The organism is Alphaproteobacteria bacterium, from assembly GCA_040218575.1.
Taxonomy (GTDB): Bacteria; Pseudomonadota; Alphaproteobacteria; order JAVJRE01; family JAVJRE01; genus JAVJRE01.
This window is the reverse complement of the sequence record JAVJRE010000002.1, coordinates 338,845-396,515: the sequence shown is the minus strand read 5'-3', so window position 1 is coordinate 396,515 and position 57,671 is coordinate 338,845. Positions and strand designations below refer to the sequence as shown.

Below are 57,671 nucleotides of genomic sequence, written 5' to 3'. Positions count from 1 at the left end.
TGCCCTTGTAGATGATCGAACGGGCGGACAGCGAGCAGATGTAGAAATCTTTGATGAACGCGGCGCGCACCGCACTCTCTATACGCCGCCGAATGATGTAGAGGTCGCGTTCAAGAGCGTCAGACGCTTGGTTGGCATGCCCGGCGACCATGATCTGCTCGATCTCAGGCCGCGTCGCGTTGGCTTTTTCACCAGTCACCGCCAGATTGACCGGTACCTGGCGCCAGCCGTAGATGGTATAGCCGCGCGCCAGGATCTCCGTTTCGACGATGGACCGGCAGCGCTCCTGGCCGGCGAAATCCGTGCGCGGCAGAAAGATCATGCCGACCGCCAGCGGGCCGTCGCTCAAGGTATGGCCCGTGCGCGTGACGTGTTCTTCAAAGAACCCTTTGGGGATTTCCACGTGCAGGCCGGCGCCGTCGCCGGTCTTGCCGTCGGCATCGACCGCACCACGGTGCCAGACAGACTTAAGCGCCTCGATGGCGGATTCCACCACGAGTCGCCGCGGCTTGCCGTCGGTGGCAACGACGATCCCGACGCCGCACGACGCGTGTTCGGTCTTCGGGTCATACAGGCCGCTGGCTTGCAAGCGGTGTGCTTCGTCCTGCCACTTGCGGGCAAAGGCCTCGCCGGAGTCATCAGAGTCGAGGGTTTCCCCGTGTCTGCCGTGTGGCCCGGTCATTACGATCTCGTCGCTCATCTATTCGGCCGCCATGGCAGGAGTCATGGCCCGGGAGGCGAGCCACTGGTGAATACCGTCAGCTGCGTCACGGCCTTCGCGGATCGCCCAGACCACAAGCGAGGCACCGCGAACAACGTCGCCGGCGGCAAAAACCCCGTCAAGATTCGTGGACATGGTCGGGTAGCGCGTGCGAACGGTACCCCATCGCGTCACGGCCAGATCCGGGGCGCCCAAAGTCGTGTTCATGTCTTCGGGATCGAAGCCAAGCGCCATGATTGCCAGATCGGCGTCGACGGAGAACGCGTCGTCCTCATCGACCATGACTATCCGGCGTCCGGATGCGTCGGCTGCGCCAAGACGCATATGACGGGTACGGATGGCGTTGATCTCACTGTCGCCAAGAAAGGCCTCAGGCTGCGCCAGCCAGGCAAACTCGACCCCTTCCTCTTCCGCATGACGTACTTCGCGAGCCGATCCCGGCATATTCTCGCGGTCGCGCCGGTACAGGCATGTGACGGAGCGGGCACCTTGCCGAACGGCAGTACGGACACAGTCCATGGCCGTGTCACCGCCGCCGACGACAACCACGCGCTTGCCTGCGGCATTTAGCTGGCCGCTGGCGAAGTCTGCCACGGTTTCGCCGAGCCCCATGCGGTTCGATGCGGTCAGATAAGGCAAGGCCTGCACGATATTGGCCAGCCCGACGCCGGGTGCCGCCAGTTCGCGTGCCTTGTAAACACCGGTGGCGAGCAGAACGGCATCGTGCCGCGCCTGCAGCTCAGGCAGAGAGGCGTCGCGCCCCACTTCAAAGTTCAGGTGAAACCGGATTCCGCCTTCGACCAGCAGGTCGGCCCGCCGCTGGACCACATGTTTTTCCAGCTTGAAGTTGGGAATGCCATAGACCATCAGGCCGCCAACGCGGTCATAGCGGTCATAGACGTGGACTTGATACCCCAACTGGCGGAGCTGCTCCGCTGCCGCCATTCCGGCCGGCCCGGCGCCGACGATGCCGATGGACTCGCTGCGTTCATGGGTTGGCCGCGGCGGCTTGACCCAACCTTCGGCGAAGGCCGTTTCGGTGATGTGCTTTTCTACGGCGCCGATGGTGACGGTGCCGTGACCGGACTGCTCGATGACGCAGTTGCCCTCGCACAGCCGGTCCTGCGGGCAGATGCGGCCGCATATCTCGGGGAAATTGTTGGTGCCGGCGGAAACCTCATAGGCCTCTTCCATGCGGCCCTGGGTCGCCAGCAACAGCCAGTCGGGAATATTGTTCTGAACCGGACAGTGAATCTGACAGAAGGGCACACCGCACTGCGAGCAGCGCGCCGCCTGCTCAGCCGCGGTGTTCGGTTCATAGGGCGCATAGACCTCGCGCCAGTCATGGCGGCGGTCAGCGGCCGGGCGCTTGTCCGGCATCTGCCCCTTACGGTCAACGAATTTGAGCATATCCTGACTCATGCCTGCTCCTGCCGCGGCGGCGCTCCCACGACGGTATGCGCGCCAACCCGGTTCGTAACGGTCCTGGCTCGAACATATAGGCCAAAACCGGTCGTCAGGCGAGCCGGACTGATTGCGCCCAATTGTCCGTTCGGCGGGAAAAGCCCGGCTTTCCGCCGCTCTCTGCTCACATCGCCGCCACGGATGGCCGTTTACGAGCCGGTAATCGGCCAGGGCGCACTCTTTGCCCATGAATGAGCCGGATCACCCGTCCAGCACGCTGTCGCTTGCAGCGCGGCTACCCCGTGGCATTGCGCCTCTGTCTGCCATGCCGCGATGGGGTGCAAGGCCGACTCATCAGCGCCCGCTGGAGCGCCCGCTGGGGCGTCCGCTGGCCGCGGCCGTGGCCCTGCTCCTGCTTGCGGCCTGCGCCGACACGACCGCGTGGCAGGCCGAACTTGGCAGTTTCTACGATAGTCTGGGGGCCAGCCAGGAGAGCATCATGGCGCGCGGCAGCGTACACCTGAGCGGCCCGCCGCCGGCCATGGATGTCTGGTGCTACCGCACCCTGGCCCGGCCGGACTGTCTGCCCGAGCCCCTGGTCGGCGAGGCCCATCGCCTGGAGGGCGCCGGTAATCCCTGACCGCCACAGGGCTGATCATCCTAAGACGATATCTGTTGTTTCAATGTCGCGGCCTGGTGCTGCCGGGAGGAATCGAACCTCCGACCCCCTCCTTACCAAGGAGGTGCTCTGCCCCTGAGCTACGGCAGCCCATTGAAACGGCGCGCACATTGCCATATCGACCCCGCGTGGTCGAGGGAGCAATTGCCCGGCCCCCACATATGCACGACCTCTCAAAGTCATCTCCGGCTGGACCCTGGCGACGGACGGGCTTATGCCTGCATGTCTCTATACGGCAATGAGGGTTCCTCCACCATGCAAGCGTCATGACTGCATCGGCCAAGCCCGGGGACAGGCCGGGCGGCAAGACCAGCGGGTCCGGCCGGTCGGCCGCGCCGGCCGGCGACGATGGTCGCGATGCCCGTCTGGCGGCGGCGCTACGGCGCAACCTCCGATTGCGCCGGCGGCAGCGGGATGCCCGCGATGATTCGACCACGCCGGACACAGACACCGATCATGCCGCTGACCGGAACGCCGACGCTGACCGCGACAGGGGCGACGATGGCTAGGTTTCCGGCCACGGCCGGCGGCCCGCGCTTGAGGCGTTTGCGGCCCTCCGCTACAAACCGGCAGGTCATGACCAATTCCCGACCGATTCAGGTGCGCTTATGTCTGTAATGCCCGACCATTGGATTCGCCGCATGGCTGTGGAGCAGGGCATGATTGAACCCTTCGTTGATCGCCAGTCGCGCGATGGCGTCATTTCTTTCGGCCTGTCGTCTTTCGGCTATGACGCCCGGGTATCGCGGGCTTTCAAGATATTCACCAACGTGGATTCTGCGACGGTGGACCCCAAAGCCTTTTCCGACACCAGCTTTGTGGATCGCGAACAGGATGTCTGCGTTATTCCACCCAACAGCTTCGCCCTGGCCAGCACCGTCGAGTATTTCCGCATACCACGGGATGTGATCGTCATCTGCCTTGGCAAATCCACCTATGCCCGGTGCGGCATCATCGTCAATGTGACGCCGCTGGAGCCGGAATGGGAGGGCCATGTGACGCTGGAGTTCTCCAACACCACGCCGCTGCCGGCCAGGGTCTACGCCAATGAGGGCGCCGCCCAGTTCCTGTTTCTCAAGGGGGATAGCCCGCCGGAGGTGTCATATCGCGACCGCGGCGGCAAATATCAGGGGCAGCGCGGCGTCACCCTGCCGCGGCTCTAGTGGGCCATTCTTTCGCCATCCCTGCCGGATAGGCCTGCTTCATGGATCGTATTCGCATTGTCGGTGGCCGCCCGCTACAGGGGACAATCCCTATTGGTGGGGCCAAGAACGCCGCCCTGCCGCTCATGGCCGCGGCTCTGCTGACCGACCAGGACCTGGTGCTGGGCAACCTGCCGGATCTGGCGGATATCCGCACTATGGGCGATCTCCTGAAGCAACTGGGGGTTGAGCAGTCTCTCGCCGGCCGGGCGTTGACCCTCAATGGCGGCGGCGTCCGCCAGACCGAGGCCGACTATGATCTGGTGCGCAAGATGCGCGCGTCCATTGTGGTTCTGGGACCGCTGGTGGCGCGCCATGGCCGGGCGCGGGTGTCGTTGCCCGGCGGCTGCGCCATCGGCGCCCGGCCGGTGGACTATCACCTGAAGGGTCTGGCTGCTCTCGGCGCCGAAATCAGTTTGGACCAGGGCTATGTGGAGGCGCGGGCGCCGGCTGGGCTGAAGGGCGCCCATTTCGTCTTTCCCAATGTTTCGGTTGGGGCAACTGAAAATGTGCTGATGGCGGCCACCCTGGCGCGCGGCGATAGCGTTCTGGAAAACGTCGCCCGTGAGCCCGAAGTGACCGACCTGGCCCATTGCCTGGTGGCCATGGGCGCCCGCATCTCCGGCATTGGCACGGATACGTTGCGCATTACCGGCGTTGAGCGGCTGACCGGCGCTGACCACCATATCCTGCCGGACCGCATTGAAACCGGCACCTACGCCATCGCTGTGGCCATGACCGGTGGTCGGGTCACACTGTCCGGCGCCAGACGTGATCTGGTGGCCTCGCTGCTGGACAGCTTGGTGGAAGCGGGGGCGGATGTGGGGGAGGTGGATGGCGCGCTGACCGTGGCCCGCGGCTCCGTCCCACTGCTGGGTGTTGACGTCATGACCGAGCCGTTTCCAGGCTTTCCCACTGACCTTCAGGCGCAGTTCATGGCCGCCATGACCATCGCCGGTGGCGCCTCCATGATCACCGAAACGATCTTCGAGAACCGGTTCATGCATGTGCCGGAACTCATGCGCATGGGCGCCAATATCAACCTGCACGGCGCCTCCGCCATGGTTCGTGGCGTCCCCCGCCTGACCGGCGCCCAGGTCATGGCGACCGATCTGCGCGCCAGCGTTTCGCTTATTCTGGCCGGTCTGGTCGCCACAGGTGAGACGATGGTCAATCGGGTCTATCATCTGGATCGTGGTTATGAGCGGCTGGAGGAAAAGCTTTCTGGCTGTGGCGCGTCCGTAGAGCGCGTGCCGGGCTGACCGGCGGGAGCTGATCGCTGTGATGGGGCGGACATATGGTCGATGGACTGAAGCTGGCGGCGCGTGACGGCGAGGATATCGCGGTTATTTCCGCCATGCTGCAGGACGCGGTGATTGCGCCGGAGGACATGACCTGGCTGGAGCGGGACGGCAGCTTTGTGCTGGTTGCCAGTCGCTTTCGCTGGGAAGCGGCGGCCGTGGGCGGGCGGCCATCTTTCCAGCGGGTTCACGCCAGCCTGACTTTTCGTGGCGTCAGCGGGGTTCAGCAGCGCGGTCCGGATCTGCGCCGCGGGCCTGCGGAGTCCCGTTCCTTCCTCTGCCTCCTGGCCATGACGACGGACGGCTCATCCGTATTGCTGCGCTTCGCCGGCGGATCGGAGCTGCGTTTGACATGTGACGCCATAGACTGCCGGCTGACCGATCTGGATGAGCCTTGGCCAACCGCCTGGCTGCCGGTGCACGAGACCGACATGATGCCTGACGACAGTCCGCACCATAGTCGCCATGATTAGTCCGGTGCCGGCCATGCCATGGTTTGCGGGCCTGGCCGCTGAACACATGCCGGTTTTCCTGTGAGCGACGATAGCGCCCGTTCCGATCAACGTATCGCCAAAGTCTCGCTGGACGAACGAACGATCGTACGGCGCGGGCCGGACGTCGAGCACGAGCGGGCCGTGGCGATTTTTGATCTGCTGGAACAGAATACATTCGCGCCGGTCGAAGGGTTTGACGGACCGTTCAGCCTGCACCTTTCCATCGAAGACAATAGTCGTCTGCGGCTCGACATCCGTGACGAGGCGGAGCAACCGCTGACCACCATTGGCATGTCGCTGTCGCCATTCCGCCGGATCATCAAGGACTATTTCACGGTCTGTGAGAGCTACTACAACGCGATCCGCTCAGCATCACCGTCGCAAATTGAAGCCATCGACATGGGGCGCCGCGGTCTGCACAACGAAGGCAGCGATCTCTTGCGTGAGCGGCTGGTCCAGCGCGTGCAGATGGACGTCAACACCGCCCGCCGCCTGTTCACGCTGGTCTGCGTGCTGCATATCCGGGCCTGAACGATTGGCCGGGCTTCCATCCGCTGTGCTTTTTGCCTGCACGAACAACACCGTTCGCTCGCCCATGGCCGAAGGTCTGATGAAGCGCTATTTCGGTGATCGCGTTTATGTTGACTCGTGTGGCCTGCGGGTCGGCGAGCCCAGCGGGTTCATGAGTGCTGTGATGGCCGAAGCCGGCATCGACATGTCACGGCACGTGGCCAAGGCCTTCGACGATCTGGAGGACGCCTCGTTTGATTTTGTTATCACCCTGTCGCCGGAGGCACAGCACAGGGCCGTCGAGATGACCCGCACCATGAGCTGTGAGGTCGTCTTCTGGAACACCTTTGACCCGACCGTGGTCGAGGGTAGCCGCACCGTGCGGCTGCAGGCCTTTCGTGAGGTCCGTGACGCACTGGCCCAGCGTATCCTGGACCGGTTTTCCACGCCTGAATCCCCGCCATCCGGGCTGGCCGGGCTAGGCAGCGGCCGCGAAGAGCCTTGACCCGCCGGACCAGGGTGCCCAATTTGTGCACCGGTCCACCATGGCAAGAGGTCTCATGGCCAAGGAAGAGCTTATCGAGTTCAGCGGTACCATCATGGAAGTTCTGCCTAATGCGATGTTTCGCGTGAAGCTGGAGAATGACCATGAAGTGCTGGCCCATACGTCGGGCAAAATGCGGAAGAACCGCATTCGGGTGTCAGCCGGCGATAAAGTCACGGTGGAAATGACCCCATACGACCTGACCAAGGGTCGAATTACGTTCCGGTTCCGTTAGAGTCCGGCCGGATCAGGCGGTGCGGCATGACGCCGGAGCCTGAACGCTCGTCTCCTTCGTCGGCAGCTCTGGTCCTGGCGTCTGCGTCGCCGCGCCGTCGCGACCTGTTGCGGCAGATTGGTCTGTCGGACGTGGAGGTCGTGGAGCCAGTCGTTGATGAGGCGCCGTTGGCCGGCGAGCTCCCCCGACAGACGGCCGTTCGTCTGGCCCTGGCCAAGGCTACCACCGTGGCCGGGCGCTGTCCCGGCCGCTTCGTGCTGGCGGCCGATACGGTCGTGGCCAAAGGCCGCCGTGCCTTAGGCAAATCCGAGGACGAGGGCGCGGCGCGGCTGTCTCTGGGTCTTCTGTCCGGTGGTCGCCACCGGGTTCATACGGCGGTCTGCGTGATATCGCCGTCTGGTGCCGTGCGTCAGCGGGTGGTCACGACAATTGTCACCTTCAAGCGCCTGTCCGACGGAGAGCTCCTGAGCTATCTGGCAAGCCAGGAGTGGCGCGGCAAGGCCGGTGCCTATGCCATTCAGGGCCGTGCCGCGGCGTTTGTCCGGTTTCTCAGCGGGTCCTACTCCGGCGTCGTCGGGCTGCCCCTGCATGAGACCGCCGGGCTGCTGCATGGCATGGGTCTGCGTTGGTAAGTGCTGCGGCAGGACGTCCGGGGGCGAGGATTCAGGCTCGCTTGCTGATTTCATGCCTGCCACAGGACGGCCGGGCGGCACTCCTGGTTGACGACCGGATTGAAGCGTTTGAGATGATCCGCGAACCGGAGGCTATGGCGCCGGGCGCCATCCATATTGGCCGTGTCGAACGGGTCAGCCGCCATCCGGCCGCGGCGTGGCTGCGACTGGATGGCGGCGGCGTTGCATTTTTGCGTCTCGGCAAGTCGCCGCCCAGGGCCCTTGCTGAAGGCAGCCTCTTGCCGGTGCAGATCGAATCCGCGGCCTGGGCGGACAAGGAGGCGCGGGTCAGTCAGACTCTGACGGTCACCAGCCGCGCTCTTTCGCTTTGCCGTGGTCGGCCTGGCCAAAACCATCAGGTGCGTCTGTCATCGGATGTCGGGCACGGCCAGGAACGCGACCGCTTGCTCTCCCTGCTACGGGCTGCGGTGTCTGACGGCCGCGCTCTGCTGGTCCGGGCGCCTGGTAGTGGCCTGCCGGCTGACCGCTTGCTGGCCGACCTGACCAGGCTGGACCATGCCCTCACGGAAATCGAGCGTCTGTGTGGTGAGGCTACGGCGCCGACGTTGATCAGGCCGGCGCCTGAACCGCTGCACCTGTTTCTGCGGGACATGACGCCATCGCCGGTGACGGACATCGTCGTGGACAGCGCAGCCCAACTGGCGGCAGCACGGCGTTTCACAGAGGCCGAGGCGCCGGAGATCGGCCAGCAGCTGCGCCTGCACGATGGTGCCGGGCCGCTCTTTGAGACAGAGGGGGTCAGTGAGCAACTGGCCGAACTGGTCGGCAACCACGTGGCTTTGCCTGGCGGCGGGTCGTTGATCATCGAATCAGGGGCGGCCATGACCACGATTGACGTCAATTCCGGGGCTGGCGATCCGATGGCTGCCAATCGTGCCGCCGCTGCTGAGATCGCCCGCCAGCTTCAGCTCCGCAGCCTGGCCGGGGCGATCATCATTGATTTCATCGCCCCGCCGCGGTCGGCACGCCATGATCTTCTCGAGATGCTAAGAGCACGAACCAAAGCGGATCCGGCGGGCGTTCATGTTCTTGGCTGGACGCCGCTGGGCCATGTGGAGTTGACGCGTCGTCGTATCGGGCCGGGTTTAGCGGAAAGGCTTCTGTCGCCGGCCTCGGTCAGGACCATGCGCCCGGGCATTGTGGCCGGGGATATTCTGCGCGCGCTGCTGGCGATCCGGCGCCGTCGGCCTGCGGATAGCCTGGTTGTGACCACCTCCGCGCTGGTCGCTGAGTGTCTGAAGGACCGGCTGGGGCTGGTCCAACCGGTGGAGGTTCGTGTAGAGACCCTGTCGGATGCACGGTCAGGAGGTGGCTTTGACGTGCGATAAGGCCGGGCGAGGCCGGAAGGGGGAGGCCTCTCCGCCAGCGGATTCACCAGACGGGTCCGGTGCAAAGGCGCTGCCGCAGGGTCCGGCGAAGGTTCGTGTCGGCGGCCGCTGCCCCTTGTGTGGCGCCGTGACGACGCCGCGCTATCGTCCGTTTTGCTCGCGCCACTGCGCCGATGACGACCTGATGAACTGGCTTGGCGGCCGCTACCGCATCACCTCAGGCGACGATGAGTCGGCTGGCTCCGGGCTGGCCGGGGACGGCCAGGGAGAGGACGAATAACAGTGCCCCGCGCAGGCTTGGGGATTGATGGGACGACTGGACTTGCCGCAGCCCGGTCTACTATAAGCCTGTCTTGCCGAACGGCCGCTTTCCGGCGGTTCCGGTGCGCCCAGGTAGCTCAGTTGGTAGAGCAGCGGACTGAAAATCCGCGTGTCGGTGGTTCAAATCCGCCCCTGGGCACCATCGGCCCTGACAATCTGCACAGATCAGGATCGCCGTGCTGACCATCAGTTTGCGCCCGGCTTTACCGACCGACATCCCGATCATGCAAGACATCGAACGCGATGCGGGTCGCCGTTTTGCCGAGACGCCATTTTCATTCGTTGCCACAGCCGAGCCCACGTCAGGCCATACGATTTCGCTTCACCTGCGCACAGGATTCGCCAGCCTGGCCTGGCATGACCGGCGTCCGGTCGGATTCATTCTGGCGCGGCTGGAAGAAGGAGCCGGCTATGTGGCGGAGCTTAGCGTCCGCTGCGACTGGGGCCGCCGGGGATGCGGCCGCGCGCTGATGGCTGCCGCCGAATCGTGGCTGGCAGAGCAGGGCGCCGACAGCGCCTGGCTCACTACTTTTACAGACATCCCGTGGAATGCTCCCTGGTATGCCGATCAGGGTTATCAGAATGTTGTGACAGCGGATCGCCCGGCCTGGCTGAACCGCATCATGGACCGCCAGGCGTTGGATGATCGACTGGATCCGGTGGCGCGCTCGGCGATGGTCAAATCATTGCCGCCGGATACGGACAGGGACCAGTCCGGCCCGGCTCCCGGGCGCCGCTGAGCCCGCTCATCCGTCGCGGCGGTATATCTTGCGCCGGTTTGCCTGGGGTCAGGCGAAGGGCGTCTTGGGACGATCCAGCAGCTCGCCGTCTTCGAGAATATCCACTTTCTCGCTGTAGAAGCACAGCAGGCCGGCGATCTTCGGGCACTCGGCAATCGGATAGTTGTAGTACCACACCAGATCCCGGTGCAGCTTTTCCCCGACCTTCAGGGAATAGTAGTTGGCTACCCCCTTGTAGGGACAGGCGGACTGACTGTCCGACGGCTCAAGATACTGAACCCGCACATCGTCCTTGGGAATGTAGATACGGCCTGGCAGCCCGGTCTCGAACAGCAGGGTTGCCCGCCGCGTATCGGCAACGGTGACGCCATCCACCTTGATCTCAAAGTGCCGCGACGACTGCATGGCGTCCACGCGCTTGTGCGGATCCCGGGCGTGAACGAAGACTTCATCGTCTTCTTCGAACCAATGGTCCATCTGTCGCCACTCAAAGGCGAGGTGTTGACTGAGGTCGGGGCCACCTGGCGGCGCATTGTGGAACGTAAAGGCCGCATGGTCGGCCGTGCGGTCGCCAACCGTGACGTCCCAGAAGACGCCGTCGCCCTTGTGGTCTGAGTGGGTTGAATGGTCGGACGGCGACAGCAGGTCGGTCCGCACATCCTCGCGCGGAAAATAGTAGAGTGGCAGGCGACCGGATTCCCGCAGCAGCATGGCCTTCTTGCTGTCCGCCACCCAGACGCCGTTGAACATGATGCGCACCCAGCGCGGGGTCGGATAGAACTCGCTGCGATGGTCGCTGTCGGTCATGGCTGCCTCCCTGTGGCCGGCAGTCTACCTATGCCAGGGGAGGGCGATCAATGCGCCTTGCCGGATGCGCTCTTTGTGCCAACAGGCCGTCCAGGGTAAGGCCGAAGCCACGGTCGTCCCCCGGACTAGCCTCCGTTGAACGTCACTGCCTCCACATAGCGCGGACGATAGAAGGCGCGGCGATAGATGGACTGTGTGCCGAACTCGGTCAGAAACAGTGGCTCCAGTTCATAGAACACTTCGGCCACGATAACCGTTTGGCCGTCCAGCAGGGAAAACCCGGCCGGTAGCGTGGCGGTGGCGCCATCGCCGACGCCGATTTCGCTGGCCGCCGACAGACCACCGCTGACCTGTTGCCAGTCAATGATGGCGCTGGTGCCGGCGGGCTTGCGGACACTTGTCAGGACAATGGCCGACTGCGGGCCCAGTGGATAGGGGTCGGCGATCCTGCCGACGGCGGTCAGCAGGTTGCCGATATCGGTCATGTCCAGGCTTTCGGCCTGGGCCGCTAAATCAGCCAGTGTTACGGCGGCCCGGTCTAGTTTCTGCTGAAGCAGGATCATGCGCGCCGTGTCTGTACCGATCAGCGTAACCGACAGCAGAATCGGAATGGCAATGGCGAACTCCACAAGCAGGGCGCCACTGCGGTCAGACCACATACGTCGTAGGAGCGAGCGGAGAGTCATGGCAGTCATCCTCCGACACCGGCATTGAGAAAGGGCTCGTTGCGAACTGCAATCGAGGCGCGCAGCATGAGTTGGCCGTCTTCGCCCAGAACACTGGACAGGAGCGGCGTCATGATCGTCCACGGGGCCTCCAGGCTGTAGACCACCACGTCGCCAGGGCCGCCCATGCCGGCCTGGCCCATATCGGCGTCCCACTGGCCGTTGCCATTGATGTCGTTATAGGACTCGCCCACGTCCCACTGACCGTTGGTGTTGGTGTCGTCATAGGGCTCTTCGCCACCGATCTGGTCGAAGTCAGGGTAGATCATGGCGACGATCTGTATATCTGCCGGATCAATCAGGCCCAGCGTCACCTGATCGATGTGATCCAGGATCGCTTCCTCACGGGTGACACCGGCGGGTGTGAAGCCGGTAATGCCAAAGCGCGCTGCATCGCGCAGGCCGCCTTCCAGAAGCGACGACACAAACAGGGTCATGGCGATCTCGATGATACCCACCAGGGTCATCAGGAAGAGCGGCGCGACGAATGCGAACTCGACCAGGCTGGAGCCATCGTGAGCTTGACGGAACCGGCTTAATGGGATGCCGCGCATTTTAGATGAACTCCTCGCTAATACTGACATAACGCATTGTTTTGTTTACAGAATTTTCAAGAGAAGCGGCGCACGGTCGAGCCCTACCGGCAACCCGAAGGAGACGAAAATGCCGCGCATTCGCGCCCGACTGCTGGCCCGTGCCGCAATCATTCCCGCCGTACTTCTGGTGGCGGCCTGCTCCACTACGCCGCCCGCCCATCTGGCCACATCCGTTCCGGCCAATGCGGCAGAGACGCAGAACCGCTCCTTCATCGCCCTTGTCAAAGCGGCCGATCAGGCCAGCCTCGGAGGCGACATCGCAACGGCGATCACGCTTTATCGGCAGGCTCATCTGCTCGATGGCACGGCGATTTACCCGCTGCGCCGCATGGCGGATATGCTGGTTGACGCAAACGCTCTGCCGGACGCGGTGGAGGCGTATCGGGCCGCTATCCGTATCGACGGTCGCGATGTCGCGGCGCGCCTTGGCCTTGGCAACACGCTGCTCATGCTTGGCCAGCCGGCTCTTGCGGTGGGTCATTTTGAGCAAGCCCTGGCCGTCGCACCGGACGATCTCGCCGCGCTCAACGCTCTGGCGGTGACACGCGATCTGCTGGGTGAGCATGCTATCGCTCAGGAACGCTACCGCGCGATTCTTGAAACATGGCCCGATGATCGTCGAACCCGGATCAATCTGGCCCTGTCGCTGGCTCTGAGTGGAGTGTTTGACGAGGCGCTGGCGCTTGCTGAACCGCTGGCGGCGGATCCCGTCGCAGGGCCGCACGAGCGGCAGAATCTGGCCTTGATCTATGGCCTGGCTGGCAATGACGGCGCGGCCGCAGCGCTGGCGTCGCAGGATCTCGATTCCGAGTCCGTGCGTCGTAATCTGGCGTTCTATGCATTGCTGCGCGCCATGCCGGTAGAGCAGCGATTGCGGGCTCTCTACACCCGCCCCGCCCAGGCGGCGCAGTTGGCTCGCTAAGCTGCCCGTAGCGTGGTCGATGCACCGGGGCAGCATCTACATGCTCCCCAGCGTGTCGATGACCCGCAGAACGGCCGGACCGATCAGGACAATGAACAGGGCCGGCAGAATAAAGCTGACCATCGGCACCGTCAGGACAGCCGGCAGGCGCGCCGCCTTCTCTTCCGCCTTCATCAGGCGCTCGTCGCGCATTTCCCGGGCCAGCACCCGCAGGGCCTGGGCCAGCGGCGTACCGTAGCGTTCGGTCTGGATCAACGTCGTCACCAGGCCACGCACACCGGGTAGGGGTACGCGCGCGGCCAGGGCGTCCAGGGCCATCCGGCGCTCCGGCATGAAACCCAGTTCAATTCCGGCCAGGGCCAATTCATCGGCCAGTTCCGGGCTGGCCTCATTGAGTTCCCGGGCGACTCGCGCCAGCGCTGCATCCAGCCCCAGCCCGGCTTCGGTACAGATCACCAGAAGATCAAGGGCATCCGGCAGGGTCAACTGGATCGCCTGGCGGCGTTTTGTCGCCATGTTGCGGATGAACACGTCCGGGCCGTAGGCGCCGGCCAGCACTGCACCAATGGCTGCCGCCAGGGCGCCCATGTCACTCAGGACAATGAGCTGCGGCGCGTAGAACACCACAATGGCGGCCAGTCCGGCGACCAGAGGCAGACTGACTTTGGCAAACAGGAAAAGACCCAGTGCATCGCGGCTGCGGTGGCCGGCCTGGGCCAGTTTAGCCCGTGCCTGGTCGGCCTGACGACCGGTCTGCAGGCGAAGGAATCGCACGGCCTGCTGAACCAGGCTGACCGACTCCATACGCAGCCCACGACGGCGACGCGGCGTTTGCATGGCGCCGAGCAAGGCATCTTTGCGCGCCGACAGCGCCCGCGCGCGCCCCGTTGCAGGCTGGCGCTCCGTTGCCGCACGCCACACCGCAGTCACCGCGATGACCGCGGCAAGCCCGGCCAACAGGGCTACGGCGTCTTCCACCGCCAGGCCCAAAGGCAGATCAGGAAACCGCATCAGATTTTGAACCTCACCATTTTGGCCATCACCAGGGCGCCGATGCCCATGCTGGTGAGCCCGACTCCCAGCATCATGATGCCGCGGGAATCTTCGAACAGGGCGGAGGCATAGTCGGGGTTGACCAGCATGATGGCGACAAACATGAGGAAGGGCAGCGAGCCGATAATCATGGCGCTGGCCCGCGCTTCGGAGCTCATGGCTTTGACTTTGAGCCGCATGTGACGGCGTCGTCGCAGAATGTCGCCCAGGTTTGACAGGGTCTCGCCCAGATTGCCGCCGGTCTCGCGCTGTACGCCCAGGCTGACCGCAAAGAAGTTGACTTCCGGCAGAGCCATCCGCCGCGCCATCTCCCATACGGCGACTTCCAGTGTCTGCCCGAAGCGCACGGCCTCAGAGGCGAAGCGAAACTCCTCGCCAATGGGTCCGGGCAATTCATCCTCGATACCGGCGATGGTCTGGGACACAGGCAGGCCGGATCGCAATCCGCGTACGATCAGGTCGATGGCTTCTGGGAAAGCCGCCAGAAATTTTGCCTGGCGGCGGGCGATAACCCGTCCCACCAGTATGTGGGGCAGGGCGAATCCGCCGGCGACGCCAGCGACTACAGAGACGGCCAGAGGCATGCCGAACATAAGACGGACAAGCAAAGCCGCGGCTGCACCGACCGCCACCATGACGGTTGCGTACTGCGCCAGGGTGATGGGGCGGCCGGTGCGCTGCAGGCGCTGGCGCAGGGTTTCGGGCTTGGGCAGGAAGCGGCGGGCCAGTCGCTCCCATGGGCCGCCATGCTGGTCGCGCCGCAGGGACGGGCCGTGCACCAGGGTGTGGGCGCCGCCGCGCACCCGCAGAACCTGGCGTTCCAGCCGGCTGCGCAGGCGACGATTGCCGCCGGCGACAGCGAACCCCAGGGCCAGCAGGGCGATGGTCGTGCCGGCAAAGATCAGCAGGACAAGGGAGCCGCTTTCAGCCATGGCCGCCACCGGCGAGCGGGGCGCCCGGCGGGCTGTTGCGGGCGACGGTGTCAATCAGTGTGCGGTCGAGGCCGTAGTACGAGGCCTTCTCGGCAAAGTGCGGGCGCAGGCCGGACGAGTCGAATCGCCCGGTCAGACGACCATCGGCTCCCTCGCCGGTAAACTTGAAGGTGAACAGCTCCTGTGTGGTCACCACATCGCCTTCCATGCCGACAATTTCCACAATGCTGGTAATGCGGCGGACGCCATCGCGCATGCGTTCCACCTGAACAATCAGGTCAACCGCTGCGGCGATCTGCGTCCGGACTGCCTGGGCGGGAAGGTTGATGCCCGCCATGCCCACCATGTTTTCCAGGCGCGTCATGGCTTCGCGTGGGTTGTTGGCATGGACCGTACACATGGACCCGTCATGCCCGGTATTCATGGCCTGAAGCATGTCAACCGCTTCCGAACCACGAATTTCGCCCAGAATGATACGGTCGGGCCGCATGCGCAGCGCGTTCTTGACCAAATCGCGCATGGTGATTTCGCCGCCGCCTTCCAGGTTTGGGGGGCGGGTCTCCAGGCGTATGACGTGGGGTTGCTGCAATTGCAGCTCGGCGGCGTCTTCGATAGTGACTACGCGTTCGCCCGGATCAATCAGTCGCGACAGCGCGTTAAGCAGAGTTGTCTTGCCGGACCCCGTACCGCCGGATATCAGAATATTGAGACCCGACCGTGCTGCGATCTTGAGCGTCGTTGACATGTCGGCGGACAGATTGGCCTGATGGGCCATGACATCGAGGGTGATGTTCTTCTTCGAAAACTTGCGGATGGAGATGGAAGGACCATCAATTGCCAGCGGTGGGATGATGATGTTGACACGACTGCCGTCGGCCAGCCGGGCATCAACCATGGGGCTGGATTCATCAATACGGCGGCCGATGGCGGTAACGATCCGCGTCGCCACGTTCATCACATGAACATTGTTCTCGAACCGGACATCGGTCAGCACCAGCTTGCCGGCGCGCTCCACATAGATTTGCGCCGGCCCGTTGACCATGATGTCAGTGATGCTGTCGTCAGCCAGCAGAGGCTCCAGCGGGCCGAGGCCCAGCAGGTCGTTCATCAAGGAGGCAACAAGCTGTCCTTGTTCTGCCTTGTTGAGCTGAATGCGACGCTCGACCAGAAGCTCGCCGACGACCTCGTGGATCTGGCTGCGCAGTTCCGTGCGGTCCAGGGTAAGGGCGGTCCCCACATCGATGCGATTGATCAGCACGGGCTGGATCTGCCGTTTGGCCTGATCGATGGCATCGCGGTTGCGGGTTGCCCGGTCCTCTTCCGGCGAAGTCGCGACGGATTCTGACGGTGTGTCTGTTAGAAACGCGTGAGACGGGTCTTCTGGTGTCTCGCTATTGCCAACCGTGATATCGTGCATCACGGGGCCGGTTTTTAGTCCTGTCGTCGGTGCCAAAGCGGCGGCGCGCGCCGAATCCTGCACCGCACGCCGGGCATCGCGGCTCTGCTGGCGCAAAGTGGTAAGCCAGCGGCCAGCCAACTGGCGTCGCTGGATGGTTGACAGCTTGACGCCTGCTTGCTTCAAGCCGTCGTCAATGGCATCGCCTACCTGGCGGGCCAGGTCGGCCGTGTCACCATCTGCGACCGCCTCCAGTAGACCGGCCGCGGTGAGCCCGGAACGGGCCGCGGCGTCTGCCGAGGTGGTCAGATCGCCGCCCGGCCGTTGTACGGGAGCGCCGGTTTTCGACCCAGGCTCTATCCGTACGATGTTCATGCGGCGGCCCGGTTGAACAGGCGCAGCCCGCGTCGGCGCTCCACGGTAATACCGGTTAGCCCGGCCACACCGCCGGCCAGTGCGTGTGCCAGCTTGGACTTGCCTGACATGGTGGCCATGGCCTTGCCGGTGTTCGCCGCCTGCTGGGCGCGGGGGTCCCAGGGCAACTCCAGATCAATACTCACACCGACAGCACGCTCGAACTCACGACGTGTGATGTCGGTCTTCGCTTCACCGACACGGTTGGCCACCAGCAAGCGCCGATTCTCACCGGGAACGTCGCCAAGTTGTTCGAGCCAGCGCACCGTGTCCCGCATACCGGCCAGTGTCAGGTCTGTCACCAGAACCAGGGTGTCCACGGTTTCTGTCAGGCTTGTCATTTGGCCGGCAAGACTGCGCGGTGTGTCGAGAATCACATACTCGTGGTCGCGCTCAAGCGTATGAATCAGGATGTCCAGTGCGTGCGGGCTGATCGTAGCCGGGTCGTCAAACGCCTCTTCGCCCGCCAGAACATCAAGCTGATCGCTCTCTTTGATGGTAGCGCTGGCAATCAGCATTTCATCAATGCGTGACGGGCTCTCAAGAACCTCGCGCAGGCCGTGATTGGGCAGCAGATCCAGGGCCAGTGCACAGCACCCGTATTGCAGGTCCAGATCAATTAGAGCGGTCGGACGCCGATGCTTGTGGGCAAGAAGCCATGCCAGGTTGACAGACAGGGTGCTGGCGCCGACTCCGCCGCGAATACCGACCACCGCAAGAGACTTGCCGCCGGCGCGGGGTGCAACGGCCGCTGTCAGGGCCGGCAAGTCCGGCGAGTCGAGAATCCGCGCCAGCTCTTCGCCGTTCAGCGGCTTGGTCAGATAGTCGCGTGCGCCGGCGGCCTGCAGCGCGCGATAGAGAGAGACGTCATTCTTGCTGCCAAGCGCGATGATCCGCGTTTGCGGCAAGGCGGCGGTGAGGGTCCGGATGTCACGCAGGGCGTCTTCCGCATCGTCTATGTCGGCAAGCAGCACACGCGGGTGGCGGCCGTTAGCGGCCGCCGCCAGGGCGTCATCTATACCGCCCTCAGCCAGCAGCGTCTCCGGAATGTCCCGTTCCAGCGCCAGCTCGCTGAGCGCTTGCCGCGAACCGGCATCGCTGACGAAGGCAAGCAGGGGTTCGGCCCTATCATCGTGCTCGGCATGGTGCGGCGCACGGGCCAGCGCTTGGTTCATTCCTGTGACCCCGTGCTGGCATCCAGAAGGGGATAGGTCGTACCGTTGAAATAGCGACCGACGGCGGCGCTGCCCTGGATGGCGGACGCGGCGCCCGGTGCGGAGCCAAACAGCAGGTGGCGGGGGTCGGCGATCATCAGCGCCAGGTTGGATGCATTGGCGCAGCCCAGCGGCAATGGCTGATTGGTTGAATCGCCGCCGGACGGTTTTGGCCAGTGGCCACAGTGTGGCGGCGTCACAATCGCCCGCTCGACGACAAGGGTAAGGCTGTTCCCTGTATCTGGGCCTGCGCTTTGCCCGCCCTGCCGCGGTCGTATCGGCGCCTGGATGCCGGTTCGTCCCAAAAGGGCTGCAAGGGACATGGAGCGACTGCGCTCCAGAGGACTGTTGCCATCGGCGACAATCCAGAAGCGGTCGGCCGCGCCCGGTGTCAGGGTCGACACGAATACGGCCAGTTTGGTCTCGTCCGCCACGCTGATGAACGTAGTGCCTGGCGTGAAGTCAACGGGGTAGACGAAGTGAACGAAGGTGACCTCGCTTGTGCGGGGCAACTCCGCCTGGTGGAAAGCATCTGTGCGACTGCACGCGCTCAGCAACACCAGGGAGGCGGCAATCAGCAGGCCAATTCGGCGACCCGGCGAGCGTGTCATGGGATATGCGGCCATCGATGGCTCCCTAGTACAGGATGAATCCGGCGGGACCGGCCAGGCTATTGCCACCGCTGGACACCGGGCCTGTTGGCGGCGGCGGCAGGGACGGACTGTAGGCCTGGCCCGAGACGATCCGCTGATAGTCGCTGGGCGCCGTCAGGCCATCGGTCGGCAGGGCAAGCTGTCGGTTGGATGGCTGGACGATATACGGCGTCACAATGATGACGAGTTCGCTTTCATCGCGCTGAAAGCGGGTCGAGCGGAACAGGGTGCCGAGAATGGGAATGTCGCCGAGACCGGGAAACTTCTGCAGATCGTGAGTGGTGTTGTTCTGCAGCAGGCCGGCTATGGCGAAACTCTGGCCGGAGCCCAGTTCAACCGTTGTCTCTGCCCGTCGTGTGGTCAGGGCTGGAATGGTCAGGCCACCGATTTCGATAGAGCCGGCCACTGACAACTGGCTGACCTCCGGCCGCACCCGCAGATTGATCCGCCCGTCCGCCAGAAGCGTTGGGGTGAAGGCCAGGGATACGCCGAAGTTCTTGAACTGAATGGTGATCCGGTCGCCCGATTGCGGCACCGGGATCGGGAACTCACCGCCCGCAAGAAAGCTAGCGGTTTCGCCCGACAGCGCGGTCAGGTTGGGCTCCGCCAGGACCGAGATCAGTCCTTCCTCTTCCAGGGCGTCGATCAGGCCGTTGATGTCAAAGCTGCCCGGCGAAATGTTGCCAAAGGCGGCGCCGCCGGAGAAGGTCTCGAACACTGATGGACGGCCGCCCAGAATGCCGCCCGGGCCTGGTGTGAAGAGGCCCGTAACCAGCCCGATGACGGAACCGCCGGGGGTGCCCACCGCGTCCAGGCTGAAGCCGAGATTCTTTGTGACTTCACGGGACACCTCGGCCACTTTGACCCGCAGGTTGATCTGGTTGGGGCTGGCCACACGCATCTGATTGATGATCTGGTCCGGCGACGTGACGAGCTGCACGGTCATGCGGCGGATTTCTTCCGCCTCGGCAGCCGACAGGGCCATGCCGGACAGGATCACAGAGCCATTGAGCGAACGGGCATCTACGGTGGAGTTGGGCGCCAGGTTTCGGATGGCGGACTGCAGGCGGGCGATATTGTGGCTGACCTGGACTTCGACGCTGGCCAGCACGGAATCGTCTGCGCCCACCGCGTACAGCGTGGTTTCGCCGGGCGTCACACCGAACAGGTAGATGAGCCGCGATGATTTGACGTCTATGTCTGCGATCTTGGCGTCGGCCACAAAGACGGAGGCCGCTGCCCCCTCCAGCCGCAGCAACATGCCTTTGCCGGCCTCAAGCATGATCGCTTCGCTGGCCGGAGTCAGGCTCGTGGCCTGGCCATGGGACTCCGTCACCGGTAGCGCCACGGCTACAGCCGACAGGACGACGGCCACGGCAAAACCGACCGCATGCTGCCTTGCCAGGGTCCACCAGGACCGGATGGAGCTGGTCATGGTCAGGGGGCTCCGAGCTCGACAATTTCTTCCTTGTTGCCGCGGCTGACCACGACGCGCACGACGCGTCCCGTGGCGTCGAATGGAATCAGGCGGCTGGCCTGGCTGTCCCAGGTAAAGGTACGGAGGATGTCCGGCGTCTCGGCGGTCGCCATGCTGCGCAGGCTGAGCGAGAGATGACCCAGCTCGCTGGCGACACCGATAACCTCCGCCTGGCGGGGGGTTACCTCCAGTGTCGCTGTCTTGGCCAGGGTCGGCTCACCTTCCTGATCGTCCGTGCTCTGGTCTATGGCCAGGACACGCACATCGGACATAATGGTTTCTGCGGCATGGCGTGGCGGCCGGTCTTCATACTGCACCGCATGAGTCAGGATTAGGTCGACCCGGTCGCCCGGAAAGACAAATCCGGAGATGCCGGAGGTGGCATTGACGGCGACGGAGATGGCCCGGTGACCGGGCTGCAGCACCGCGGCAAGAAACCCGCGGTCGCCGGGACGCACAACCCGTCCTGTTGTGATCGGTTCGCCTTCGGCTATGCCGCTACGCACAACCGCACCGACGAAAATCTCGCCTGCGTCGTCGCTTTGCACCACATAGGTGTCCGACAGATTGTCAGCCGGCCAGGCCTGCCACCTGAGGTGCGACTCGGTGACGAAAGTACCGGCCGGAATATCGCGGGCGGCAACCAGTATCTCCGTCAGGTCTGCCTCGACGATCACCGGCCGGGTCAGGCCGGCCAGGGCCTGGCGCTCGGATTGAATCCAGCCACGAGCCATCAGGGCGGTGGTGCCGGCGACAACCAGAGCCAGGACGATAAGCAGCAGTGTTCTGGGTGATGGCACGGTTGTGATCTCCTTGTGCGCTTCAGGCGGATGTCCGCTTAGGCGGCAATCAGGTGCACGGACAGAACAAGTCCGCCGGCGGCGATAGCCAGGCCATAGGGCACTTCACGTCGTGACTTGAACCGAGTGCCGGGGCTTGGCCGCATACGGACAGGGGCGAACTTCAGGCGTTCAATCTGTGGCAGCCAGGCCAGGACGGACAGCACCCCGCCGGCAAGGGCGATGACGAATAGAGTTGGCAGGATCTGAGACGGTCCTGCCCACAACGCCAGGGCCGCCAGCAGCTTCGCATCGCCACCGCCGAACAGACCAAGGGCAAACAGACCCATCCCCAAGGCCAGAACCACGCCCGCTATTGCGGTGCTCATCAGCCATGCAGGGTGGGGTTCGGCGACCAGCACATGAAACGGGTACAGCAGGACAAGGACGGCAGGAATGGCATTGGGAATCGTAAAGGTCAGCAGATCCTGCAGGGCCGCCCAGACGAGCAACCCGACAAAGGCAATCAGGGTCAGAGCCTGCAGACTTTCGTAGGCCGTCATGGCGTGCTCGCGGCAAGGGGGAATGGAGTCTTTCAGGGTTGGCGACTCGGCAGGTTGGCGACCAGGCTTGGTCTTGTTTGTGCATCAGGCGGCGACCGGGGGTGACCAGCGGCCACCCCCGACCGATCGGCAGGTCTTACGGCGCCGGTGCGCCGCCGCCGCCAACCGCGGCGTTCAGCGCGGCGGACACGGTGGTGAACATCGTATTCAGGTCACCGCCCATGGCAGTCAGAGCGCCAATGGCGGCCACCGAGACAAGCGCCGCGATCAGGCCGTATTCAATGGCCGTTGCGCCGCTCTCGTTCCGGTAGAAGCGATGGATGAAACGAATCATTGATCGATCTCCTCAAATCACATGTCGCGTTATGCGACCTATGCAACTTGCGCGGATGACCACTAACGAGAAGTAAAAGAGACTATATAATCGTTTTCGAACAAGTATTCATTCTGCAAACATAATAATAACAATCATCTAAAATTACATATATCCCGTGAGTTCTCCATCTTTGTGTGGCTTTGTCAGTAATAGAGACAGACTGTTAAGCCCCGTCGGGCGAAAGTGACATGCTGTGGATTGTGTTTACCGCCGCGCAAGCCGCGCTGATACGGAGAGTGACCATGGGTGTTATGTGGATCTGGCCAGCTTTCAGGGCGCTGCTTGTGCGCTTCAAACGCTCTCGGCGCGGCGCCATTGCTGCCTTCCTGGCCGTGTCCATCGTGCCACTGGTCGCGGTCACTGGCCTGGCAATCGACACCACCCGCGGTTACCTGGTGAAGTCACGCCTGTCGGCGGCACTGGATGCGGCAGGGCTGGCGGGCGGCCGGGTGATGTTTTCGCCGGAACGCGACGGCGATATTCAGATGTTTTTCGATACGAACTTTCCGCCGGGCTATATGGGTGCGACGCTCAGCGGCCCGGTGGTGACGATCAATACATCGGCGGAGACGCTTACCCTGGACGCTTCGGCGACCATCCCCACCAGCTTCATGAGCGTGGTGGGGATCCAGGACATGACGGTCACGGCCAGTACGGTCATTCGCCGCGCCGCCAAAGGTATGGAGTTGATCCTGGTGATGGACAATACAGGGTCCATGCGCTCCAACGGCAAGATGGACGCCATGAAAGGCGCCGCCACGGACCTCATCGACATTCTCTATGGCGAGCGCGAGGTGGTGGAGGATTTCTGGGTCGGCCTGGTGCCCTATACCGTCGCGGTCAATGTCGGAGCGCAACATACGGACTGGTTGACGGGATACAACCCCGTGGACTATGTACCGACCGCGTGGAAGGGGTGTGTGGAAGCCCGCCCCGCACCCTTCGATCAGACAGACAATGCGCCCGGTACTGCCGGTGAGCCTCTATGGACCCCGTTCTTCTATCCGGCGGCCAGCGACAACAACTGGCCGCCGGTGAATGAGACCAATGGCGCGCAGAACAATGGCACCGGTCCCAATCTCGGGTGTGGTCCGGAAATTACTCCGCTGGTGCCTGACAAGACCACCATTCAGGCAGCCATCGACGAGATGCTGCCGTGGCACCGTGGCGGCACCATGGGCAATCTCGGTCTGGTATGGGGCTGGCGCTCGATCTCGCCAAAGTGGCGCGGCGTGTGGGGCGCGCCATCGCCGGCTGAACTGCCGCTGGACTATGGAACGCCGCTTATGGAGAAAGTGGTCATCATGCTGACCGATGGTCAGAACCAGTGGTATGACCATCCGCCGTCCGGTCCGGACAACTCCGACTATGGCGCCTACGGTCGTCTTGGCTGGGGCATACTGGGCACGACCAATGCTGGTGCGGCGGAAACAGAAATCAATGCGCGTATGCTGGCGGTCTGCACGGCCATGAAAGCGGAGGGCATCCGCATCTATACGATCACGTTTCAGCAGAACAACGGCACATTGCAGAATCTCTACCGCGACTGCGCGACGGCGCCCGGCATGTACTACAACTCGCCTAGCAATGCGGAACTGCAGGACGCGTTTCATCAGATCGCCGAGGATCTGAGTAATCTGCGGATAGAACGTTAGCGGCCAGCGTCCGCAGCCTCGCCGGGTTCAGCGCGGCGGCAGAAGCTTTCCGGGATTCATGATGGCGCGCGGATCCAGGCTGTCCTTGAGGCGCCACATGAGCTCAAGTTCCAGCGGTGACTTGTAGCGTTGAATATCGTCGCGGCGAAGCTGGCCCAGCCCGTGCTCGGCGCTGATGCTTCCGTCCAGCCCGGCCACCACATCATGCACTGCCAGGTTGATTGCCGGCCGGTGGGCCAGGAACTCAGCGTCATCCATACCGGCGGGGCCGGTCAGGTTATAGTGGATATTGCCGTCGCCGATGTGGCCGAAGGCGCAGGGTCGGATGCCAGGGACGACCCGCTCTGCCGCATCATCGGCCTGCTGCAGGAAGGCCGGCACCCGGCTGACCGGAATCGAAACATCATGCTTGATACTGGCGCCGTAGTGGGCCTGGGCCCAGACAATTCCCTCGCGGATGCGCCAGAAGCCTTCGGCTTCCTTGTCGCTGCTGGCGAAGACCGCGTCCTCGACCAGCCCGTCATCCATTGCCGCGTCCAGGCTGTGCTCCAGCACCTGTGACAGACCGGCCCCCGGCTGTGCCGAGCTTAGCTCCACCAGCACATAGCTGGCATGGGGTTCGCCCAGCGGATCGCGCGTATTGGGCGTATGGGCGAGGGCCACTTCCAGGGGAAAGCGCTCGATCAGTTCAAAACTGGTGATACGTTCGCCGCTGGCCGCACGCAGCCGTGGCAGCAAGGTTATGGCGGCATCCGGGCTCGCCACGCCGATGAAGGCGGTGGCCACATCACGCGGCCGGGGAAACAGTTTCAGGACGGCGCGGGTGATGATCCCCAGTGTGCCTTCGGCGCCGATGAACAGGTGTTTCAGGTCATAGCCCGTATTGTCCTTGCGCAGTTGGCGCAGGCCGTTCCAAACCCGGCCGTCGGCCAGTACAACCTCCAGTCCCAGCACCAGGTCACGCGCATTGCCGAAGCGCAGGACATTGATTCCGCCCGCGTTGGTCGACAGGTTGCCGCCGATCTGGCAGCTCCCCTCGGCGCCGAGGCTGAGCGGAAACAGACGGTCGGCCTGTTGTGCCGCCCGTTGTAGGTCGGCCAGGACACAGCCCGCTTCCACCGTCATGGTGTCGTCCAGCGGCTCAATGCTGAGAATCCGGTTCATGCGCTCAAGGCTAAGGACGATCTGACCGGCGCCCGGCTGCGCGGTGCCACCGCCGACCAGCCCGGTGCGGCCACCCTGCGGCACGATGCCGACGCCGGCCGCCGCGCACAGGGCGACCACCTGTGACACCGCGTCGGTTGAGACCGGGCGGGCGACCATGGCCGGTAGGGCATCGAACATGCCTCGCAGCTCGCGCCCGTAGGGCTCCATTGCCCGCGCGTCGGTCAGCAGGCCGTCCGGCCCCAGAACGTCACGCAGGGCCTTCGCCAGGTCGTCCACCACGGCGGACTTTTCTGTCATGGTCATGGTCTTAATCTAGGCGGCGGCTTGTCGGCTGGCCAGCCTCTGCCGCTCGGCTCAGGCGGTCGTTGATGGCCTCGCCCAGCCCATGCAATGGCACCGGCATGACGGCGATCGCGGTAAACTCGGGCCGGTCGAGATCGCGCAACATCCGGAAAAGATTGGCGGCCGCTTCAGTCAGGTCGCCGGCCGGGCTCAGGTTGCGCACCGTCGGACCTTCGGGCGGCGCGTCGGGACCGAAGGCCAGCAGGGCTTCGCCTGGCGCCGCGCTCTGGACGTTAAGGCGCAGCGGGCGGGCCGGGGCATAGTGGGACAAGCGCATACCAGGGCTTGTGATGCGGCCGGGCCGGGGCCGACCAAGCGGGCCGGTGACCGCTTCGATTGTCGCCCGCGCCAGCCCGCCGGGACGCAGCAGTCGCGGCGTCTCGTCAAGCAGACCAATGACCGTGGATTCCAGGCCGACAGTGCAGGGCCCGCCGTCAATGATCATGGCGGCATCAGAGCCCAGCTCGCTCACCACGTCGGCCGCCTGCGTCGGGCTCAGATGGCCGGAGCGGTTGGCGCTGGGCGCCGCCACGGGTACGCCGGCCCGGCTGATCAGATCGCGGGCGACTTCATTTGCCGGCACACGCACGGCCAGACTGTCGAGGCCGGCCGAGACCAGCAGCGACACCGGGCAGTCCGCCCGGCGCGGCAGCACCAGGGTCAGGGGGCCGGGCCAGAAGGCCTCGGCCAGTCGGCCAGCCATATCCGTCCATACCACCAGGGCGGAGGCGTCCGCCGTCGTCGCCACGTGGCAGATCAAGGGGTTGAATTGCGGCCGCCGCTTAACCCGGAAGATATCCGCCACGGTCCGGTCGTTGGTGGCGTCGCCGCCCAGCCCATAGACCGTCTCGGTGGGAAAGGCGACCAGCCGGCCGGCGCGCAAATGCGCCGCTGCTTCTGCAAGCGCAGCGGGTTCGGCCTTGCGAAGAGTGGTCACCGGGTGGCGGCGTCAGACGACAGGCGGTGCAATACGCACTGGCGGACGGTCAGAACGTGCCGCCGAAGACATAGTCATTACCGTCCCACTCGTACCAGGTGCCGTTATTGGTCGAGAGCCGGAACTCCAGATACTCGATCTCGTCCGGTTTCCAGTAAACCGTGGCACTATTGTCGGTGTAGGTGGCGGAATAGAAGCCGCTAGAAGCGAACAGGCTTGTGTTGATGGTAACATCGCCAAACACCACATTCTGCCCAAGCTCGTAGAACACGATTGTATCGCCGCCGACGGTCAGGCCGTCATGGCTGGAATCACGAACCAGATTCAAATCATCACCACGCTCGATATAGAACGCATCATCGCCCGCGTCGCCATAAAGTATATCAGTTCCGTCATGCCCGTAGAGCAGGTCAAAGCCGTCACCGCCATACAGCGTATCGTTGCCGGATCCGCCTGAGATGAAGTCGTTTCCGGGCCCACCTATAACCGTATTGTTGCCCGTGCCGAACAAGCTGATGACGTCATTGCCGCCACCGGCATTGACCGTCACACCCTGGGTCGCACTAAAATTACCGATCAGGAAGTCTTCTTCGTCCTGCAGTTCCACTTTCTCAAAGCTGCCGCCGTCGGCGCCGAACTTTGCGTCGTTGAGGTTTATGAAAGAACCGAGCGACGAGCCTTTCAGGATATCGATGCCCGCGCCGCCGCTGACCACGCTGTCCTCGGTGGTGGTGTAGGTGATGTCGTTGTCGTCAATGGCATCCTCGGTTTTGAGGACAATCGTCCCCTCGATGCCCAGTTCCACAATGTCATCGCCATCGCCGCCGCGCAGCTCGTCGATTCCCGCGCCACCACTGATATCATCATTGCCGGCCCCGCCATCCACCGTGTCGGCGCCTTCGCCGCCGGACAGTTTGTCGGCGCCTTCGCCGCCGTCAAGCTGGTCATCGCCGCTGTCGCCGGACAGCACATCATCACCGAGACCGCCCAGAATGCGGTCTGCGCCGCTGCCGCCGAACACCGTGTCGGCCAGCGCGCCACCGGTGGCCGCCGTGGCGTCGAACACGTCGTTGCCGCCGTTGAGATAGATCAGCGACTGGCCATAACTGCCATTGAGGGTCAGCTCGTCATCACCGTCATCATTGGCTTCGGCGTCCCCACTATCGGTGGACAGATGCAGGACAAAGGCCATGCTGGCCATGGTCACGGAAATGATGTCGGCACCAGCGCCGCCGCTGATGCGGTTGTCCGCTTTGGGACCGGTTCCCGGATTGTCATCGTCGTCCCAGGCGCTGTCGAAGGCGATGGTAATCTTGTCATCGCCGCTGCCGCCGTGGGCCGCCAGTACGCCATCAAGATCGATCAGCGTGTCATTGCCTTCACCACCATCCAGCAGGTCGCCAAGCCCCTGGGCACCGTCCAGGAAGTCGTCGCCGGTGCCGCCGCTCAGATTGTCGTCATCCTCGCTGCCGAAGAGCTGGTCGGAGCCACCGCCACCGATGATGATGTCCACGTCGCTGACCGGCGTGAAATCATCGCCCTTGATGCCCGACTCATAGATGTCCTGCACCGCATAGTCGTTCAGTGCGTCGCCGAAGATAGTGACTTCGTCGATTCGGCCGTCGAAATAGTCCTGCAGCGGATAGGCCGTGCCATTGCCGCTGCCCCAGCTATTGGCGCCCAGCACCCACGGCTCCGTATTGCCCGCGCCGCCACTGCTGTCGTCCAGGCCGCCGGTATAGCCGTTGGTGTCCATCAGCTCGCCATTGAGGTAGAGCTTCATGCCCTCCGGCCCGAACGAGAAGGACAGCATATACCATTCACCGGACTGGATGACGTCGCCGGTGGTGCGCACGGTGAAGGACTGATCGCCGCTCTGCAGGCGGATTTCCACGTCATTGCCGACGATGCGCGCCGTCAGATGGCCGCCGGAGTCAAAGCCTGAGGAGTCCTTGCTGAACAGGCCCTGGGTTTTGCCGGCATTGTCGGTATTGAACCACATCTGCACGGTGCCTTCGTTCATATCGAAGGTATCGTCGTGCGCAATCACTACATGATCGTTGTGGCCGTCGAAGTTTGCCGCGCTGTCGCCGGACAGGATGCCGGGCGAGCCCAGGCCAACACCACCGGCATAACCGCCGTCATTGCCGTTGCCGCTGGAATCCTGCGCTACACTGCCGCTGGTCTCCCCCAGCTTCCAGTGAGCGACAGCATCATACAACTCCACCACATCGTCATAGGGGACGCCGCCTCGGCCCAGGTCGAACCCGGGCACGGTGCCATAAAGAATGTCATCACCGTCGCCACCGTCGATAACGTCATCGCCCAGGCCGCCATAGATCACGTCATCGCCGTCGCCGCCAAAGATGTAATCGGCGGAGTCGTAGTCTGTGATCGGCTGGCCCAGAACGCCGTACTCGACGCCTGGCAGGCCGTCGAAATGAACGCTGCCGCTGTACACGTTGCCACCGGCATCGCCACCGCCGTCTGTGGTGTCGGTAATGTAGATGTCCGTGACATCGTCACCTTCGCCGCCCGTCTGATAGCCGGTTGCATCATCGCCCTGGAAATCATGGGTCAGGGTGCCGTGTGCCCCGGACAGGACAAAGCCGTCATATTCGATGGACTCGACAAACAGGTTGCGGTCTTCCTGACCATCGATGCCGAACGAGTTCTCTGAAATGCCGTCCCAGGCATCGTTGAGGAAGCGAATCTCGATGCCGCCGGCCAACTGCGCCGGGGTCAGTCCGGACAGATCAAAGGAATAGGCGGTGATGGAGTTGCTGACGGTCGCCGTGCCGACGGATACGCCGCCGACAAACACTTCCATCACCGGATACTGGTCGTCCAGTGGCGAGCCGTGGGCGTTGACCACCAGGGTGTCGCGCTGAATGACGGAGGCTGCCGACTGGTCGCCGATGATCAGGTCATCGCCGCCGCCGCCATACAAAGTGTCGCTGCCGGCGCCGCCGATCAGGATATTGGCCTCATCGTCACCGGTCAGGGTGTCGTCATAGGAGCTGCCGACGATGTTCTCGACGCCGGAGATGGTGTCGTTTCCGGCGCCTGTCGCCGTGCCCAGCGCCAGGTCCACCGTTACCGGGCCCAGAGCTTCCGTATACGCCACGGTGTCATTGCCGCCGCCACCAATCAGGGTATCGTCACCCTGGCCACCGGTCAGAACGTCGTCGCCGTCACCGCCGTCCAGAACATTGTCATTGCCATCGCCGGTGATGATGTCCGACTGGCCGGAGCCGGTGACATTCTCGATGCCAGACAGCGAGTCGATGTAGCCGGAGCCATCTTTGGCCGCGATGCCGGCCTCGAGGCTGATGACAACGCTGCCGGGTGCGGCGGAATAGTCGGCCGTATCGGTGCCGCTGCCGCCCACCAGAATGTCCGATCCCGCGCCCCCCACCAGTGTGTCGTCGCCACGTCCGCCATACAGAGTGTCGTGGCCGTCACCACCATCCAGATAGTCATTGAAGGTAAGGTTGCCGCCACCTCCACCAGAGGCACCGGTCCCGGTTCCCGTCCCGGTGCTGCCGCTGTGGCTGGAGCCCGAATGGTGACTGGAACCCGAATGACGGCTGGAGCCCGAATGATGGCTGGAGCCAGAGTGTCCGCTACCATTGTGTCCGCTGGCCTCGTCGGGCGTGGCCACCAGTGCAGTATCGTCCAGATCTATTTCGTCATCCGTATCACCATAGATGACATCCTGGCCGACGCCTCCGAACAGGGTGTCGTCGCCGCTGCCGCCGAAGATCAGGTCATCGTCGGAAAGACCGCCATCCGTGCCCAGGCTATGCAGGCCGGCAATGGTCGCGCCATCCAGTGCCGTGTCGAAAACTGACACTTCATCGAGCTGACCATCGAGGAACGAATCCAGCCCGCCGCCACCGTTGGTCTGTGCCGCGCCCAGGATCAGCGGGGCCGCGCCACTCATGGCGATGCCACCGTCATAGTCGTCCGTATCCAGCAGCTCGCCGTTGAGATACAGCGCCATGCCGTCCGGGCCGAAGGTGAAGCTCAACTGATACCACGCGCCCGACTCGATCACATTGCCGGTGGTCTTCAGGGTGTGGACCTGATGCCCGTCGTCCACTTTGATCTCGATATCGCGGCCCTTGATCCGGGCATAGACGCCGTCGCTGCTGCCGTCGCTCCATCCTTTGCTGAACAGGCCCTGGGTGTCGCCGGCATCGTCCGTCTGGAACCAGAGCTGAATAGTGCCCTGATTGAGCGCCAGATCATTGTCGTGGGGGACGATGATGCAGTCATTCTGGCCGTCAAACTCGGCGGCGCTGTCACCGGGCAGGGCGCCATCACCGCCCAGCATCACGCCTTCATAGGTGCCGTCGTGGCCATTGCCGCTGGAGTCCGCCGCGATCGTGCCGCTGTCTTCGCCGAGCGTCAGGTGCAGCACCGCGCCATTGCCCTGAACCGCGGCCACATAGTCGCCATGCGGGTCGCTGATCAACAGGCCGGAATCGCCCGGTGAGCCGCCATAAATCGTATCGTTGCCGGCGTCGCCTGACAGCACGTCGTCGCCCAGATTACCAAAGATGGTGTCGTCGCCCTCGCCGCCGGAAATCACATCATCGCCGGCACCGCGCAATAGCGCGGCCGGCGGCTGCGGCAGACTGTCGAACACCACATTGCCGTTATAGACATTACCGCCCTGAAACGGCCCATGGCCGGGTTCCAGTTCAATATTCGTGATCTCGAATCCCGCGCCACCGGACTGATAGCCCATGATTCCGTCGTTGATGGCGGTGAAGGACAGGTGCCCTTCGGTCGCCGGCGTGGCAGCGCCGCCATACTCAATAGACTCGACAAACAGATTGCGGTCCTCCTGGCCGTCCAGGCCAAAGGAGTTTTCCTGTACGCCATCCCAGGCATCGTTGACGAAGCGGATTTCCACCGCCCCTGCCTTCTGGGCGGCCGTCAGGCCAGACAGGTCAAAGCTGTAACCGGTAAGGGAGCTGGTCACCGTCACGGTGCCGACGGCAACGCCGCCAACCAGCACCTGCATGTGGGGATAGACCCCGTCCAGCGGCGAACCATGGGCATTGACCACCAGGGTATCGCCACCCTGTGCGGCACTCGCCGCATCGCCAACCAGAATGTCATCGCCGTCACGGCCATCAATGATATCGTCGCCCAGGCCACCGATCAGGGTGTTGTTGCCGCTGTCACCGCGCAACACGTCATCGCCGGCCGAGCCAATGGCGTTCTCGATACCGCTCAGGGTGGTGCCGCCGCTGACGTCACCGCTGGCCAGGTCAACCTCTACGCCTGCGCCGTCGGCAAAAGACGCCGTGTCCGAGCCGGCGCCACCGATCAGCGTGTCTTCGCCACCGCCGCCAACAAGAACATCGTCGCCATCGCCGCCATCCAGCACATTGTCGCCGCTGTCGCCGATAATGATGTCCGACTGGCCGGAGCCTGTGACATTCTCGATGCCGGACAGGGAATCGATATACCCCATGCCGTCCTTGGCGGCGAAGCCGGCCTCCAGGCTGATGAGCACACTGCCTAGAGCATCGGAATAGTCCGCCGTATCAATGCCATCGCCGCCGTCCAGAACATCGGCGCCACGGCCGCCAGACAAAGTGTCGTCGTCATCGCCGCCATACAGGCGGTCATTGCCGTCATCGCCGGCAATAGTGTCGTCGCCGCCGCCGCCATGGATGGTATCGCGGCCGGCGCCGCCGCTGATCAGGTCGTCGCCGTCGCGATTGCTCGTTCCGTCATAATCACCGAAAATCAGGTCGTCGCCGGCGCCGCCGGAAATCCGGTCATCGCGGCCGCCGCCGAAGATGGTATCGTCGCCGGCGCCGCCATCCAGAAGATCGTCGCCGTCACGCGAGCCGCTGCGGGTTCCGTCACCGTAGATGGTGTCGTCACCGTCGCCGCCGCTGACCGTGTCGTCGTTTTCCTCACCATACAGAGTGTCATCACCGTCAAGGCCGCTGATGACATCGTCGCCGCGATCGCCAAAAATCTCGTCGTCACCATTGGTGCCGACAAGACTGTTGTCGCCGCGGTTTCCCCTAATCGTTGCCATGATGAGACCTGGCTGGAGTGTCCATGGCTTTAGTTATAGGCCGGGTGCGTCGGAACGCCAAAAAATCTGCTGCCGCGGGTCAGCCGCCCTCGTGACGAAGAAATATACGTGATTTCAACGGGTTATCTCCAGACAGCCGCAGGCTGGCCAGATTGGCCCCATCCGTTGCGGTCATGCCGCCTGTCGTGGCGCCGCCTGCAGTCGCCGCCACACCTGCTGTGCCGTCGCCGGCATGTCCACATGGCGGATTCCCAGGGGTTCCAGGGCATCAACAATGGCGTTGATCACGGCCGGCGGGGCGCCGATGGCGCCGGCTTCGCCGGCCCCCTTCATGCCCAGGATGTTGGTGGTGCACGGCTCGTTATTGAAGGCGATGGCCATGGGCGGCATGTGGTCGGCCCGTGGCAGGCCATAGTCCATGAACGAGGCTGACAGGAGTTGGCCGGATTCAGCGTCGTAGACCGTGTGCTCAGTCATCGCCTGGCCGATGCCCTGGCCGATTCCGCCGTGGATCTGGCCGGCCAGCAGCAACGGATTGATGACCGTGCCGAAATCGTCCACCACGGTGAAATTGACCAGAGTGGTGACGCCGGTGTCCGGGTCCACCTCCACCTCGCAGATGTGGCAGCCGTTGGGGAAGGTGGACGCGCCGTTCTCCGGCGCCCAGTAGGCCATGTCGTCCAGCCCGCCACGCGCCTCTTCCGGCAGTTGCGCCTCTTTGAAGGACAGCGAGACCACCTCGCTGAAGGTGATGGCGCGGTCGGTGCCGACAATGCGATAGCGGCCGTCATCGAACTCGATGTCGGCCGTATCCGCCTCCAGGCTGTGGCCGGCAATCCGTTTGCCTTTTTCGATTACCTTCTCGGCGGCCTTGACGAGGGCGCCGCCGCCGACTGGCACGGACCGCGATCCGCCGGTGCCGGTGCCTGTCGGTACCTGGTCGGTGTCGCCCTGCTTGACCGTTATCATGTCAGGCTCGATGCCCAGGCGATCGGACAGGATCTGGATATAGGCGGTCTCGTGGCCCTGGCCGTTGGATTGGGTACCGGACAGGATGGTCACCCGGCCGTCCGGCGCGAACTTGATCCAGGCGCCTTCCTGGCCGCCGCCCCCGCACGCTTCGATATAGGTGGCCAGGCCGATGCCCCGCCGCTTGCCGGCCTTTGCCGATTGGCTCCGGCGGGCGGCGAAACCTGACCAGTCGGCCAGCTTCATGGCGTCTGTCATGTTCTTGGCGAAATCGCCGCTGTCATAGGTGGCGCCCATGACTGTGGTGTAGGGCATGGCGCTCTTGGGTATGAAGTTGCGCTGGCGAATCTCGTCAGGCGACAGGCCAAGCTCACGCGCCGCCGCATCCACCAGCCGTTCCACCGCATAATTGGCTTCCGGCCGTCCGGCGCCGCGATAGGCATCCACCGGGTTGGTGTTGGTGTAGACGCCGGTGACGTGCAGGTAGCACGCTTCCAGCCGATAGACGCCGGCATACATCCAGGCGCCGGCCGAAGTCGGCACGCCCGGTCCGAACTGAGACAGATAGGCGCCCAGATTGGCCGTGATGTCGAAGCGGAAGGCCAGGAACCGTCCATCCTTGTCCAACGCCGCCTGCGCCGTTGTCACATGGTCACGGCCGTGGGTGTCGGACAGGAAGGATTCACCGCGATCCGCTTCCCATCGGACCGGACGCTTCAGTTCACGGGCCGCATACAGGACCATTGCCTGCTCGGCGTAGAGAAAGATCTTCATGCCGAAGCCACCGCCCACGTCCGGCGTGATCACGCGTATGGACTCTTCCGGCACCTTGAATATCTTGGCGGCCAGGCGGCTCCGCAGGCCGTGGCTGCCCTGGCTGGAGGTATAGAGCGTCATCCGTTTGCCATCATAGTCGCCGATGGCGCCACGCGGCTCCATAGAGTTGGGGACCACCCGGTTGTTGATCATGTCGACACTGACGACCCGGTCGGCGCGCTTGAAGGCGGCGGCGGTCTTGGCCTCGTCGCCATCTTCCCAGTCGAACGCTATGTTGTTCGGCGCCATATCCCAAATCTGCGCCGCACCCTTTTGCGTCGCATCCGCCGTGCCGGTCACCGACGGCAATTCCTCATAGTCAACGTCCAGATGATCGGCGGCGTCGCGGGCCTGGGCCATGGTTTCAGCCACAATCATGGCGACCGCATCGCCCACATGGCGGACCCGGTCGAGCGCCAGCACGGGCCGGTCCGTCTTCTTCATGGCGCTGCCATCGCGATTGGTCAGGCTGGCGCCGCACTCCAAAAGGCCAAGGCCGGCTTTTTGCACGGTCTCGCCTGTATAGATGGCCACCACCCCCGGCTGGGCACGGGCGGCAGAAACATCAATATGCCTGATCCGCGCATGGGCATGGGGCGAGCGCACAAAGAAGCTGTGGGCTTCTCCATCCAGGCGAATATCGTCGGTGTAGCGCCCATGGCCCGTGACGAGACGCGGGTCTTCGGTGCGCGGGACGGGCTGGCCGATGCCGAATTTCGCCATGGAACTCCTCCGGAAGGCTGATTCTAAGGTTATCGCGACAGGGCCAAGGGTGCCGTGCGCGTGGGCCGCCGGTCAATCGCCAGCGCCAGTCGCGGGGCCTCCCTGTCGCTTGATTTCCTCGACGTGCCGCGCCCGCGCATCGTCGGCGATCATGACCCCGGCCCGCCGGTAGAAGTCCTCGTTCGATACGATACCGAATCCGTCTACGATGCGGTTCAGCATATTGTAATAGCCGCATATGAGCGTGGCATGGACGACCGCCAGCTCTTCCCAGCCGGCCTCCATGACCGCGGAAACGTCACTTTGAACGATCCGACTGGGCGCCTCTGTAAGCTTCTTGAGGTAGCGCAGCAGAGGTTGCCACTTTGCGTCCAGTGGTGCCGTCTCAGGTGTGTCCATGACCGCCTTCAGCAGATCACCGTCAACGCCATGCGCCAGGGCCGCCTGTTCGTGGGTGCCAAAGCAGAAGCGGCATCCGTTCAGGCTCGAAACATAGGCGGAGATCAGTTCGCGCTCGCCCAGGCTGAAGGGTGAGGGGCCGTAGAGCAGCGAATTGACGAAATCCTTCAGATGGATCATCGGTTCCGGCCAGTTTTCGCGTATGGCGCCGAAGCCGGCGTCGTCGGGCAGGGAAGGCAGGTGGGGCATGATGGTTCTCCGCTGTAGGCGGCCCGGATGGCCGCCCGCTGTAGCCGCGCTTGGAACGCTAACCCGTCTTCGGGTCCGTTCAGGCGCTGGCGACCGGTTGACTGATGGTGTTGCCGCTGGTCAGCGGCCGCACGACGAAGTCTTCGTCCTGCAGGGCGCTGAACCACGCCGCCAGCGGCGCCAGAACGTCACTGCGGCTGGCCCAGCGCGCCGCCCGTCGGCACAGGCGGCGGTCGCGTGACGTCAGAGCTAACGGGTTCACGCCGCGCCGTCGTTGGCTGTCCAGACGCAGCGCCAGCCGCGTTGCGCTGTGCATGACACCCGCCGCCCACAAGTAAGCCGCCGCAGTCGCCGGATCTCCGTCCTCGTCGAAGGCGGACAGCCAGCGGGCAATCAGCCGCCGTTCGGCTGACGGCCAGTTCGGTACACTTTCGTCACACAGCAGCCAGACCATATCGTCCAGTCGGCGGCGAGCGCCACAATGCTCCCAGTCGAACCACACAACGCGGCCATCGTCCATCGCCGCACCATTGGCTGGCCGCGCATCCCATTTGATGAAAGAAACAGCCGGCCGCTCCAGGACCGCGCGCAACTTGCGACGGTCGAAGGCCGGCGGCATCAGCCCCAGGGCTGCGCCGATGCGGGCCGGGGTGCCGGCCAGGTTCAGATGCCATTGTCGACCGTCGCCGATGGCCTGCACGCGGCTTGCCAGATCTCTGGCCGCCGCCGCTGTGTGGATCGCCGCCAGACTGCGCAGGCCGCGTCCCAGCCAGCGTTCACCGTTGACCGCATCGCTGGCGCGGATGGCCCGGCGCAGCGACCGCTCGCCCACGTCCTCCTGCAACAGCCATGTGCCGTCGAAGGCCCGGACAGCCGGTACCGGTGCGCCCGATTGATGGAGGATGCTCAACACATGGGCTTCCAGGTCCGCTCGTCTGGGATCACTGCGGCGGGTGGCGATCACGCTGCCGCCATTGGCCAGGCGGACGCGCATGGAGTTGGCCCGTTTCGCGGTTGGCGCAATGACCTCCTGCACAGGCACCTTCAGCAGACGCTCCACGGCGCCGTGCGCGGCGGCCATGGCCGCGACCATCCGCGGCGTCAGAGGCTCATTCGGCAAGTCAGTCATGGCGGCTCAAACGGTAGAGAACATGTGGGCGCAGTGGGTGCCCTGGCGGCAGACGCGGATGATCGAAGTCGCCGGCTTCATCGCGCTGCAAACCGATCTTCTCCATGACCCGGCGCGATGGCCTATTGGCCGGCACCGTGAACGAGACGATCTCGTCCAGGCCGAACGCGCCGAATGCCAGATCGCGCGCCGCCAGGGCGGCTTCCGTCGCAAAGCCCTGGTTCCAGGCGCTGCTGGCAAGACGCCAGCCAATCTCCACGGCCGGCGCGAAGGGCGCCTCAAAGGTCACCGGCGACAGGCCGACAAAACCGATGAAGCCCGCGTCGGCCCGTCTCTCACGGGTTTCACGCGTGTCGCGGCCAACGGCCCACAGACCGAACCCGTCCCGTTCAATGGCCTGGCGGATACGTTGCGCCATGGCATCGCTCTCCGCTCGGTCGAGAACACCGGGCAGAAATCGGCACACTTGCGGGTCAGCGTTCAGTGCGGCGAACGGCGCAAGGTCTTCGTCGCGCCACTGACGCAGCACCAGCCGGCGGGTGCGTGCAACGATTTCCGAATCGCCAGCAGACAGGGGGTGGGCGACAGGCACGATCATCGCCCGACCCTAGCGCCGTCGTCGCCAGGACGCCATCTGTGATCGGTGGAAAAGCGCGATCTCTGCTGATCGCGCCGCCAAGGTGGTGGGCGCGGCTGGGATTGAACCAGCGACCCCTGCCGTGTGAAGACAGTGCTCTCCCGCTGAGCTACGCGCCCTTGCGGCCGGATCATAGTCAGCGGCCGCGGAAATCCCAAGGGGTGACGCTGATCCTCCGGCCGCGCCTCCCGCCGCTTTGGACGCCTTGCCGGTCGTCTGGTGTTTTCGCCCCTTAAGGGTCACATTTCCCGTGTCGAATGATGTGGCGGTTCCATACCGCAATCTGGCCGCCTGACCGGAGGAGGAAGTCATGACAGCCATCCGCCAGCCAGCATCGCCGCTTCCGGCACTGTCTCTTCCTGCCCTGGCGAGCCTGCTCCTGTCTCTGCTGCTGCTGACAGGTCCATCGTCGGCCCGCGCCAGCGACAGTCTCGCGCTCAAATACAGTGTCTTTGCCTACGGCCTGCCGGCAATGAACCTGGATGTGGCCATTGATCAGAACCCTTCGGCCTATGCCATGCGGGTGGAAGCGGAGACCAAGCCCGTCATCGGCCTTATCGCCCGCTGGTCGCTGCAGGCGGTGACGGTTGGTCGTGTCAGCGATGCGGCCTCCACCGCCGCCGTGCTGTGGCCCGAGTATCAGGACATGACCAGCGTCTGGCGTCGCGAGCCACGTCACCAGCGCATGGACTTCCTGGAGGGCGGAAATGTTTCAGTCTCTTTCAATCCGGACCGCAACATAGCGCCGGAGGAGACGGTGCCCGCCGACCAGCTCGCCGGCGCGGTGGATCCCATGACCGCCGTTCTGTCACTGGTGCGCGCGGTGGCCAGCGGCGAGGGGTGCCGGGCGACCGGTCCGATCTTTGACGGACGGCGACTCTATGCCATGGACCTGACCGACCTCGGCGAGCGCAACATGGCGTCCGTGCTGGATTCCAGCCTCAGCGGGGTGGCTGTTGGCTGTCGTATGGAGCGGCGCCACCTGGCTGGCAAAAGCCTGAATGACGATGGGAAAGAGCGGGCGGTGGACGTCTGGTTCATGCGGCCGTCGGCTGACCTGCCGGTGCTTCCGGTCTATATGGAGACCGGTGGTGCGTTTGGTTTTCAGATGCACCTGCGCCAGGCAGAGGCGGTTGCCGCGCCCACCGTCGTGACCCGCCTGCCTGAATAGGCCGTTCCACGAAGTATTTGGACACAATACTTGAATTGTCCGTCTTCGCCGCGCGTGGCAAAAGCCCGGCCCATGGATTCACTTGCTGATGGCTTATCTGTGGCTCCGACGCGGGTCGGCCGTATGCCCGCCGGGCTCCTGTGGTTCGGACTCCCGTGGTCATGACGGATCGCGTCGCCGCGGTCATTCTCGCCGCCGGCGTTGGCCGGCGAATGAAATCGCGCATGGCGAAGGTGCTGCACCCGCTGGCCGGGCGGTCCATGATTGCGCACGTGATTGCCGCCGCGGCGAGCGTGACGCCTGAGCGAACGATTATTGTGATCGGGCCGCAGATGGAGAGCGTGCGGCAGGCGGTTCAACCTTGTCTGGTTGCCGTTCAGTCAGAGGCTCTCGGCACCGCTCATGCGGTCCAGGCGGCGCGGACGGCACTGGCCGGCTTTACCGGTGATGTGCTGGTTTTGTTTGGCGCCGACCCGCTGGTCACGGCCGATTCCCTGCAACGGCTGCTGGATGCCCGTCGCCGCCATCGTGCCGCTGTTGCTGTGCTGGGCTTCCGCCCCGACGACCCCGACGGATACGGCCGCCTGGTGGAGCAGGATGGTGTTCTGACGGCGATTGTCGAATCGGCCGATGCCGATGACGGGCAGAAGGCGATTACACTCTGCAACTCAGGCGTGATGGCGCTGGACGGTGCACGCATGTGGCCGCTGCTGGACGCCATCGGTAACGACAATCGCAAGGGTGAGTTCTACCTGACCGACATCGTTGCCAGGGCGCGCGCTGGCGGTCACACCTGTGTCGCCATCGAAGGTCCGGCGGACGATCATCTGGGCGTCGACAGTCGGGCCGACCTGGCCGCCGCCGAGTGCATCATGCAGAACCGGTTGCGCAGCGCGGCCATGGCGGCGGGCGCTACGCTGATCGATCCGGCCAGTGTGTTTCTGTCATGGGACACCCGTCTGGCCCCCGACGTGGTGGTTGAGCCGCATGTCTTTTTCGGTCCGGGAGTCAGCGTGGGCGCGGGCGCCACTGTCCGGGCCTTCAGCCATATAGAGGGCGCGGCAATCGCATCCGGCGCGGTTGTCGGTCCGTTCGTCCGACTGCGTCCGGGCGCGGACATCGGCGAAGGCGCACGGGTCGGCAACTTTGTAGAGATCAAGGCGACCCGTCTCGGCGCCGGCGCCAAGGCCAGCCATCTGTCCTATCTCGGCGATGCGGATATTGGCGCTGCCGCCAATATCGGTGCCGGCGTCATCACCGCCAATTACGATGGTGCGGCCAAGCACCACACGACAATCGGCGCGAACGCCAGTATCGGGGCCGACAGCGTTCTGGTGGCGCCGGTGACGGTCGGCGATGGCGTTGTGGTTGGTGCCGGCAGCGTCATTGACCAGGATGTGCCGGCTGACGCTCTGGCCGTCGGCCGCTCGTCGTTGGTGGTCAGGGACGGTGCGGGCAAACGCTTGCGTCAACGCAATGCGAAACGCGCCCGCGCCGCTAGTCCGCCGACCTCTGATTAGACGGGAAAGACGTCACCGTGTGCGGGATCATCGCTATCATCGGTCAACAGGCGGTGGACAATCGCCTGGTGGAGGGGCTGCGCCGTCTGGAATATCGCGGGTACGACTCTGCTGGTATCGCCACCCTGGAAAATGGCGTCGTGCATCGCTGCCGGGCGGAAGGAAAGCTTGACCGGTTGGCCCAGCGTCTCTCTGCCGGCGGTCTGGCCGGCAGCGTCGGCATCGGACACACCCGCTGGGCGACGCACGGCGCGCCGACCGAAAGCAATGCGCACCCGCACCTGGCCGGTCGGGTGGCCATCGTCCACAACGGCATCATCGAAAATCACCGGGCCCTTCGGACCGAGCTGGAAAGTCTCGGCTGTCGCTTTGCAACGGATACCGACAGTGAGGTCATCGCCCATCTGATCGATACGGAAATAGCCGCCGGTCGCTCGCCGCGCGATGCTGTGTTAGCGGCGGTCCGGCGGTTGCGCGGTGCCTATGCGCTGGCGGTCCTTTTTGCCGGAGAGGGCGATCTGCTGATCGGTGCCCGGCGCGGCAGCCCACTGGCCGTGGGTTTCGGCGAAGGTGAGACTTTTCTCGGCTCTGATGCCCTGGCGCTGGCGCCGCTGACCCGCCGTCTCAGCTATCTGGAAGATGGCGATGTGGTGGTCCTGACCCGCGCCGGGGCGGCGTTCTTCGACGCCGAGGGCAATCCCGTGACGCGGGCAGAAAGTGGCTCGGCGGCCGCGGTGGCACCCGCCACCAAGGGCGAATACCGCCACTTCATGCTGAAGGAGATTCACGACCAGCCAGTGGCCCTGGCTGAGACGCTCCGTGCCTATATGGATCCGGCCCACCGCCGCATCATCCTGCCGGACCTGCCCTTCGATCTGGCGGCTGTGCCGCGTCTGACCCTGACCGCCTGTGGAACGGCTTATTTCGCCTGCCGTGTCGGGCGCTATTGGCTGGAGCAAATTGCCCGCCTGCCGGTGGATGCTGATATCGGCTCGGAGTTTCGCTATCGCCAGGCGCCGATGACCGCTGGCGGCGCTACATTCGCCGTCTCGCAGTCCGGTGAGACCGCCGACACTCTGGCGGCGCTGCGCTATGCCGCTCAGCAAGGTCAGGTCACCGGGGCCATCGTCAACGTCGCCGAAAGCACCATCGCCAGGGAAAGCGATTGTCTTCTGGCGACCCATGCCGGAGCGGAAATCGGCGTCGCTTCCACCAAGGCATTTACTGCGCAACTGGCCGTCCTCGCCTGCCTCACCGTGGCGACCGCCCGCGCTCGCGGCGCCATTGGTGAAAGCCGCGAGTCGGCAATGGTCGCGGCTCTGGCTGAAACGCCGGCCAGGCTGGCTGATGGGCTGGCCCAGGATGACAGCATCGCGCGTGTCGCCGGGCGCATCGCTGCGGCGCGTACCATTCTCTATATGGGTCGCGGCACTGCCTTCCCTCTGGCGGTCGAAGGAGCGCTCAAGCTCAAGGAACTGACCTACCTTCATGCCGAAGGCTATGCCGCCGGAGAGCTCAAGCACGGTGCTCTGGCGCTGGTGGACTCAGACGTCCCCGTCGTGGTGCTGGCGCCGCCTGATCCGCTTCGTGAAAAGACGTTCAGCAATATGGAGGAAGTCATCGCCCGCGGCGGCCAGGTGATTCTCATTTCCGACAAGGATGGCATCCGCGAGGCTGGCGCCCGGGTTTCGGCGGCCATTGAAATGCCGCCAATTGACCCCTTTACCGCGCCCTTGCTCTATGCCCTGCCCATTCAGTTGCTGGCCTATCATGCGGCTGTCGCCCTGGGCAGGGACGTGGATCAGCCGCGCAACCTGGCCAAGAGCGTGACGGTGGAGTAAGGCCGGCTAGGGTCGGAGGCGGGCCAGGAAATCGAGGATGGCGCCCAGCGCCCTATGGTCATGGGATAGCCAGTGCTGGCTGTGCAGCGGCGACGGCCTGTCAAAGACGATTGACTGGCTGTCTTGTCGCTGACCCATGAACGCGCCGCAGTCACCGCGCGGCGCCGGATCCGTGAACCACGGGTCGTTGGCGCCCGCCAGAGACAGCACTGGCTCGTTTGGCGCCGCCGCGAGACCGCGATACTCCGGCCACCCGGCATGGCAGGTCCAACCCTCGATGATGCGCGCGGCGACGGGCCTGCCGGTAAAGGTGGCGACGGCGATGGCGCCCTCGCTGAACCCCATCAGGACAACCTGCCGGCTGTCGGCAGCGCCCAGTTCCGCCAGCCGATCAAGGGCGTGGGCGATCTCGGCCCGCCGCCATCCCAGGACAGCGCGATGCAGGCCGCCGGTGTTGCGGAGGGGATCGCAGCTTTGCGGCTTGTGCCGGCGGGCAAAACTGTCCGGTTGAACCACCAGCCAGCCACGGGACGCCAGCGCTCGGCCCACATGCGTGGACACCTCGTCGATGCCTGCGCAACCATGGGCATGGACCATGACCGGGCTGGTGCGGGCGGCGGCAGTAAGCGCCGCTGGGTCAATGCTCTCCAGACGCTGCCCCTGGCCGTCGGCGATCATTGGCAGGAAGACCAGCGCGGCAGCCCATGTGCGGGCCAGATCATCGTCCGCCGTCGCCGCCGGAAACGGCGCCATCACCACAAACAGAAAAGCCAGGCTGAGCCAGATCCGGGGAGAGACTTTTCGGTTGCGCTGAGGGTTGGTCATCGGTCGGTCTTGGTCATCACTGCCCCGTGGCATCTCGCCACCGGTCCGGACGGCCGCCTATGATATAATGCCTGATCTATGGCCTGTCCCCGGTCAGAATCCACTATTGCGGAGAGCGCCGCTGTGTCTGAGTTCGATTTCGATCTGTTTGTCATTGGCGGTGGCTCCGGTGGGGTGCGGGCGGCCCGCATCGCGGCCGGCCATGGTGCGCGAGTCGCCATCGCAGAGGAATACCGTTATGGCGGCACCTGCGTCATCCGTGGCTGTGTGCCGAAGAAGCTGCTGGTATTCGGCTCTCATTTCGGCGAGGAGTTTGAGGATGCGGTGGCCTATGGCTGGACGGTCGGCGAGGCACGGTTTGACTGGCCAACGCTGATCGCCAACAAGGACAAAGAGATTGATCGCCTCAACCGAATTTACATTCGTATGTTGAAGGACGCCGGCTGTCATGTTCTGGACGGTCGCGCAGTACTGGCGGATGCCCATACGGTGGAGGTGGGCGGCCGTCGCCACACGGCCGCCACCATCCTGATTGCCACTGGCGGCTATCCTTTCGTGCCGGACTTTCCCGGCATGGAGCACGCCATTACGTCCAATGAGGCATTCCACCTGCCAACCATGCCAAAACGGGTCGCCATCGTCGGCGGCGGCTTCATTGCCGTGGAATTCGCCGGCATCTTCAATGGCCTCGGGGCGGAGACGGTTTTGCTCTACCGCGGCGAACAGATCCTTCGGGGTTTTGATCGTGAGGCGCGGGACGTTGTGGCGCGCGAGATCGTCAAGAAGGGAATTGATCTACGCTGTGGCACTGATGTGGCGCGCATCGAATCGCAGCCCGGAGACACCTGTCGCGTCACGCTGACGGACGGCTCCATCCTGCTGGCGGACAAGGTCATGTATGCCACTGGCCGGCGTCCCAACACTGACAATCTGGGCTTGGAGTCGGCCGGCGTCGCCGTGGATTCGTCCGGCGCTGTGAAGGTTGATCAATGGTCACGGTCCAGCGTACCGCACATCTATGCGGTAGGTGACGTGACCGACCGTATCAATCTGACACCGGTCGCCTTGCAGGAAGGACACCGTTTCGCCGATGCGGTGTTCGGAGCCCGCAAACGCGCCGTTGACCACGCCAATGTGCCGTCTGCCGTGTTCAGCCAGCCGCCGCTGGCGACGGTTGGCGTAACGGAGGAAGACGCCGTGGCACAGGGCCGGGAAGTGGATATCTTCACCTCGGAGTTCCGACCCTTGCGTCATACTCTGACCGGACGGGACGAGAAAAGCTTCGTCAAGCTGATCGTCGAGGTCGCCAGCGACCGGGTGATCGGCGCCCACATGGTCGGGGCGGACGCTGCGGAAATCATGCAGGGAGTGGCGGTGGCGGTTCATGCCGGCCTGACCAAAGCGCAGTTCGACGACACGGTGGGTATTCATCCGACCTCGGCGGAGGAGTTCGTTACCCTGCGCCAGGCGACCCGGCGGGTTGGCGCGGCCGGCTCCCGGGCGGCGGAATAGACGGTCCGGCCGCCGCCAATCCATATTCCGCCTCCCCATTCGCCTTGCTCGAGGGGCGGATTCCGGGGATACTCCCCGACTCACCTGCTTGATCGTCAGGCAGGGCGGGCGTTGCTGTCGGCTGAATAGCAGCCGGGCATGGCGTTCGACGAGACAAGCAGGACTTGCACCGTGGCCACCACCTGGACCCCGAAGACCTGGCGTAACAAGCCGATCCGTCAGGCACCCGTATACACGGACCCGGCGGCGTTGGCCGATGCGGAGGCGCGTCTGGCCGCCTTTCCGCCGCTGGTCTTTGCCGGTGAAGCGCGCAACCTGAAGGCGGCCCTGGCGGCGGTTGCCGAAGGCAGGTCGTTTCTTCTTCAGGGGGGCGATTGCGCCGAGAGCTTTGCTGAGTTCTCCGCCAACAACATCCGCGATACCTTCAAGGTGCTGCTGCAGATGGCGGTGGTGCTGACCTACGGTGCAGCCAGTCCAGTGGTCAAGGTCGGCCGCATGGCCGGTCAGTATGCCAAGCCGCGTTCGTCCGACATGGAGGAGATTTCCGGCGTCAGCTTGCCGTCCTACCGTGGCGACATCATCAATGGCATCGATTTCACAGCCGAAGCGCGCCAGCCCGATCCGGAGCGGCTGGTGCGCGCCTATAACCAGGCGGCGTCCACGCTCAACCTGCTGCGGGCCTTCGCCCAGGGTGGTCTGGCCGACCTCCATCAGGTGCATCGCTGGAACCTGGACTTCGTCCGTGACAGTGCCCAGGGGCAGCGCTACGAAGATTTGTGTGACCGCTTGTCCCAGTCCCTGGAGTTCATGGCCGCCTGTGGCATCACCGGCGACACGGTGCCGCAGATCCGCGAAACCGCGTTCTACACCAGCCATGAAGCGTTGCACCTGCCCTACGAGCAGGCTCTGACCCGGGTCGATAGCCTGACCGGCGACTGGTATGCGTGCTCCGCCCATATGCTTTGGATAGGCGACCGTACCCGTCAGATCGATGGCGCCCATGTGGAATTCTGCCGGGGCGTTGCCAACCCGCTCGGTCTCAAGACGGGCCCCAGCCAGACCCCCGATGACCTGTTGCGCCTGATTGATGCGCTGAACCCGGCCAATGAGGCCGGTCGCCTGACCCTGATTGTCCGTATGGGCGCCGACCAGGTGCGCAGCCTGCTGCCGCCGTTGGTGCGCGCCGTCGAACGGGAAGGCCGCAAGGTTGTATGGTCGTGTGATCCCATGCACGGCAATACGATCAAGGCGTCCACCGGCTACAAGACCCGCGCGGTTGAGAGCATTCTGGCCGAGGTGCGCGGTTTCTTCGAAGTTCATGCCGAGCTGGGCACCCACGGCGGCGGAGTCCATTTCGAAATGACCGGTCAGGATGTGACGGAATGCATCGGCGGCGCCCAGGAGATCACAGAGCAGAGTCTGGCGGATCGCTATCACACACACTGTGATCCCAGACTCAATGCGTCGCAGTCGCTGGAACTGGCGTTTTTGATTGCCGAGTCGCTGAAGGCTGAGCGGCAGCGTCAGGTTGCCAGCCAGCAGGCGGCCGAATAGTCCGTCTTATAAAGCGAAGGTCACGGTGCTCGCGGCCGGCTGCCGTGCTTGTCCGCGGGCCCTTGCGCACAGCCTGATGTGATGCTGGTTTCAACTAATGTCTGACCGTCTCGCCATTGCCATGGCCCAGATCAACCCGACGGTGGGTGATATCGCTGGCAACGTGCAGCGGATCGCCGCCGCCGCGCGCAAGGCCTCCGTCCTGGGGGCCGATCTGGTGGTGTTCTCTGAACTGGTGGTTTGCGGCTACCCGCCCGAAGACCTGGTTCTCAAGCCATCCTTCCAGAACGCCGTGATCGACGCGGTGACAGAATTGGCGCGACTGACAAAATCCGATTTGCCGCCACTGCTGATTTCAGCACCCTGGCGTATGCGCACGTCGGTCGGCGATGGCGATGGCAACGCCGTCAGCGGGCCAGAGGCGTTGCACAACGCGGCCCTGTTGCTGGACGAAGGCGAGATTCGCGCCATAAGGGCCAAGCATGCTTTGCCCAACTATGGTGTCTTCGATGAAAAGCGCGTCTTTGCGCCGGGGCCGCTGCCGGGGCCAATTCCGTTTCGCGGATTCAAGCTGGGTGTTCTCACCTGCGAGGACATGTGGCTGCCTGATGTAGTGGAATGTCTGGAGGAGACGGGGGCCGAGATTCTGCTGGTGCCTAACGGTTCACCCTATGAGCATGACAAGCCCGACCAGCGTCTCAATCATGCGGTGGCACGGGTCACCGAATCCGGGCTTGGCCTCATCTATGTCAATCAGGTCGGCGGTCAGGACGAACTGGTCTTTGACGGTGCATCCTTTGCACTCAATCCCGACTGCACTCTGGCCGCGCAGTCAGTGCCATGGATCGAGCATGTGGCGTTGACCCGTTGGGCCCGCGACGGGCAGGGACGCCTGGCCTGCGTCGAGGGGGTGATCGCGGCGGAGGATCGGGGCCTGTCGGCGATCTGGCAGGCCATGATGACCGGCCTTCGCGACTATGTGGGCAAGAACGGCTTTCCTGGCGTGTTGATCGGCCTGTCGGGCGGCATCGATTCCGCTATTTCCGCTGCTGTGGCGGTGGACGCGCTGGGGCCGGAGCAGGTGCACTGCGTCATGATGCCGTCGCCTTATACATCCGCTGAAAGCCTGCGTGACGCGGCGGATTGTGCGGAACGGCTTGGCATTCGCTACGATTCTATCGAGATCGCTCCGGCCATGGCCGCGTTCGGTACGATCCTCCAGCCGGTGTTCGGCAATCGTCCGCCGGATGTGACGGAGGAGAATATTCAGGCGCGTGTGCGCGGGCTGATTCTTATGGCTTTGTCCAACAAGTTCGGCCCGATGGTGCTGACCACCGGCAACAAAAGCGAGATGAGTGTCGGTTACGCCACGCTCTATGGGGATATGTGCGGCGGCTTTTCGGTTCTCAAGGACATATACAAAACCACCGTCTACGCGCTCGCCAACTGGCGTAACCGGCACCACCCCCCGCGTGCGCTGGGCCCGGCGGGAGTCGTTATTCCGGACAACATCATTACCCGCGCCCCGACAGCGGAATTGCGTCCCGACCAGACCGATCAGGACAGCCTGCCACCCTATGCCGATCTTGACGCCATCCTACGAGGCTTGATCGAGGAAGACCTCGGCCACGACGACATTGCGGCGCGGGGCCATGATCCGGCCCTGGTCCGTCGCGTGTGGCGTATGCTGGAGCGGGCGGAATACAAGCGCCGTCAGGCGCCACCGGGCGTCAAGATCACGTCGCGGGCGTTTGGCCGGGATCGGCGCTACCCGATCACCAATGCCTTTGTCGGCCCGGGCTGACATGCGGTCGTTTTCTCCTGCGCCATGACAGGCTCTGTCAGAACGCGTTTTGCACCAGCCCCGTCCGGGTTGCTGCATCTTGGCAATGCCCGTACGGCGGTTCTCAACTGGCTGTTTTCCAGGCGTGAGGACGGTGAGTTCCTGTTGCGCTTTGATGACACGGACACCGCCAGGGTTGACGCCGCATACATCGCCAAGGCAGAGCGGGATCTGAGTTGGCTTGGTCTGGAATGGCATACCCGCCATCTTCAGTCAGAACGATCGGCGATCTATGCCGCTGCCATTGAACGGCTGAAAGCATCCGGTCACCTCTATCCCTGCTACGAAACAGCGGATGAGCTGGCGGCGCGGCGGGCCAGTTTGGTGCGATCCGGGCAGCCGCCAGTCTATGATCGTGCCGCGCTACGACTGACGGCGGATGAGCGCCGCAGCCTGGAGAGCCATGGCCGGCAGCCGCACTGGCGTCTGAAGCTGGGTGATGGCGCCCTTGCCTGGGATGATCTGATACGCGGGCCCTGCAGCTTTGAACCGGCCGCCATTGGCGATCCGGTTGTGGTGCGCGAGGATGGCACGCCACTCTACATTCTAGCCAGCGTTGTGGATGATGTGGATCTGGCCATCACCCATGTCATTCGCGGTGAGGACCATGTGGCGAATACGCCGGTCCAGATCGCCTTGTTCGGCGCATTGCAGGCCGCGGTCCCGCTGTTTGGCCACCATTCGCTCATTGTCGACGACGCGGGACAGCGCCTGTCAAAGCGTGCCGGCGCACAGGCGCTGGCTGGCTTGCGTGATGACGGGCTGGAGCCACGGGCGGTTCTGGCCTGGCTGGCCCGGGTCGGCACGGCCGATACGGTGGCTGCGGATATGGGGCCGGCAGAAATGGCGGCGACTCTCGACTTCGCCCGGTTCAGTCGTGCGCCGGTCCATGTGGACCACGCTGCCCTGGACCATGCCAATCGCCAGATTCTGTCGGCCCTACCCTATGCCGACGCGCGGCCCAGGCTGGAGAGCATGGGCGTCAGCGGTGGCGAGGCCTTCTGGCTGGCTGTCCGCCCCAATCTTTCCCGCCTGGCTGACGCGCGGCTGTGGTGGCGGGTGGTCAGTGATGTCATGCCGCCGGCCCCGGGAGTCTCGCCTGAAGATGCGGACTATCTGGCGATGGCCGCTGGATTGCTGCCGGAAACGCTGGATGGCGGGGCGTTCGACGCCTGGACCAGAGCCATTGGCCAGCAGAGCGGACGCAAGGGACGGGCGCTCTACGGGCCGCTGCGTCTGGCATTGACCGGTCGCAAGGATGGACCGGAGCTTCGCTTGCTACTATCTTTCCTCGGATCGCAGCGCGCCAGACGGCGTCTGCTTGGGGAAACGGCCTGAGCCCGAGGCAATACCGGCGCCATGAACAATCGCCTGCCCAATGCTGCAACCACCACCGCTGCCGGAGCCTTCCGGCGGTGTATTTGCGGCATTTGTGCATAATCCCGACCGGCCGCGCATCCCTTTCGCCTTGATCTGAAATGCATGCGCCGGCCGCCGGGGCCGGCTGCGCTGTCCGCTTGCGATTTCGATTGAGGATCAGACTGATGTCCGTCGTAACGAAAGACCCGCCGTCAAATCGGCACCCCGGGGCCTGAGACTGGTGTCGCTCGCTCTCTACAACACCCTGTCCCGACGCAAGGAGCGGTTTGAGCCGCTGGATGCGGCCAACGTGCGGATGTATGTCTGCGGGCCCACGGTTCATGACCTGGCCCATGTGGGCAATGCCCGGCCGGCGGTGGTCTTTGACGTACTCTACCGCCTGTTGCGCCACATCTATGGGCGCGATCATGTGACCTACGCCCGTAACTTCACTGACATTGATGACAAGATCATCGCCCGGGCGGAGCGTACGGGCCGGACGGTTGACGACATCACCAGCGAGGCCATCGACGCTTACCGCCAGGATATGACGGCGGTCGGCGTCCTGCCACCGGACCTGGAGCCCAGAGCGACGGACCATCTGCCACAGATGGTCGCCATGATTGAGCGTTTGCTAGCAACGAAACACGCCTATGTGGCCGACGGTCATGTTTTGTTTGCCGTTCCCTCCATGTCCGACTATGGCCGGTTATCGGGGCATAACCGTGACGCGCTGATTGCCGGGGCGCGGGTGGAGGTGGCGCCGTATAAGCGTGACCCTGCCGACTTTGTCCTTTGGAAACCGTCATCGCCTGATCAGCCTGGCTGGGATAGTCCCTGGGGGCGTGGCCGGCCCGGCTGGCATCTTGAGTGCTCGGCCATGATCGAGGCGCATCTGGGCGATACCATCGACATTCATGGCGGCGGTCAGGACCTTATCTTCCCGCACCATGAGAATGAAATCGCCCAGAGCTGCTGCGCGCACGGCGGGGCGCCTTTTGTGCGCACATGGATGCACGTGGGCTTTCTGCAGTCGTCGGGCGAAAAGATGAGCAAATCACTGGGCAATATTGATATCGTTCGTGACCTTCTGGCGACGGCGCCGGCGGAGGCGATTCGCCATGCCATACTGGCGACCCATTACCGCCAGCCCATAGACTTTGGTCCCGAGACGCTTGCTCAGTCGCGCGCCGCGCTGGATGCGCTGTATCAGCCCCTGCGCGGCCGTGCCACCGGCCCGTCATCGGCTGCGCTGGCCCGACATGCCGACCCGCGGGTGCAGGCGGCGCTGGAGGACGACCTCAACACGCCTCTCGCCTTCAGCTTGCTGCATGATCTGGCCCATGCGGTAAATCGCGCCGCCGATGACGCAGCGGGAGAGGCGGCGGCGCGTCGTCTGAAAGCATCCGCCGACCTGCTCGGCCTGTTGCAGGATGATCCTGAGGCCTGGTTCCGCTGGCACCCGCCGGCGGAACAGGCCGGACTCGATGATGCAGAGATCGTGCGCCTTATCGCGCGCCGCCGGGACCTTCGGCTGGCGCGTGACTTTGCCGGCGCTGACCGGGTGCGCGATGGCCTTCTGAAGCACGGGGTGCTGTTGGAAGACAGTGACGGCGAAACACGCTGGCGACGGGCCGGCACGGGAGAGGTGTGATGGTGGATTCTGCAGAACCCGGCCCCCTGCCTGACGACGACTATGTCTTTCTCTATGACACGACCCTGCGTGATGGCGCGCAGACTCAAGGCGTCGACTTCTCAGTGCAGGATAAAGTGAATCTGGCCCGCGCGCTGGATCGTCTCGGCATTGACTATGTGGAGGGTGGTTGGCCCGGCGCTAATCCCACCGACAATGCCTTTTTCGGCAAACCACCACTGCTTTCCACCGCCAGGCTCGCCGCCTTCGGCATGACCCGCCGCCCTGGTCGCAGCACAGACAATGATCCGGGGCTGCAGGCGGTGCTGGACCCGGATGTGCCCGTTGTCTGTCTGGTTGGGAAAGCATGGGATTTTCATGTGGACGTGGCGCTGGCCATACCGCGTGAGGAGAATCTGGCGATGATCCGTGACTCCGTGGCCCACGCGGTCGGCCGCGGCAAGGAAGCCATGTTCGACGCGGAGCATTTCTTTGACGGCTACAAGGCCAATCCTGACTATGCGCTGGCCTGCGCCGTGGCGGCCTATGAAGCAGGTGCGCGCTGGGTTGTCCTGTGCGACACCAACGGCGGGACTTTGCCTGCCGAAGTGGAGGGCATCGTGGCGGCGGTGGCGGAAAAGGTGCCGGGTAGCCACCTTGGCATCCACGCCCACAACGACACTGAGAACGCCGTAGCCAACAGTCTGGCGGCGGTGCGCGCCGGCGTCCGGCAGGTTCAGGGCACGATCAATGGTCTGGGCGAGAGGTGCGGCAATGCCAATCTCATTTCCCTGGCGCCATCGCTCATGCTCAAGGCCGGCTACCGCACAGGCTTGGACCGGCAGAATCTGACGCAACTGACCCATCTTTCGCGGTTGCTCGATGAAATCCTCAACCGCCAGCCCGATCATCAGGCGGCATATGTCGGGGCGTCGGCTTTTGCCCACAAAGGCGGACTGCATGTTTCGGCCGTGCTCAAGGATCCACGGACCTACGAGCATATTGAGCCGACCCTGGTTGGCAACGCACGCCACATCGTTGTTTCGGATCAGGCTGGCCGTTCCAACGTGTTGGAGCGGCTGCGCGAGGCCGGTATGGAGATTGCTGCGGATCATCCGCGGTTGAACAACCTGATTGACGAGCTCAAGCAGCGGGAGTTCCTGGGTTATACCTATGACGGCGCGGAGGCGAGCTTCGAGCTTCTGGCACGTCGTATGCTGGACCGCCCGCCGGAGTTCTTCCGTCTCCACCGGTTCCGCATCATTGATGACCGCCGCTGGAACGCGCGGGGCGAGTTGGTCACCGAGTCAGAGGCGACAACGACAATTTCGGTCGGCGAGGAAACGGTTCTGACCGTGGCGTCGGGCAATGGCCCTGTAAATGCGCTCGACGGGGCCTTGCGCAAGGCCCTGGTGCCGTTTTACCCGGCTCTGGAAACGCTTGAACTACGCGACTTTAAAGTGCGTATCCTGGATAGCCGTGGCACCGGATCATTGACCCGCGTGATGATCGGCAGCGTTGCCAACGGCGCCCGTGACGAAATCAATACGGTCGGCCTGTCCACCAACGTAATCGATGCTTCATACAACGCGCTCTACGACGCCATCACTTATGCCCTGTTCAAGGGTGGTGTAGCGCCTTTGGCTGACCAGGGTGCCTGACCCTGTGGTTCGCCCGCCGGTGATCATCCTGGTTGCCCCGCAACTAGGGGAAAATATCGGTGCGGCGGCGCGCGCCATGGCGACCTGTGCGCTTGACGATCTGCGTCTGGTGACGCCGCGCGACGGCTGGCCTAATCCCAAAGCACAGGCGATGGGCGCCGGTGCCGCTCACATTCTGGACCGGGCCCGGCTGTTTGACGATCTGCCGGCGGCGATTGCCGACTGCGGGCGTATCTACGCGACGACGGCCCGGCCGCGCGGTCTGATCAAGCCGGTCATGACGCCGCGACAGGCGGCGTCTGATCTGTGCCGGGCGCCGGCTGAGGGGCCCGGCCCGGCAATACTCTTCGGTCCAGAACGGGCCGGGCTGGATACGGAGGCGGTGGCTCTGGCCGATGTGGTGGTTGAGGCGCCGCTCAATCCGGCCTTTCGCTCGCTCAATCTGGCCCAGGCCGTCATGATCGTGGCCTATGAATGGTATCAGGCCGCGGCGGTGCCGGAACCGGCGGCCGGTCAGGGGGACGGGCCGCCGTCGGCCAGCCGGCAGGAGATTCAGGGGCTGTTTGACCACCTGGAAGGGGCACTGGACGAGGCCGGATACTTCCGGCCGCCGGATCGTCGACCGTCGATGATTCGCAATCTGCGGGCCATGCTGCTTCGCGCCGGGCTGGCCAGCCATGAGGTTAATGCCTTGCGTGGAGTGGTTCGGGCCCTGTCCGGCCGCCGCCAGGTTCGGCCAGCCACCGGCGGGGGTAGCACGGAGACCGCCGGAAACCTTGCAAAAAACGGCAAAGAACCGGTTTGACAGGCTGTCCCGCCCGTCTATACTCCGCGCCCTGATCCGGGTGGTCCTGTTCGGGGCCACCCGGCTCCTGTTTTCACACCTGATTGGCCAGAAGACCATATGAGCAAGCGACTGCACGCCAAGTACAAGATCAATCGCCGCCTCGGCGAAAACCTGTGGGGGCGGGCCAAGAGCCCGGTCAATTCACGGGAATACGGCCCCGGCATGCATGGCCGCCGGCGTCAGCGTAAGCCGTCGGACTATGCGGTGCAGCTCAGTGCCAAGCAGAAGCTCAAAGGCTATTACGGCAATCTCACGGAGAAGCAGTTTCGTCGCCTGTACTTCGAGGCGACGCGCCTGCGTGGCGACACCAGCGAGAATATGCTGCAGTTGCTGGAACGTCGGCTCGATGCGGTCATCTATCGCATGAAGTTCGTACCGACCGTCTTCGCCGCCCGGCAGTTCGTCAATCACGGTCATGTCCAGGTCAATGGACAGCGGGTCAACATCCCGTCCTTCCGCATCCGTGAAGGTGACGTTATTGAGGTCAAGCAGAAGAGCCGTGAAATGCCGTTGGTCCTGGAGGCGGTGCAGTCTGCTGAACGCGACGTGCCGGGCTATATGGACGTGGACCATACCCAGATGAAGGGCACCTTCGTTCGTGCGCCGCAACCGGACGAGATCCCCTATCCGGTTCACATGGAACCGAATCTGGTTATTGAGTACTACTCTCGGATGGCGTGATTCCCGCCGGTCGGATTTGGCCTGAATACACTTTGGCCTGAATACAGGGCCCGGCCGTTTGGCCGGGCTTTTTTTTAGTATCGGGTGGCCCCGTTTGGTTTCAGGTAGAGTGCGCGGGCGTGACCTTGGCGGGCGCCCGGCGCACAAGCAGGTCCCAGGAGTATAGCGCCAGGGCGATCCAGATCAGGCCGAAAGACACAAGACGCGCGCGGTCAAAGGTCTCTCCAAAGACAAAGACCGCCAGCAGGAACTGACCGCTGGGTGTTATGTACTGGGCCAGACCGATGGTCGCCAGCGGGATGCGGCGAGCGCCGAAGGCAAACATGGCCAGCGGGATCACCGTCACGACACCGGACAGGATGATCAGGCCGTTCAGCGTCAGGCTCGATCCGCTGGCCAGGAAGTGCCCTCGGCCGACAATCTCCAGCCAGATCAGATAGGCCAGCGCCGCCGGCAGCATCAACAGGGATTCGATGAATAGCCCGCCCTGGCTGCTGATGGGTACAAACTTCTTGCTCAGGCCGTAGAGCGCGAAAGAGGCGGCGAGCCCAAGAGCGAGCCATGGAACACTGCCGTGCTGCCACACCAGATTGGCCACCGCCAGGCCGGCGATGGTGACCGCTGTCCAGCGCACTCTGCTCAGCTTTTCCCCGAGCACAACCAGGGCCAGAAGAACAAAGACCAGCGGATTAATGAAGTAGCCGAGGCTCGAATCGAGGACTCGGTCGGTGGCCACGGCAAAAATGAACAGGAACCAGTTGAACCCTAGAAGAACGGAGCCAATGACCAGCCAAAGGCAGTGGCGTGGCACCCGGAAGGTCGTGACCATTTCACGGATCTGGCCGCGGCGCAGCAGCAATGGTGCCAGAAATACAATGGACCAGGCGATGCGGTGGGCCAGGATCTCGCCGGGCCCGACCACCCCGACCGCCTTGAAATACAAGGGAATCATCGCCCAGATGCCGAACGCCGAAAACGCGGCGATAGTGCCGGCGCGCAACTCCGTCCGCGCGCTGTCACTCAATGCAGCGGCCTGCGTGGCGTTAAATGGCGGTCCACGGACCTGTCAGCCTGACCACATACCGGCCCTGATGGTCGGTGGCGATGGGCGCCTAGGGTGTATTGGGTGCAACGCCTTTTTCGGCCAGGAGTTGCTGCAACTCGCCGCTCATATACATCTCACGCACGATGTCACAACCGCCGACGAATTCCCCTTTGACATAGAGTTGCGGGATCGTCGGCCAGGAACTGAACTCCTTGATGCCTTGCCGCAGATTGGCGTCGGCAAGTACATCAATGCCCTTGAACTTGACACCCAGTGTCGTCAGACACTGCACGACGGCGGCGGAGAATCCGCACTGTGGAAAAACCGGCGTTCCCTTCATGTACAGAACGACCGGGTTCTCGGTGATATCCTCTGTAATACGCTCGTCTACGGCAGAGTCGGCCATGGTCATCCTTCAGGAGTCGGTGATTGTGGGCTCAGGCGTCGTCGGGAACAGTTGTCTGCAGGGCGAGGGCGTGTAGCTCGCCGCCCATGCGCCCCTTCAGGGCGCGATAGACCATCTGATGCTGCTGGACGCGGCTCTTGCCTTTGAAGGCGCCGGAGACGATGTGCGCGGCGTAATGATCGCCGTCGCCGCGCAGATCTTCGATACGCACCACCGCATCGGGCAGAGCCGCCTTTATCAGGCTTTCAATCTCGCTGGCGTTCATCGCCATGGTCGCACATCCACTTTCAAGGTCATCGGGCGCTCAGGCGGGTGCATTACCCATCATGTAGCGCGGCAGCCACGTCTCATGGGCCCTGCGAAGTCTTGATAGGGATATAGGATCGCCGCCATTTACTGTCAACGCGGCCTGCTCGCCTCTTTCTGGCCGACAGCGGCCAATGATCGCCGCCGGGACGTCGGCGATCTGGGCGGCAGCCAGCACCTGGTCTGGCTGGCTGGTCGCCAGCACATAGCGACCCTGGTCTTCGCCAAAGAGGAACGCAGCAAGCGGTAAGCTGGTGTTCACGGCGATATTCGCCCCGCAATCGCCGACCAGAGCCATTTCCGCCACGGCCACCATCAGGCCCCCATCACCTACATCGTGACACGCGATGACACGTCGTTGGTCAATCAGGCTACGGACCAGGTCGCCGGCCCGCCGCTCCGCCGCCAGGTCCACCGGCGGCGGCGCGCCGTCCTCCCGCCCCAGAATTTCGCGGAGCCACAAGGAGGCGCCCAGCCAGCCATGGGTTTCGCCCAGAACGATCAGGTGATCGTCTGTGGCGGGCAGAGCCAGACCGCATCGCTTTTCCACGTCATCAAGCAGGCCGACACCGCCGATCACCGGTGTCGGCAGGATCGGCCGGCCGTCGGTCTCGTTGTAGAGGGACACATTGCCCGAGACCACGGGGAAATCCAGGGCGCGGCAGGCCTCGCCCATGCCGCGCACGGCCAGGACCAGCTGGCCCATGATGACCGGGCGTTCGGGGTTGCCGAAGTTCAGATTGTTGGTCACCGCCAGCGGGCGCGCGCCTACCGCGCACAGATTGCGCCAGGCCTCGACCACCGCCTGCCTGCCGCCGGTCTCAGGATCGGCCAACACATAGCGTGGTGTGCAATCGGTGGTCATGGCCAGTGCGCGGTCGGAGCCATGGACCCGCACCACTGCCGCGTCGCCACCCGGCCGTACGACCGTATCGGCCATGACCATGTGGTCGTACTGCTCCCAGATCCACCGTCGAGAGCACAGATCAGGCGAGCCCAGCAGACGCTCCAGCGAGTCACCCCAGCCAAGATCGCTGGAGAGGTCACCGGCCTGCAGGACGGCCCGGCCGGGCGATGGCTCCCATGGCCGATCATACTCCGGCGCTGCATCCACCAGCGGCGGCACCGGGATATCGGCCGCTATCTCACCGTGCCGCGACAGGATCAGCCGGCCGGTCTCCGTGGTCTGGCCGATGACCGAAAAATCCAGCTCCCATTTCTCGAATATGCGCCGCGCTTCATCCTCCCGGTCGGGGCGCAGCACCATCAACATGCGCTCCTGCGATTCCGACAGCATGATCTCATAGGCCGACATGGCGTCTTCGCGCAGCGGAACCTGGTCAAGGTCAAGGGCGATGCCGACGCCGCCCTTCGAAGCCATCTCCACCGACGAAGATGTCAGGCCGGCCGCTCCCATGTCCTGAATGGCAATGATGGCGTCGGTCGCCATCAGTTCCAGACAGGCTTCCAGCAGCAGCTTTTCCTTGAACGGGTCGCCTACCTGTACGGTTGGTCGCTTGGCTTCGGAGTCGGCGCCGAACTCGGCCGAGGCCATGGTTGCCCCATGAATCCCGTCGCGCCCCGTCCGCGCGCCCACATAGACTACGGGGTGGCCGGCGCCAGCCGCTGCCGCATAGAAAATCCGGTCGCTGGCGGCGATGCCAACGGTCATCGCGTTGACCAGGATATTGCCGTCATAGGCGGCGTGGAAATTGACCTCGCCGCCGACCGTGGGGACGCCGATACAGTTACCGTAACCGCCGATGCCGGCCACCACGCCGCTGACCAGATGTCGGGTCTTTTCGTGCTGCGGACTGCCGAACCGCAGGGCATTGAGGTTGGCTACCGGCCGCGCGCCCATGGTGAAGACGTCGCGCAGGATCCCGCCCACACCGGTCGCCGCGCCCTGGTAGGGCTCGATGAAACTCGGGTGGTTATGGCTCTCGATCTTGAAGACGGCTGCCTGACCATTACCGATATCGATCACCCCGGCGTTCTCGCCAGGCCCCTGGATGACCCAGGGTGCCTGCGTCGGCAGAGTCCGCAGCCATTTCTTGGATGATTTATAGGAGCAATGCTCAGACCACATGACCGAGAAAATGCCCAGCTCGGTCTGATTGGGCGCGCGGCCCATGATCGCGACGGCCTGGTCGTATTCGGCGGCCGTCAGGCCCATCAGATCATTGGGGCGTGTGGTTTCGTCCAAGGTCCGGCTCCGGCGGGTGCGGCGGTTCAGGCGCGGCGGATGGTAGGCGGGCTGGTGGGTGGCCCTCGGTCATCGTCGTTGCGACGGCGG

52 protein-coding genes and 3 tRNA genes (2 of these 55 only partly in view) are annotated in these 57,671 nt (G+C 64.0%); 26 read left to right on the top strand and 29 right to left on the bottom strand.

The window, feature by feature from the left end:
* On the bottom strand, positions 1–700 hold the 5' portion of the coding sequence (gene gltB / locus RIE31_03470) for a glutamate synthase large subunit (protein ID MEQ8639659.1). It extends 3,914 nt beyond the left edge of the window; the window shows 700 of its 4,614 coding nt (coding positions 1–700); the start codon lies at positions 698–700; the stop codon falls past the left edge of the window.
* Complete coding sequence (locus RIE31_03465) at positions 701–2,143, bottom strand: NAD(P)-dependent oxidoreductase (GenBank protein MEQ8639658.1); 1,443 nt, start codon at positions 2,141–2,143, stop codon at positions 701–703.
* A 382-nt stretch (positions 2,144–2,525) separates the two neighbouring features.
* On the opposite strand from RIE31_03465, the gene RIE31_03460 reads away from it, so the two are divergent.
* Complete coding sequence (locus tag RIE31_03460; GenBank protein MEQ8639657.1) at positions 2,526–2,765, top strand: hypothetical protein; 240 nt, start codon at positions 2,526–2,528, stop codon at positions 2,763–2,765.
* A gap of 54 nt (positions 2,766–2,819) precedes the next feature.
* On the opposite strand, the gene RIE31_03455 is transcribed toward RIE31_03460, so the two are convergent.
* Positions 2,820–2,894, bottom strand: a tRNA-Thr gene (locus RIE31_03455).
* Positions 2,895–3,070: 176 nt separating this feature from the next.
* Between RIE31_03455 and RIE31_03450 the strand changes: the two genes are divergently transcribed.
* The 12 genes from RIE31_03450 to RIE31_03395 all read left to right on the top strand — a co-directional run bounded on the left by RIE31_03450 (position 3,071) and on the right by RIE31_03395 (position 10,171).
* Positions 3,071–3,313, top strand: a complete 243-nt coding sequence (locus RIE31_03450; protein MEQ8639656.1) for a hypothetical protein — start codon at positions 3,071–3,073, stop codon at positions 3,311–3,313.
* A 99-nt stretch (positions 3,314–3,412) separates the two neighbouring features.
* The gene (gene dcd, locus RIE31_03445; GenBank protein MEQ8639655.1) at positions 3,413–3,967 is read left to right on the top strand and encodes a dCTP deaminase; all 555 of its coding nucleotides are present in this window, start codon (positions 3,413–3,415) and stop codon (positions 3,965–3,967) included.
* A gap of 41 nt (positions 3,968–4,008) precedes the next feature.
* Positions 4,009–5,268 carry a UDP-N-acetylglucosamine 1-carboxyvinyltransferase gene (gene murA / locus RIE31_03440; GenBank protein ID MEQ8639654.1) on the top strand — a complete coding sequence of 420 codons (1,260 nt, stop codon included), beginning with the start codon at positions 4,009–4,011 and terminating at the stop codon, positions 5,266–5,268.
* 35 nt (positions 5,269–5,303) lie between these two features.
* The gene (locus RIE31_03435) at positions 5,304–5,780 is read left to right on the top strand and encodes a DUF2948 family protein (GenBank protein MEQ8639653.1); all 477 of its coding nucleotides are present in this window, start codon (positions 5,304–5,306) and stop codon (positions 5,778–5,780) included.
* Between the two features lie 60 nt (positions 5,781–5,840).
* Positions 5,841–6,332 carry a UPF0262 family protein gene (locus RIE31_03430; GenBank protein ID MEQ8639652.1) on the top strand — a complete coding sequence of 164 codons (492 nt, stop codon included), beginning with the start codon at positions 5,841–5,843 and terminating at the stop codon, positions 6,330–6,332.
* A 4-nt stretch (positions 6,333–6,336) separates the two neighbouring features.
* The gene (locus RIE31_03425) at positions 6,337–6,816 is read left to right on the top strand and encodes an arsenate reductase ArsC (GenBank protein MEQ8639651.1); all 480 of its coding nucleotides are present in this window, start codon (positions 6,337–6,339) and stop codon (positions 6,814–6,816) included.
* Between the two features lie 55 nt (positions 6,817–6,871).
* Complete coding sequence (infA, locus tag RIE31_03420; protein ID MEQ8639650.1) at positions 6,872–7,090, top strand: translation initiation factor IF-1; 219 nt, start codon at positions 6,872–6,874, stop codon at positions 7,088–7,090.
* A gap of 26 nt (positions 7,091–7,116) precedes the next feature.
* Complete coding sequence (locus RIE31_03415) at positions 7,117–7,722, top strand: Maf family nucleotide pyrophosphatase (GenBank protein ID MEQ8639649.1); 606 nt, start codon at positions 7,117–7,119, stop codon at positions 7,720–7,722.
* A gap of 41 nt (positions 7,723–7,763) precedes the next feature.
* On the top strand, positions 7,764–9,110 hold the full coding sequence (locus RIE31_03410; GenBank protein ID MEQ8639648.1) for a ribonuclease E/G: 1,347 nt from the start codon (positions 7,764–7,766) through the stop codon (positions 9,108–9,110).
* Positions 9,111–9,225: 115 nt separating this feature from the next.
* On the top strand, positions 9,226–9,390 hold the full coding sequence (gene yacG, locus RIE31_03405; protein MEQ8639647.1) for a DNA gyrase inhibitor YacG: 165 nt from the start codon (positions 9,226–9,228) through the stop codon (positions 9,388–9,390).
* A gap of 107 nt (positions 9,391–9,497) precedes the next feature.
* Positions 9,498–9,573: transfer RNA gene (locus RIE31_03400), tRNA-Phe, on the top strand.
* A gap of 82 nt (positions 9,574–9,655) precedes the next feature.
* Positions 9,656–10,171, top strand: a complete 516-nt coding sequence (locus RIE31_03395; protein ID MEQ8639646.1) for a GNAT family N-acetyltransferase — start codon at positions 9,656–9,658, stop codon at positions 10,169–10,171.
* 48 nt (positions 10,172–10,219) lie between these two features.
* Here the strand turns inward: RIE31_03395 and RIE31_03390 are convergent, their stop codons facing one another.
* The 3 genes from RIE31_03390 to RIE31_03380 all read right to left on the bottom strand — a co-directional run bounded on the left by RIE31_03390 (position 10,220) and on the right by RIE31_03380 (position 12,257).
* Positions 10,220–10,978: a DUF427 domain-containing protein gene (locus RIE31_03390; GenBank protein MEQ8639645.1), complete on the bottom strand. Its 759-nt coding sequence runs from the start codon at positions 10,976–10,978 to the stop codon at positions 10,220–10,222.
* Positions 10,979–11,103: 125 nt separating this feature from the next.
* The gene (locus RIE31_03385) at positions 11,104–11,664 is read right to left on the bottom strand and encodes a pilus assembly protein (protein ID MEQ8639644.1); all 561 of its coding nucleotides are present in this window, start codon (positions 11,662–11,664) and stop codon (positions 11,104–11,106) included.
* A gap of 5 nt (positions 11,665–11,669) precedes the next feature.
* Positions 11,670–12,257: a pilus assembly protein gene (locus RIE31_03380; GenBank protein MEQ8639643.1), complete on the bottom strand. Its 588-nt coding sequence runs from the start codon at positions 12,255–12,257 to the stop codon at positions 11,670–11,672.
* A 109-nt stretch (positions 12,258–12,366) separates the two neighbouring features.
* Here RIE31_03380 and RIE31_03375 point away from each other — a divergent pair, with 109 nt between their 5' ends.
* Positions 12,367–13,221 carry a hypothetical protein gene (locus tag RIE31_03375; GenBank protein ID MEQ8639642.1) on the top strand — a complete coding sequence of 285 codons (855 nt, stop codon included), beginning with the start codon at positions 12,367–12,369 and terminating at the stop codon, positions 13,219–13,221.
* Positions 13,222–13,257: 36 nt separating this feature from the next.
* Here RIE31_03375 and RIE31_03370 read toward each other — a convergent pair whose 3' ends face one another.
* From RIE31_03370 to RIE31_03330, 9 genes are all read right to left on the bottom strand, one after another.
* Positions 13,258–14,232, bottom strand: coding sequence for a type II secretion system F family protein (locus tag RIE31_03370; protein ID MEQ8639641.1), 975 nt, complete (start codon positions 14,230–14,232; stop codon positions 13,258–13,260).
* Positions 14,232–15,206, bottom strand: coding sequence for a type II secretion system F family protein (locus RIE31_03365; protein MEQ8639640.1), 975 nt, complete (start codon positions 15,204–15,206; stop codon positions 14,232–14,234). Before RIE31_03365 ends, RIE31_03370 begins: the two co-directional genes overlap by 1 nt.
* Positions 15,199–16,977, bottom strand: a complete 1,779-nt coding sequence (locus RIE31_03360; protein MEQ8639639.1) for a CpaF family protein — start codon at positions 16,975–16,977, stop codon at positions 15,199–15,201. The genes RIE31_03365 and RIE31_03360 overlap by 8 nt, the downstream gene beginning before the upstream one ends.
* Positions 16,974–18,191, bottom strand: a complete 1,218-nt coding sequence (locus RIE31_03355; GenBank protein ID MEQ8639638.1) for an AAA family ATPase — start codon at positions 18,189–18,191, stop codon at positions 16,974–16,976. The genes RIE31_03360 and RIE31_03355 overlap by 4 nt, the downstream gene beginning before the upstream one ends.
* Complete coding sequence (locus RIE31_03350) at positions 18,188–18,841, bottom strand: CpaD family pilus assembly lipoprotein (GenBank protein MEQ8639637.1); 654 nt, start codon at positions 18,839–18,841, stop codon at positions 18,188–18,190. Before RIE31_03350 ends, RIE31_03355 begins: the two co-directional genes overlap by 4 nt.
* Before the next feature lie 25 nt (positions 18,842–18,866).
* Positions 18,867–20,318: a type II and III secretion system protein family protein gene (locus tag RIE31_03345; protein MEQ8639636.1), complete on the bottom strand. Its 1,452-nt coding sequence runs from the start codon at positions 20,316–20,318 to the stop codon at positions 18,867–18,869.
* A gap of 2 nt (positions 20,319–20,320) precedes the next feature.
* Positions 20,321–21,160 carry a Flp pilus assembly protein CpaB gene (gene cpaB, locus RIE31_03340; GenBank protein MEQ8639635.1) on the bottom strand — a complete coding sequence of 280 codons (840 nt, stop codon included), beginning with the start codon at positions 21,158–21,160 and terminating at the stop codon, positions 20,321–20,323.
* A gap of 38 nt (positions 21,161–21,198) precedes the next feature.
* A complete protein-coding gene (locus RIE31_03335; protein ID MEQ8639634.1) occupies positions 21,199–21,702 on the bottom strand; it encodes a prepilin peptidase in 504 nt (167 codons plus the stop codon).
* A 136-nt stretch (positions 21,703–21,838) separates the two neighbouring features.
* Positions 21,839–22,036 (bottom strand): Flp family type IVb pilin, encoded by a 198-nt coding sequence (locus RIE31_03330; GenBank protein ID MEQ8639633.1) that lies wholly within the window; start codon positions 22,034–22,036, stop codon positions 21,839–21,841.
* A 230-nt stretch (positions 22,037–22,266) separates the two neighbouring features.
* Here RIE31_03330 and RIE31_03325 point away from each other — a divergent pair, with 230 nt between their 5' ends.
* Positions 22,267–23,733, top strand: a complete 1,467-nt coding sequence (locus RIE31_03325) for a pilus assembly protein TadG-related protein (GenBank protein ID MEQ8639632.1) — start codon at positions 22,267–22,269, stop codon at positions 23,731–23,733.
* Positions 23,734–23,760: 27 nt separating this feature from the next.
* Here the strand turns inward: RIE31_03325 and RIE31_03320 are convergent, their stop codons facing one another.
* From RIE31_03320 to RIE31_03285, 8 genes are all read right to left on the bottom strand, one after another.
* Positions 23,761–25,203 (bottom strand): FAD-binding oxidoreductase, encoded by a 1,443-nt coding sequence (locus tag RIE31_03320; GenBank protein ID MEQ8639631.1) that lies wholly within the window; start codon positions 25,201–25,203, stop codon positions 23,761–23,763.
* 4 nt (positions 25,204–25,207) lie between these two features.
* The gene (locus RIE31_03315) at positions 25,208–26,179 is read right to left on the bottom strand and encodes an L-threonylcarbamoyladenylate synthase (protein ID MEQ8639630.1); all 972 of its coding nucleotides are present in this window, start codon (positions 26,177–26,179) and stop codon (positions 25,208–25,210) included.
* Between the two features lie 49 nt (positions 26,180–26,228).
* The gene (locus RIE31_03310) at positions 26,229–32,249 is read right to left on the bottom strand and encodes a LamG-like jellyroll fold domain-containing protein (GenBank protein MEQ8639629.1); all 6,021 of its coding nucleotides are present in this window, start codon (positions 32,247–32,249) and stop codon (positions 26,229–26,231) included.
* Positions 32,250–32,420: 171 nt separating this feature from the next.
* The gene (locus tag RIE31_03305; protein MEQ8639628.1) at positions 32,421–34,757 is read right to left on the bottom strand and encodes a xanthine dehydrogenase family protein molybdopterin-binding subunit; all 2,337 of its coding nucleotides are present in this window, start codon (positions 34,755–34,757) and stop codon (positions 32,421–32,423) included.
* A gap of 72 nt (positions 34,758–34,829) precedes the next feature.
* On the bottom strand, positions 34,830–35,405 hold the full coding sequence (locus tag RIE31_03300) for a carboxymuconolactone decarboxylase family protein (protein ID MEQ8639627.1): 576 nt from the start codon (positions 35,403–35,405) through the stop codon (positions 34,830–34,832).
* Positions 35,406–35,484: 79 nt separating this feature from the next.
* The gene (locus RIE31_03295; protein ID MEQ8639626.1) at positions 35,485–36,534 is read right to left on the bottom strand and encodes a hypothetical protein; all 1,050 of its coding nucleotides are present in this window, start codon (positions 36,532–36,534) and stop codon (positions 35,485–35,487) included.
* Positions 36,527–37,132, bottom strand: coding sequence for a GNAT family N-acetyltransferase (locus tag RIE31_03290; GenBank protein ID MEQ8639625.1), 606 nt, complete (start codon positions 37,130–37,132; stop codon positions 36,527–36,529). The genes RIE31_03295 and RIE31_03290 overlap by 8 nt, the downstream gene beginning before the upstream one ends.
* Before the next feature lie 83 nt (positions 37,133–37,215).
* A tRNA-Val gene (locus tag RIE31_03285) sits at positions 37,216–37,290 on the bottom strand.
* A 191-nt stretch (positions 37,291–37,481) separates the two neighbouring features.
* On the opposite strand from RIE31_03285, the gene RIE31_03280 reads away from it, so the two are divergent.
* The 3 genes from RIE31_03280 (at position 37,482) to glmS (ending at position 41,703) form a co-directional block, all read left to right on the top strand.
* Positions 37,482–38,342 (top strand): DUF3108 domain-containing protein, encoded by an 861-nt coding sequence (locus RIE31_03280; GenBank protein ID MEQ8639624.1) that lies wholly within the window; start codon positions 37,482–37,484, stop codon positions 38,340–38,342.
* 161 nt (positions 38,343–38,503) lie between these two features.
* The gene (glmU, locus tag RIE31_03275; GenBank protein MEQ8639623.1) at positions 38,504–39,862 is read left to right on the top strand and encodes a bifunctional UDP-N-acetylglucosamine diphosphorylase/glucosamine-1-phosphate N-acetyltransferase GlmU; all 1,359 of its coding nucleotides are present in this window, start codon (positions 38,504–38,506) and stop codon (positions 39,860–39,862) included.
* Between the two features lie 17 nt (positions 39,863–39,879).
* A complete protein-coding gene (gene glmS / locus RIE31_03270) occupies positions 39,880–41,703 on the top strand; it encodes a glutamine--fructose-6-phosphate transaminase (isomerizing) (protein MEQ8639622.1) in 1,824 nt (607 codons plus the stop codon).
* Positions 41,704–41,709: 6 nt separating this feature from the next.
* On the opposite strand, the gene RIE31_03265 is transcribed toward glmS, so the two are convergent.
* Positions 41,710–42,528: a dienelactone hydrolase family protein gene (locus RIE31_03265; GenBank protein MEQ8639621.1), complete on the bottom strand. Its 819-nt coding sequence runs from the start codon at positions 42,526–42,528 to the stop codon at positions 41,710–41,712.
* Between the two features lie 123 nt (positions 42,529–42,651).
* Between RIE31_03265 and gor the strand changes: the two genes are divergently transcribed.
* From gor to rpsD, 8 genes are all read left to right on the top strand, one after another.
* Positions 42,652–44,040, top strand: coding sequence for a glutathione-disulfide reductase (gene gor, locus RIE31_03260; GenBank protein ID MEQ8639620.1), 1,389 nt, complete (start codon positions 42,652–42,654; stop codon positions 44,038–44,040).
* A 171-nt stretch (positions 44,041–44,211) separates the two neighbouring features.
* Positions 44,212–45,594 (top strand): 3-deoxy-7-phosphoheptulonate synthase class II, encoded by a 1,383-nt coding sequence (locus RIE31_03255; protein ID MEQ8639619.1) that lies wholly within the window; start codon positions 44,212–44,214, stop codon positions 45,592–45,594.
* Positions 45,595–45,691: 97 nt separating this feature from the next.
* Positions 45,692–47,398 carry an NAD+ synthase gene (locus tag RIE31_03250; protein MEQ8639618.1) on the top strand — a complete coding sequence of 569 codons (1,707 nt, stop codon included), beginning with the start codon at positions 45,692–45,694 and terminating at the stop codon, positions 47,396–47,398.
* 24 nt (positions 47,399–47,422) lie between these two features.
* Positions 47,423–48,775, top strand: a complete 1,353-nt coding sequence (gltX, locus tag RIE31_03245) for a glutamate--tRNA ligase (GenBank protein MEQ8639617.1) — start codon at positions 47,423–47,425, stop codon at positions 48,773–48,775.
* 262 nt (positions 48,776–49,037) lie between these two features.
* The gene (gene cysS, locus RIE31_03240) at positions 49,038–50,450 is read left to right on the top strand and encodes a cysteine--tRNA ligase (protein MEQ8639616.1); all 1,413 of its coding nucleotides are present in this window, start codon (positions 49,038–49,040) and stop codon (positions 50,448–50,450) included.
* A complete protein-coding gene (gene cimA / locus RIE31_03235) occupies positions 50,450–52,090 on the top strand; it encodes a citramalate synthase (GenBank protein MEQ8639615.1) in 1,641 nt (546 codons plus the stop codon). The genes cysS and cimA overlap by 1 nt, the downstream gene beginning before the upstream one ends.
* A gap of 4 nt (positions 52,091–52,094) precedes the next feature.
* Positions 52,095–52,895: an RNA methyltransferase gene (locus RIE31_03230; GenBank protein MEQ8639614.1), complete on the top strand. Its 801-nt coding sequence runs from the start codon at positions 52,095–52,097 to the stop codon at positions 52,893–52,895.
* 99 nt (positions 52,896–52,994) lie between these two features.
* Positions 52,995–53,618: a 30S ribosomal protein S4 gene (gene rpsD, locus RIE31_03225; protein MEQ8639613.1), complete on the top strand. Its 624-nt coding sequence runs from the start codon at positions 52,995–52,997 to the stop codon at positions 53,616–53,618.
* Positions 53,619–53,718: 100 nt separating this feature from the next.
* On the opposite strand, the gene rarD is transcribed toward rpsD, so the two are convergent.
* The 5 genes from rarD to RIE31_03200 all read right to left on the bottom strand — a co-directional run.
* On the bottom strand, positions 53,719–54,642 hold the full coding sequence (gene rarD, locus RIE31_03220; protein ID MEQ8639612.1) for an EamA family transporter RarD: 924 nt from the start codon (positions 54,640–54,642) through the stop codon (positions 53,719–53,721).
* An 88-nt stretch (positions 54,643–54,730) separates the two neighbouring features.
* Positions 54,731–55,069, bottom strand: a complete 339-nt coding sequence (gene grxD, locus RIE31_03215; protein MEQ8639611.1) for a Grx4 family monothiol glutaredoxin — start codon at positions 55,067–55,069, stop codon at positions 54,731–54,733.
* Positions 55,070–55,100: 31 nt separating this feature from the next.
* The gene (locus RIE31_03210) at positions 55,101–55,340 is read right to left on the bottom strand and encodes a BolA family transcriptional regulator (GenBank protein MEQ8639610.1); all 240 of its coding nucleotides are present in this window, start codon (positions 55,338–55,340) and stop codon (positions 55,101–55,103) included.
* Between the two features lie 33 nt (positions 55,341–55,373).
* The gene (gene purL, locus RIE31_03205; GenBank protein ID MEQ8639609.1) at positions 55,374–57,551 is read right to left on the bottom strand and encodes a phosphoribosylformylglycinamidine synthase subunit PurL; all 2,178 of its coding nucleotides are present in this window, start codon (positions 57,549–57,551) and stop codon (positions 55,374–55,376) included.
* 56 nt (positions 57,552–57,607) lie between these two features.
* Positions 57,608–57,671 carry the end of a rhomboid family intramembrane serine protease gene (locus RIE31_03200; protein ID MEQ8639608.1) on the bottom strand. It continues 740 nt past the right edge of the window, so only the last 64 of its 804 coding nucleotides appear in the window; its start codon lies off the right edge, out of view; its stop codon occupies positions 57,608–57,610.

What these genes read in the sequence shown, in the direction of transcription:
- RIE31_03370 (MEQ8639641.1), bottom strand. Translation starts at nt 14,232, where the DNA reads ATGCGGTTTCCTGATCTGCCTTTGGGCCTGGCGGTGGAAGACGCCGTA.
- rpsD (MEQ8639613.1), top strand. Translation starts at nt 52,995, where the DNA reads ATGAGCAAGCGACTGCACGCCAAGTACAAGATCAATCGCCGCCTCGGC.
- RIE31_03310 (MEQ8639629.1), bottom strand. Translation starts at nt 32,249, where the DNA reads ATGGCAACGATTAGGGGAAACCGCGGCGACAACAGTCTTGTCGGCACC.
- grxD (MEQ8639611.1), bottom strand. Translation starts at nt 55,069, where the DNA reads ATGGCCGACTCTGCCGTAGACGAGCGTATTACAGAGGATATCACCGAG.
- murA (MEQ8639654.1), top strand. Translation starts at nt 4,009, where the DNA reads ATGGATCGTATTCGCATTGTCGGTGGCCGCCCGCTACAGGGGACAATC.
- RIE31_03350 (MEQ8639637.1), bottom strand. Translation starts at nt 18,841, where the DNA reads ATGACACGCTCGCCGGGTCGCCGAATTGGCCTGCTGATTGCCGCCTCC.
- RIE31_03300 (MEQ8639627.1), bottom strand. Translation starts at nt 35,405, where the DNA reads ATGCCCCACCTGCCTTCCCTGCCCGACGACGCCGGCTTCGGCGCCATA.
- RIE31_03305 (MEQ8639628.1), bottom strand. Translation starts at nt 34,757, where the DNA reads ATGGCGAAATTCGGCATCGGCCAGCCCGTCCCGCGCACCGAAGACCCG.
- infA (MEQ8639650.1), top strand. Translation starts at nt 6,872, where the DNA reads ATGGCCAAGGAAGAGCTTATCGAGTTCAGCGGTACCATCATGGAAGTT.
- RIE31_03280 (MEQ8639624.1), top strand. Translation starts at nt 37,482, where the DNA reads ATGACAGCCATCCGCCAGCCAGCATCGCCGCTTCCGGCACTGTCTCTT.
- glmU (MEQ8639623.1), top strand. Translation starts at nt 38,504, where the DNA reads ATGACGGATCGCGTCGCCGCGGTCATTCTCGCCGCCGGCGTTGGCCGG.
- RIE31_03465 (MEQ8639658.1), bottom strand. Translation starts at nt 2,143, where the DNA reads ATGAGTCAGGATATGCTCAAATTCGTTGACCGTAAGGGGCAGATGCCG.
- RIE31_03380 (MEQ8639643.1), bottom strand. Translation starts at nt 12,257, where the DNA reads ATGCGCGGCATCCCATTAAGCCGGTTCCGTCAAGCTCACGATGGCTCC.
- RIE31_03210 (MEQ8639610.1), bottom strand. Translation starts at nt 55,340, where the DNA reads ATGGCGATGAACGCCAGCGAGATTGAAAGCCTGATAAAGGCGGCTCTG.
- RIE31_03390 (MEQ8639645.1), bottom strand. Translation starts at nt 10,978, where the DNA reads ATGACCGACAGCGACCATCGCAGCGAGTTCTATCCGACCCCGCGCTGG.
- RIE31_03375 (MEQ8639642.1), top strand. Translation starts at nt 12,367, where the DNA reads ATGCCGCGCATTCGCGCCCGACTGCTGGCCCGTGCCGCAATCATTCCC.
- RIE31_03415 (MEQ8639649.1), top strand. Translation starts at nt 7,117, where the DNA reads ATGACGCCGGAGCCTGAACGCTCGTCTCCTTCGTCGGCAGCTCTGGTC.
- RIE31_03320 (MEQ8639631.1), bottom strand. Translation starts at nt 25,203, where the DNA reads ATGACCATGACAGAAAAGTCCGCCGTGGTGGACGACCTGGCGAAGGCC.
- RIE31_03385 (MEQ8639644.1), bottom strand. Translation starts at nt 11,664, where the DNA reads ATGACTCTCCGCTCGCTCCTACGACGTATGTGGTCTGACCGCAGTGGC.
- RIE31_03365 (MEQ8639640.1), bottom strand. Translation starts at nt 15,206, where the DNA reads ATGGCTGAAAGCGGCTCCCTTGTCCTGCTGATCTTTGCCGGCACGACC.
- RIE31_03290 (MEQ8639625.1), bottom strand. Translation starts at nt 37,132, where the DNA reads ATGATCGTGCCTGTCGCCCACCCCCTGTCTGCTGGCGATTCGGAAATC.
- RIE31_03250 (MEQ8639618.1), top strand. Translation starts at nt 45,692, where the DNA reads ATGTCTGACCGTCTCGCCATTGCCATGGCCCAGATCAACCCGACGGTG.
- purL (MEQ8639609.1), bottom strand. Translation starts at nt 57,551, where the DNA reads ATGGGCCTGACGGCCGCCGAATACGACCAGGCCGTCGCGATCATGGGC.
- RIE31_03355 (MEQ8639638.1), bottom strand. Translation starts at nt 18,191, where the DNA reads ATGAACCAAGCGCTGGCCCGTGCGCCGCACCATGCCGAGCACGATGAT.
- dcd (MEQ8639655.1), top strand. Translation starts at nt 3,413, where the DNA reads ATGTCTGTAATGCCCGACCATTGGATTCGCCGCATGGCTGTGGAGCAG.
- RIE31_03360 (MEQ8639639.1), bottom strand. Translation starts at nt 16,977, where the DNA reads ATGAACATCGTACGGATAGAGCCTGGGTCGAAAACCGGCGCTCCCGTA.
- cimA (MEQ8639615.1), top strand. Translation starts at nt 50,450, where the DNA reads ATGGTGGATTCTGCAGAACCCGGCCCCCTGCCTGACGACGACTATGTC.
- RIE31_03395 (MEQ8639646.1), top strand. Translation starts at nt 9,656, where the DNA reads ATGCAAGACATCGAACGCGATGCGGGTCGCCGTTTTGCCGAGACGCCA.
- RIE31_03330 (MEQ8639633.1), bottom strand. Translation starts at nt 22,036, where the DNA reads ATGATTCGTTTCATCCATCGCTTCTACCGGAACGAGAGCGGCGCAACG.
- RIE31_03325 (MEQ8639632.1), top strand. Translation starts at nt 22,267, where the DNA reads ATGCTGTGGATTGTGTTTACCGCCGCGCAAGCCGCGCTGATACGGAGA.
- RIE31_03450 (MEQ8639656.1), top strand. Translation starts at nt 3,071, where the DNA reads ATGACTGCATCGGCCAAGCCCGGGGACAGGCCGGGCGGCAAGACCAGC.
- RIE31_03345 (MEQ8639636.1), bottom strand. Translation starts at nt 20,318, where the DNA reads ATGACCAGCTCCATCCGGTCCTGGTGGACCCTGGCAAGGCAGCATGCG.
- RIE31_03295 (MEQ8639626.1), bottom strand. Translation starts at nt 36,534, where the DNA reads ATGACTGACTTGCCGAATGAGCCTCTGACGCCGCGGATGGTCGCGGCC.
- gltX (MEQ8639617.1), top strand. Translation starts at nt 47,423, where the DNA reads ATGACAGGCTCTGTCAGAACGCGTTTTGCACCAGCCCCGTCCGGGTTG.
- RIE31_03435 (MEQ8639653.1), top strand. Translation starts at nt 5,304, where the DNA reads ATGGTCGATGGACTGAAGCTGGCGGCGCGTGACGGCGAGGATATCGCG.
- RIE31_03265 (MEQ8639621.1), bottom strand. Translation starts at nt 42,528, where the DNA reads ATGACCAACCCTCAGCGCAACCGAAAAGTCTCTCCCCGGATCTGGCTC.
- RIE31_03335 (MEQ8639634.1), bottom strand. Translation starts at nt 21,702, where the DNA reads ATGACGGCCTACGAAAGTCTGCAGGCTCTGACCCTGATTGCCTTTGTC.